The organism is Olsenella sp. An290, from assembly GCF_002159535.1.
Taxonomy (GTDB): Bacteria; Actinomycetota; Coriobacteriia; order Coriobacteriales; family Atopobiaceae; genus Thermophilibacter.
The window spans coordinates 1-57,671 of sequence record NZ_NFIU01000006.1 but is presented as its reverse complement, the minus strand read 5'-3'; the positions used below and the strand labels follow the sequence as shown (position 1 = coordinate 57,671).

44 protein-coding genes and 3 rRNA genes (1 of these 47 running past the window's edge) are annotated in these 57,671 nt (G+C 68.7%); 42 read left to right on the top strand and 5 right to left on the bottom strand.

The window, feature by feature from the left end; genetic code table 11:
- The 5 genes from B5F84_RS05175 to B5F84_RS09570 all read left to right on the top strand — a co-directional run.
- Positions 1 to 1,463, top strand: the end of a protein-coding gene (locus B5F84_RS05175; RefSeq protein WP_204205509.1) for a discoidin domain-containing protein. Its footprint begins 4,222 nt before the window's first position; only the last 1,463 of its 5,685 coding nucleotides appear in the window; its start codon lies off the left edge, out of view; its stop codon occupies positions 1,461 to 1,463.
- Positions 1,464 to 1,847: 384 nt separating this feature from the next.
- Positions 1,848 to 7,781 carry a beta-N-acetylglucosaminidase domain-containing protein gene (locus tag B5F84_RS09745; RefSeq protein WP_158094492.1) on the top strand — a complete coding sequence of 1,978 codons (5,934 nt, stop codon included), beginning with the start codon at positions 1,848 to 1,850 and terminating at the stop codon, positions 7,779 to 7,781.
- A gap of 213 nt (positions 7,782 to 7,994) precedes the next feature.
- Positions 7,995 to 10,664: an ATP-dependent chaperone ClpB gene (gene clpB / locus B5F84_RS05165; protein WP_087321557.1), complete on the top strand. Its 2,670-nt coding sequence runs from the start codon at positions 7,995 to 7,997 to the stop codon at positions 10,662 to 10,664.
- A 117-nt stretch (positions 10,665 to 10,781) separates the two neighbouring features.
- Positions 10,782 to 12,395, top strand: a complete 1,614-nt coding sequence (locus tag B5F84_RS05160; RefSeq protein WP_087321555.1) for a PASTA domain-containing protein — start codon at positions 10,782 to 10,784, stop codon at positions 12,393 to 12,395.
- A gap of 5 nt (positions 12,396 to 12,400) precedes the next feature.
- A complete protein-coding gene (locus B5F84_RS09570) occupies positions 12,401 to 12,559 on the top strand; it encodes a hypothetical protein (protein WP_158094491.1) in 159 nt (52 codons plus the stop codon).
- Here B5F84_RS09570 and B5F84_RS05155 read toward each other — a convergent pair.
- Positions 12,556 to 13,065 carry a hypothetical protein gene (locus B5F84_RS05155; RefSeq protein ID WP_158094490.1) on the bottom strand — a complete coding sequence of 170 codons (510 nt, stop codon included), beginning with the start codon at positions 13,063 to 13,065 and terminating at the stop codon, positions 12,556 to 12,558. The two genes, B5F84_RS09570 and B5F84_RS05155, sit on opposite strands and share 4 nt — an antisense overlap.
- A 245-nt stretch (positions 13,066 to 13,310) precedes the next feature.
- On the opposite strand from B5F84_RS05155, the gene B5F84_RS05150 reads away from it, so the two are divergent.
- Positions 13,311 to 13,742 carry an Hsp20 family protein gene (locus tag B5F84_RS05150; protein ID WP_087321551.1) on the top strand — a complete coding sequence of 144 codons (432 nt, stop codon included), beginning with the start codon at positions 13,311 to 13,313 and terminating at the stop codon, positions 13,740 to 13,742.
- A 194-nt stretch (positions 13,743 to 13,936) separates the two neighbouring features.
- Positions 13,937 to 17,209 (top strand): beta-N-acetylglucosaminidase domain-containing protein, encoded by a 3,273-nt coding sequence (locus tag B5F84_RS05145; protein ID WP_087321550.1) that lies wholly within the window; start codon positions 13,937 to 13,939, stop codon positions 17,207 to 17,209.
- Positions 17,210 to 17,716: 507 nt separating this feature from the next.
- Here B5F84_RS05145 and B5F84_RS05140 read toward each other — a convergent pair.
- Entirely contained in the window at positions 17,717 to 18,529 is an 813-nt protein-coding gene (locus tag B5F84_RS05140) for an MBL fold metallo-hydrolase (protein WP_087321549.1), read from the bottom strand.
- Between the two features lie 151 nt (positions 18,530 to 18,680).
- Between B5F84_RS05140 and tilS the strand changes: the two genes are divergently transcribed.
- The 7 genes from tilS to B5F84_RS05105 all read left to right on the top strand — a co-directional run bounded on the left by tilS (position 18,681) and on the right by B5F84_RS05105 (position 26,403).
- Positions 18,681 to 20,186, top strand: coding sequence for a tRNA lysidine(34) synthetase TilS (tilS, locus tag B5F84_RS05135; protein WP_204205508.1), 1,506 nt, complete (start codon positions 18,681 to 18,683; stop codon positions 20,184 to 20,186).
- Positions 20,187 to 20,222: 36 nt separating this feature from the next.
- Positions 20,223 to 20,774, top strand: coding sequence for a hypoxanthine phosphoribosyltransferase (gene hpt / locus B5F84_RS05130; RefSeq protein ID WP_087321547.1), 552 nt, complete (start codon positions 20,223 to 20,225; stop codon positions 20,772 to 20,774).
- A gap of 65 nt (positions 20,775 to 20,839) precedes the next feature.
- Positions 20,840 to 22,714, top strand: a complete 1,875-nt coding sequence (ftsH, locus tag B5F84_RS05125) for an ATP-dependent zinc metalloprotease FtsH (protein WP_275531502.1) — start codon at positions 20,840 to 20,842, stop codon at positions 22,712 to 22,714.
- Positions 22,715 to 22,991: 277 nt separating this feature from the next.
- Entirely contained in the window at positions 22,992 to 23,336 is a 345-nt protein-coding gene (locus tag B5F84_RS05120; RefSeq protein ID WP_087321543.1) for a helix-turn-helix domain-containing protein, read from the top strand.
- 108 nt (positions 23,337 to 23,444) lie between these two features.
- Positions 23,445 to 24,629: a pyridoxal phosphate-dependent aminotransferase gene (locus tag B5F84_RS05115; protein WP_087321540.1), complete on the top strand. Its 1,185-nt coding sequence runs from the start codon at positions 23,445 to 23,447 to the stop codon at positions 24,627 to 24,629.
- Positions 24,630 to 24,678: 49 nt separating this feature from the next.
- Positions 24,679 to 25,506 carry a phosphatase gene (locus B5F84_RS05110; protein ID WP_087321538.1) on the top strand — a complete coding sequence of 276 codons (828 nt, stop codon included), beginning with the start codon at positions 24,679 to 24,681 and terminating at the stop codon, positions 25,504 to 25,506.
- 117 nt (positions 25,507 to 25,623) lie between these two features.
- The gene (locus B5F84_RS05105; protein ID WP_087321536.1) at positions 25,624 to 26,403 is read left to right on the top strand and encodes an exodeoxyribonuclease III; all 780 of its coding nucleotides are present in this window, start codon (positions 25,624 to 25,626) and stop codon (positions 26,401 to 26,403) included.
- Between the two features lie 55 nt (positions 26,404 to 26,458).
- Here the strand turns inward: B5F84_RS05105 and B5F84_RS05100 are convergent, their stop codons facing one another.
- On the bottom strand, positions 26,459 to 27,412 hold the full coding sequence (locus tag B5F84_RS05100; RefSeq protein ID WP_087321535.1) for a patatin family protein: 954 nt from the start codon (positions 27,410 to 27,412) through the stop codon (positions 26,459 to 26,461).
- 187 nt (positions 27,413 to 27,599) lie between these two features.
- Between B5F84_RS05100 and B5F84_RS05095 the strand changes: the two genes are divergently transcribed.
- From B5F84_RS05095 to B5F84_RS05085, 3 genes are all read left to right on the top strand, one after another.
- On the top strand, positions 27,600 to 28,337 hold the full coding sequence (locus B5F84_RS05095; RefSeq protein WP_087321533.1) for an NAD-dependent protein deacylase: 738 nt from the start codon (positions 27,600 to 27,602) through the stop codon (positions 28,335 to 28,337).
- Positions 28,338 to 28,451: 114 nt separating this feature from the next.
- Complete coding sequence (folP, locus tag B5F84_RS05090; protein WP_087321531.1) at positions 28,452 to 29,924, top strand: dihydropteroate synthase; 1,473 nt, start codon at positions 28,452 to 28,454, stop codon at positions 29,922 to 29,924.
- Complete coding sequence (locus B5F84_RS05085; protein WP_087321529.1) at positions 29,915 to 30,436, top strand: hypothetical protein; 522 nt, start codon at positions 29,915 to 29,917, stop codon at positions 30,434 to 30,436. The genes folP and B5F84_RS05085 overlap by 10 nt, the downstream gene beginning before the upstream one ends.
- 39 nt (positions 30,437 to 30,475) lie before the next feature.
- On the opposite strand, the gene B5F84_RS05080 is transcribed toward B5F84_RS05085, so the two are convergent.
- Positions 30,476 to 31,249: a type III pantothenate kinase gene (locus tag B5F84_RS05080; RefSeq protein ID WP_087321527.1), complete on the bottom strand. Its 774-nt coding sequence runs from the start codon at positions 31,247 to 31,249 to the stop codon at positions 30,476 to 30,478.
- A gap of 162 nt (positions 31,250 to 31,411) precedes the next feature.
- On the opposite strand from B5F84_RS05080, the gene rpmE reads away from it, so the two are divergent.
- Positions 31,412 to 31,825 (top strand): 50S ribosomal protein L31, encoded by a 414-nt coding sequence (rpmE, locus tag B5F84_RS05075; protein WP_087321525.1) that lies wholly within the window; start codon positions 31,412 to 31,414, stop codon positions 31,823 to 31,825.
- Positions 31,826 to 31,912: 87 nt separating this feature from the next.
- On the opposite strand, the gene B5F84_RS05070 is transcribed toward rpmE, so the two are convergent.
- A complete protein-coding gene (locus B5F84_RS05070; protein ID WP_087321523.1) occupies positions 31,913 to 33,361 on the bottom strand; it encodes a hypothetical protein in 1,449 nt (482 codons plus the stop codon).
- 173 nt (positions 33,362 to 33,534) lie between these two features.
- On the opposite strand from B5F84_RS05070, the gene prfA reads away from it, so the two are divergent.
- The 24 genes from prfA to rrf all read left to right on the top strand — a co-directional run bounded on the left by prfA (position 33,535) and on the right by rrf (position 57,644).
- Positions 33,535 to 34,599 (top strand): peptide chain release factor 1, encoded by a 1,065-nt coding sequence (prfA, locus tag B5F84_RS05065; RefSeq protein ID WP_087321521.1) that lies wholly within the window; start codon positions 33,535 to 33,537, stop codon positions 34,597 to 34,599.
- A gap of 259 nt (positions 34,600 to 34,858) precedes the next feature.
- The gene (gene prmC / locus B5F84_RS09625; RefSeq protein WP_239378255.1) at positions 34,859 to 35,797 is read left to right on the top strand and encodes a peptide chain release factor N(5)-glutamine methyltransferase; all 939 of its coding nucleotides are present in this window, start codon (positions 34,859 to 34,861) and stop codon (positions 35,795 to 35,797) included.
- A 4-nt stretch (positions 35,798 to 35,801) separates the two neighbouring features.
- A complete protein-coding gene (locus B5F84_RS09620; RefSeq protein ID WP_204205506.1) occupies positions 35,802 to 36,446 on the top strand; it encodes an L-threonylcarbamoyladenylate synthase in 645 nt (214 codons plus the stop codon).
- Positions 36,447 to 36,592: 146 nt separating this feature from the next.
- Entirely contained in the window at positions 36,593 to 37,066 is a 474-nt protein-coding gene (gene rpiB, locus B5F84_RS05055; RefSeq protein WP_087321519.1) for a ribose 5-phosphate isomerase B, read from the top strand.
- Positions 37,067 to 37,117: 51 nt separating this feature from the next.
- Entirely contained in the window at positions 37,118 to 38,374 is a 1,257-nt protein-coding gene (gene glyA, locus B5F84_RS05050) for a serine hydroxymethyltransferase (RefSeq protein WP_087321517.1), read from the top strand.
- Positions 38,375 to 38,467: 93 nt separating this feature from the next.
- The gene (gene upp / locus B5F84_RS05045) at positions 38,468 to 39,115 is read left to right on the top strand and encodes a uracil phosphoribosyltransferase (protein WP_087321516.1); all 648 of its coding nucleotides are present in this window, start codon (positions 38,468 to 38,470) and stop codon (positions 39,113 to 39,115) included.
- A gap of 561 nt (positions 39,116 to 39,676) precedes the next feature.
- On the top strand, positions 39,677 to 39,973 hold the full coding sequence (locus B5F84_RS05040) for a hypothetical protein (protein ID WP_087321514.1): 297 nt from the start codon (positions 39,677 to 39,679) through the stop codon (positions 39,971 to 39,973).
- 8 nt (positions 39,974 to 39,981) lie between these two features.
- The gene (gene atpB, locus B5F84_RS05035) at positions 39,982 to 40,797 is read left to right on the top strand and encodes a F0F1 ATP synthase subunit A (RefSeq protein ID WP_087321512.1); all 816 of its coding nucleotides are present in this window, start codon (positions 39,982 to 39,984) and stop codon (positions 40,795 to 40,797) included.
- A 117-nt stretch (positions 40,798 to 40,914) separates the two neighbouring features.
- Positions 40,915 to 41,118, top strand: a complete 204-nt coding sequence (gene atpE / locus B5F84_RS05030) for an ATP synthase F0 subunit C (protein ID WP_075278954.1) — start codon at positions 40,915 to 40,917, stop codon at positions 41,116 to 41,118.
- 31 nt (positions 41,119 to 41,149) lie between these two features.
- Positions 41,150 to 41,758: a F0F1 ATP synthase subunit B gene (atpF, locus tag B5F84_RS05025; RefSeq protein ID WP_087321510.1), complete on the top strand. Its 609-nt coding sequence runs from the start codon at positions 41,150 to 41,152 to the stop codon at positions 41,756 to 41,758.
- Positions 41,748 to 42,221: a F0F1 ATP synthase subunit delta gene (locus tag B5F84_RS05020; protein ID WP_087321508.1), complete on the top strand. Its 474-nt coding sequence runs from the start codon at positions 41,748 to 41,750 to the stop codon at positions 42,219 to 42,221. The genes atpF and B5F84_RS05020 overlap by 11 nt, the downstream gene beginning before the upstream one ends.
- Entirely contained in the window at positions 42,218 to 43,870 is a 1,653-nt protein-coding gene (gene atpA, locus B5F84_RS05015; protein WP_087321506.1) for a F0F1 ATP synthase subunit alpha, read from the top strand. The genes B5F84_RS05020 and atpA overlap by 4 nt, the downstream gene beginning before the upstream one ends.
- Before the next feature lie 6 nt (positions 43,871 to 43,876).
- Positions 43,877 to 44,791 (top strand): ATP synthase F1 subunit gamma, encoded by a 915-nt coding sequence (gene atpG / locus B5F84_RS05010; RefSeq protein ID WP_087321505.1) that lies wholly within the window; start codon positions 43,877 to 43,879, stop codon positions 44,789 to 44,791.
- Complete coding sequence (gene atpD / locus B5F84_RS05005) at positions 44,791 to 46,269, top strand: F0F1 ATP synthase subunit beta (protein ID WP_087321503.1); 1,479 nt, start codon at positions 44,791 to 44,793, stop codon at positions 46,267 to 46,269. Before atpG ends, atpD begins: the two co-directional genes overlap by 1 nt.
- An 8-nt stretch (positions 46,270 to 46,277) precedes the next feature.
- A complete protein-coding gene (atpC, locus tag B5F84_RS05000) occupies positions 46,278 to 46,712 on the top strand; it encodes an ATP synthase F1 subunit epsilon (RefSeq protein ID WP_087321501.1) in 435 nt (144 codons plus the stop codon).
- A 60-nt stretch (positions 46,713 to 46,772) separates the two neighbouring features.
- A complete protein-coding gene (gene murA / locus B5F84_RS04995; RefSeq protein WP_087321499.1) occupies positions 46,773 to 48,053 on the top strand; it encodes a UDP-N-acetylglucosamine 1-carboxyvinyltransferase in 1,281 nt (426 codons plus the stop codon).
- Positions 48,054 to 48,077: 24 nt separating this feature from the next.
- Positions 48,078 to 48,506 (top strand): metal-dependent transcriptional regulator, encoded by a 429-nt coding sequence (locus B5F84_RS04990; RefSeq protein WP_087321497.1) that lies wholly within the window; start codon positions 48,078 to 48,080, stop codon positions 48,504 to 48,506.
- A 183-nt stretch (positions 48,507 to 48,689) separates the two neighbouring features.
- Entirely contained in the window at positions 48,690 to 49,595 is a 906-nt protein-coding gene (locus tag B5F84_RS04985; protein ID WP_087321495.1) for a UTP--glucose-1-phosphate uridylyltransferase, read from the top strand.
- Positions 49,588 to 50,991 (top strand): phosphoglucomutase, encoded by a 1,404-nt coding sequence (locus B5F84_RS04980; protein WP_087321493.1) that lies wholly within the window; start codon positions 49,588 to 49,590, stop codon positions 50,989 to 50,991. The genes B5F84_RS04985 and B5F84_RS04980 overlap by 8 nt, the downstream gene beginning before the upstream one ends.
- 10 nt (positions 50,992 to 51,001) lie before the next feature.
- Positions 51,002 to 51,547, top strand: coding sequence for an AraC family transcriptional regulator (locus B5F84_RS04975; protein ID WP_087321491.1), 546 nt, complete (start codon positions 51,002 to 51,004; stop codon positions 51,545 to 51,547).
- A 245-nt stretch (positions 51,548 to 51,792) separates the two neighbouring features.
- Positions 51,793 to 52,422, top strand: coding sequence for an HAD family hydrolase (locus B5F84_RS04970; RefSeq protein ID WP_087321489.1), 630 nt, complete (start codon positions 51,793 to 51,795; stop codon positions 52,420 to 52,422).
- Between the two features lie 332 nt (positions 52,423 to 52,754).
- A 16S ribosomal RNA gene (locus tag B5F84_RS04965) occupies positions 52,755 to 54,266 on the top strand.
- 228 nt (positions 54,267 to 54,494) lie between these two features.
- A 23S ribosomal RNA gene (locus B5F84_RS04960) occupies positions 54,495 to 57,428 on the top strand.
- Between the two features lie 100 nt (positions 57,429 to 57,528).
- A 5S ribosomal RNA gene (rrf, locus tag B5F84_RS04955) occupies positions 57,529 to 57,644 on the top strand.
- The 16S, 23S and 5S rRNA genes sit together here, the layout of an rRNA operon.
- Positions 57,645 to 57,671: the final 27 nt, after the last annotated feature.

Sequence of the window (57,671 nt, the reverse complement as noted above, 5' to 3'; positions counted from 1 at the left end):
AGTCCGGCGGCAGCAACGGCGCCCTGACCGAGTACTCCGTCCAGTACTATGACGAGGCGTCCGGCGCCTGGGTCGAGGCGGCGCACGAGACCGTCGCGTACAACGACAAGAGCTGGCAGTACGCCGAGTTCGACGAGCCGGTCACGGCCCAGAAGTTCCGCATCAAGGCCGTGCACTCCTTCGCGGACTCCGGCAACGACAAGTTCATGTCTGCCGCCGAGATTCGCCTGCGCGAGGCCGCGTCCTACACGGACATCTCCGGTGCGGAGGTCGCGGGCGTGCCCGAGAGCGTCGAGGTCCCGTCGGTTGACGCCGCGCACCCCGTGACGATCGACCCCGAGACCCTGACCGTCACGCTTGACGGCGCCGAGCTCACCTACGGCATCGACTACGTCCTCGGCTACGAGGACAACGCCGCCGCCGGCACCGCCACGCTGATCGTCCAGGGTATCGGCTCCTACTCCGGCAGCGTCACCAAGACCTTTGAGATCGTGGTGACCTCCGCGCCCGAGCCCACGGTCACGGGCATCTCCGTGAGCGCCAAGCCCTCGAAGGCCATCTACCAGGTGGGCGAGTCCCTTGACGCGACCGGCCTTGTGCTCACGCTTGCCATGAGCGACGGCACCACGCAGACCGTGGCCTACTCCACGGAGAACGCGGGCGACTTCGCCTTTGAGCCCAGCACCTTCGAGACGGCCGGCACCACCGACGTCACCGTGACCTACGCCGAGAGGACGGCCACCTTCACGGTCTCCGTCGAGGAGCCCGTGGCCCCCGAGCCCACGGTTGCCTCCATCGAGGTCAAGGCCGCCCCGACCAAGACCGCCTACCAGGTGGGCGACAAGCTCGACGCCTCCGGCCTCGTGCTCTCCGTCACCTACGACAACGGCGAGACCGCCGACGTTGCCTTTGACGATGCCGCCGCGGACTTTGCCTTTGACATCACGCAGTTCAACGCCGCGGGCGAGAAGACGGTCACCGTGACCTACGGCGGCAAGACCGCGACCTTCTCCGTCAGCGTCACCTCCTCGTCCGAGCCTGAGCCCGAGCCCGGCACCGACTACGCCGAGAAGATCGAGAGCCTCATCGACCGCAACGCCGGTCTTGTGAGCACCGACTTCTCCACCGACTCCTGGGCCGCCTACCAGGCCGCCCTCGACGCCGCCAACGCCGTCCTTGCCAACCCGGACGCGACGGCCGAGGAGCTCGAGGCCGCCTACACCGCGCTCAACAACGCGCTCATCGCGCTTGAGCCCGCGGCCGAGCAGCCCGGTGGCGACGAGCCCGGCACCGAGCAGCCCGGCGGCAGCCAGCCGAGCACCGACAAGCCCGGCACCGGCAGCACGCCCTCCGGCTCCGTGCCCGAGACCGGCGACCCGTCCGCTGCCGTTGGCCTTGTGGCCACCGCGGGAGCCGCGCTCTCCGGCCTGGGCGCCGTGCTCAGCGTCCGTCGCCGCCGCTAGTCCAGAGCGCAGACCGTTCTCAGGAGGGGCGTCCCGCAAGGGGCGCCCCTCTTTGCTAACGGACGCGTGACGAGGGCGTCGCGCCAGGGGCGGCGCGGTCTCCGACCGTTCACCGAGGGGCGGTTCTTCTCGCTTGACAACGCGGAAATAGGGGAGAGATAGGGGAATGGCCGTATAAGATGCCATCTGACCTGTGCGTTTGTGCGACGTAAGGTGCCCTTGGCAGAAAGGGGGCGCTCACTGCTGGTTTCATCGTCCCGATACCAGTGGGGCGCTCAGGTGCCGCTGGCCGTTTTATCGCCTGTCCGGAGGCCGGGGTATCGTAACGTAAGAATGCTATTGGACTCAGATTGGAGGACTGTCTTGAAGCGCATTGTGAGACACGTGGCAGCTCTGCTCGCCTGTGCGTTCGCGTTCGTAGCGCTGGTGCTCCCCGCCACGGCCCGTGCCGAGGGCGTGTCGTACCAGATCTACCCGACGCCTCAGAGCATCGAGTATGCCGAGGGCAGCCAGACGCTGCGCGAGAGCGCCAGCGCCGTGGTTGAGAGCGGGATTGACGAGTACACCGTCGCCCGCCTGGAGGAGGCCCTTGCCCTCAAGGGCGTGACCGCCTCCTACGTGGACGAGGTCCCGACCGAGCCGGGCACCACGAGCGTCCTCGTGGGCATCAAGGGCTCGGGCGAGGCGGTCGACGCCTACGTCGAGCAGCTCGTCGAGGACGGCGCGCTGAGCTACGACGCCAGCCTCTTTGAGAAGACGGACGCCTACCTGCTTGCCTCCGTCCCGGCCGCCGACGGCGCGGACCAGATCATCGTCCTGGGCCGCGACACCGACGCCGCCTTCTACGGCCTCACCACGCTCTATCAGATTTTCCAGCAGCTCGACGGTGCCAAGCTGGCCGCCTTTACCTGCGAGGACTACGCCGACGTGGCCACCCGTGGCTTCATCGAGGGCTACTACGGCAACCCCTGGAGCAACGAGGACCGCGCCGAGCTCATGACCTGGGGCGGCTACTACAAGCTCAACGGCTACTTCTACGCCCCCAAGAACGACCCCAAGCACAACTCTAACTGGCGTGACCTCTACACCGAGGATGAGCTCGAGACCCTCATCGAGCCGCTTGCCGAGGCCGGCAACGCCTCCAAGTGCCGCTACCTCTACGCGCTCCACCCCTTCATGTACAACCCCATCACGAGCGCCAACTACAGTGAGACGCTCCCCATCCTCCAGGAGAAGTTCGAGCAGGTCATCGACCACGGCGTCCGTCAGATTGCCATTCTCGCTGACGACGCTGCCAACCAGGGCAACGACCTCTACATCCAGCTCCTCGAGGACATGACCGACTGGATCCATGAGATGCAGGCCAAGACCGACGCAGACGGCAACCTGCTGTACCCCGGTCTCAAGGACACCATCGTCTTCATCCCGGTCAACTACTACGGCCAGGGCGAGGCCTGGTACGCCCAGCTGCCCGAGAACATCGAGGTCGGCAACACCGGCGGCCGCATCTGGGGCAAGGTCGAGAACTCCTTCCTCACCAACTTCAAGAACAACTCCGGCGGCAAGTCCCCGTTCATGTGGATCAACTGGCCGTGCTCCGACAACGACAAGGACGCCCTGCACATGGGCGGCCACAACAACTTCCTGGGCTCCGACGTCAAGCCCGGCGACGTCACCGGCGTCGTCCTGAACCCCATGCAGCAGGCCGAGCCTTCCAAGCAGGGTCTCTTCATGAACGCCGACTTCTCGTGGAACCTCTGGACCTCCACCGAGCACGCCGACCAGACCTGGGAAGACTCCTTCAGCTACATCGATCACAACTCTCCGATCGATAACAAGGGCTCCAACGCCCTGCGCGAGCTCTCCCGCCACATGCTCCGCATGTACGGCGGCGGCGCGACGTGGATCAACGGCGAGTCCTCCGCCATCCAGGAGGAGCTCACCGCCTTCCGCTCCGCCCTCACCGCCGGCACGGTCACGGCTGACCAGTGCGACGAGATGATCGCCATCTTTGAGGAGATCCAGCAGTACGCCGTAGACTACCGCAACAACGCGGGCACGGCCGAGATGCTCGAGCAGATGGATCCCTGGATCAGCACCTGGGACGACCTCACCGCCGCGGCCATCGCGGAGCTCGAGGCCGTCAAGGCCGACCTCTCCGGCGACACCTCCACGCTGCTCTCCAAGTACGCCGAGGGCTCCAGCCTGCTCGACGCGGCCGACAACCACAGCCTGTGGTACATGGACCACTATGAGTACGCTCGCGTGGGCAAGGCCTACATCTATCCCACGGTCACCGCTCTCAACGACTACGTTGCCGAGCGCGCCCAGCTCGTGTCCAACCCGGACGCGATGATCTGGAAGTACATCACCAACCGTGAGGACACCCCCAACGGCAACACCGACACCCTCTTCGACGGTGACACCACCACGGGCGTCAGCTACCAGACCCCCAACCAGCTCACGGCCGGCACCTACTTTGGCTACGAGCAGAGCAAGCCGTTTGACCTCACCCGCTTCACGGTGACCTACAGCTCCGCCAACCCGTCCGACACGCTGCGCACCGGCAACCTCCAGGTGCTGCGCGAGGTGGATGGCGAGAAGGTCTGGCAGGACGTTGAGGGCACTGAGATTTCCAACAACCGTGAGATTGTCTGCGACTTCACGGGCCTAGACGAGAAGGACGTCTATGGCGTTCGCCTGATCGCCACCGAGGATAACTCCGGCAACTGCTGGCTCACGCTCCGCGAGATCGAGATCAACAAGGTCGACGGTGGCGAGGTCGAGGAGCCGACGGTCTACACCGGCACCGTGACCTTCGAGAACATGGTCATTGCCGCCAATGCCGCGCAGAACTCCTCCGACAACAACGTCGAGACCGAGACGCACTATCGCAAGGCCGCTGAGGGCAGCGATCGCGACACCATCCCCGCCGGTGCCACGCTGATCGTCACCTTTGCCGACGGCGGCGTGAACGCCAACAAGCTCACCTTTGCCCAGGGCACCTCCAAGGCCGGTGACGGCATCGATACCGGTGTTATTGAGTACCAGGTTGCCGGCAGCAGCGACTGGGTCAAGGCCGGCGACGTGAACTCCAACACCAAGCAGGAGTTCGTGCTCGACGAGGCCCAGCAGATCCAGGCCGTGCGCGTGGTGAACGGTGCCGACAAGAACGTGTGGTGGCGCGTTGCCGACCTCAACGCCTCTCTCGACACGGGCGCCGAGGCTCCCGCCGAGGTCTCCATCTCCACCAACATCCCGGTCTACCAGACCAACGGCATCGCCAACGCCGCCGACGGCAGCGACGAGACCAGGTTCTGGAGCAGCCGCGAGACCCGTGTTAACGACTACGTGATGCTTGCCTTTGGCGAGTCCAAGTACATCGACACCGTGCGCATGCTCCAGGGCTCCACGGACTGCATCGCAGCGGCTGATCTCTACTACACCACCGACGCCACCCCGACTCAGAACGGCAACTGGGAGAGGTGCGGAACCCTCGGCTCTGCCGCCGAGCAGGAGGTCTCGATCGACCGCGTCCAGGCCACCGGCATCAAGTTCGTGGTGACCCAGGCCAACGGTGACAAGTGGTTCCAGCTCTTCGAGCTCCAGGCCTACGAGAAGTTCTCCTACACCAAGGACAACGTCTGGGCCAACTTTGACCTCAGCGCGGCTGACGTCTCCGCTCGCGTGGGCGATGGCAGCGTCGTGGGCGCCGGCAGCACCACGCTGAACGACGGTCAGATCATCGCCATCGACCTTGGTGCCGTCCGTCGCGAGGTGAGCGTGTCGCCCGCCGAGGGCAACGCCACGCTTGTCTGCTCTCAGAATGGCCTCGAGTGGGTGGAGGCCGCTGACAGCGCCATCACCGCCCGCTACATTGGCTTCAAGGCCAGCACCGATGGTGTTGAGGTTGACATGGCCGACCTCTCCGCTACCTATCTCGACTCCCTTGATCCCACGGTCGAGAAGAGCGACCTCACCATCCCGGGCACCTACGTTGTCTCCAACATCTTCGATGGCGACCCCACCACTACGGCCAAGACCGGCAGCGGCCCCGCCGAGGCTGGCAAGGCGATCGTCTTTGACCTTGGCCAGGAGCGCACGATCAACACGATCGAGTACATGGTCCCCGACAGCACCTATGACTTCATCCGCAACGCCGTGATCGAGGTCGCGGACACGCCTGATGCCGAGACCTGGACCAAGGTCCTTGACATCAACAGCGCCGACATCGTCGAGGACAACGCCGAGACGGCCAAGCTCACCGCCGCTGACGCAACGTGGATGGCGAGCTCCATGGAGTTCCCCAACGTCAAGTACGTGAGCAGCGCCGACCAGGACGATCTGGCTAACCTCAACGCGACTGGCCGCTACCTGCGCATCCGTTTCACGGGCGCGTATACCAACCGCTGGGTTGAGATTGGCGAGCTGCGCATCAACGGCGGCGAGTACGTCTCCACCTACGCCGGCGGCGACTTTGAGAGCACCGTCACCGAGCAGGAGGGCATGACGCCCGACCTCATGATCGACGACAACCTCTCCACCGCGTGGGCGCCCCAGGCTGAGTCCACGGGCACGATGACCTATCACGTGTCCGAGCCGCTCACGGCCGACGGCACCGCCTACGAGGGCGTCCGCATCATCTCCCGCGGCAACCCGACGGGCGCCACGGTCAAGGCCGTTGTCTACACGGACACCACCTTCTCTAAGACGACCGAGGTCACGCTCGGCACGCTCGATCAGGTCTCCCAGGAGTTCCGCTTCGGCGAGTCTCTGAGCCTCACCCGTGACGCTGCTCAGTACACGGCCGTCAAGGACATCATGATCGAGTGGACGGGCGAGACCGTTCCGCAGATCGCCGAGATCTATCTGCTCGACACCGTCAAGTCCGCCGATGTGACCGAGCTCAGCGAACTTATCGCCAAGGCCGAGGCCGTTGACACCTCCACTTGGACCACCGACTCCACCGCCGCCCTCGCCGATGCCGTCGCCGCCGCCGAGAAGGGCGTTGCCAGCGCCGACTACCTCACGGCCGACGCCGTGTCCACGCTGGCCTCCGCGCTCGAGAACGCCATGAACGGTGGCGTGACCAAGTACACGGGCAACCTCCAGGCCCTCGTTGACGAGGCGCTCACGGACGGCACGGGCTACACCACCTCCAGCTGGCAGGCCTACCAGGGCGCCGTCGCCGACGCCAAGGCCGCGCTCGAGGATGCCGACAACCTGTCTCAGGCCAAGGGCGATGAGCTTGCGAAGGCCATTACCGACGCCGAGGCCGCCCTTGCCTACGATGCCACCGCCGCGGACCGCGCCGAGCAGGCTATCGCCGACGTGGAGAAGGTCTACACCGAGGACAAGGCCGGCACCTTCACGGATGCCTCCTGGAAGGCGCTCGCCGACGCCAAGGACGCCCTCGCCACGCTCGTGGCCGACGGCGCCGCGCCGGCCCAGATCGCCGAGGGCACCAGCGCGCTCCGCGATGCCGTGAGCGGCCTCGTCGACGTTACCTCCCTCAAGGCCGCCCTGGCCGAGTTCGAGGGCATCGACGACCCCTCCGTCTATACCGAGGACTCCTTCGCTGCCTACGAGAAGGCATACGAGGCGGGCAAGGCGCTTCTCGCCAGCGGCACCGCCGACGAGGTCTCCGCCGCCGTGACGGCGCTCCAGGAGGCCAAGGCGGGGCTTGTGCTCGACACCACCGAGCCCGTTGACCTTGACAAGGTCATCGCGGACGCCGAGGCGCTGCACGAGGGCGACTACACCGCCACGAGCTGGGCCGCCCTCAAGGACGCCGTCGACGCCGCAAAGGCCGCGCACGACCCGTCCCAGGACGCCGAGCTCGCGCAGGCCATCATCGACGCCCAGGGCGCCCTCGTGAACGTCTTCGCCCTCAAGGACGCTATCGCCGAGGCCGAGGCCCTCGACCTGAGCGGCTACACGGACGCCTCCGTGGCCGCCCTCAAGGACGCCATCGCCTCCGGTCGCGCCCTCCTCGAGGACGGCACCCAGGACGAGGTCAACGATGCCGTCACGGCCATCAAGGACGCCATCAAGGCGCTCGTGACCGACTCCGAGGAGCCCGGTGACACCCAGGAGCCGGGCGACACCCAGGAGCCCGGCGGCTCCGACACCCAGACGCCCGGCGGCTCTGACACCCAGAAGCCGTCCGGCGCCCAGAAGCCCGGCAGCAGCCACACCGGCACGGGCTCCGTCCCCGCGACCGGCGACAACTCGCTGCCCGTCGTGGGCGTGGTCATCGCCGCCGTCGTGGTGGTGGGCGCGGGCATCGCGTTCTACCTCAAGAGCCGCAAGAGCTAGCGCGCTTCGAGCTCAGAGGGAGCAGCCCGAAGGGGCCGCGGGGCAGACGCCTCGCGGCCCCTTTCTCGTGCCGGCCGCCTCGGCGCACGTGACGGTTTTTCTCGCCCTGCACGCAGAAAATCTACTATGTGCAGACTTAGATTTGCGTATAAGTTGCCCCAGGGAGGGAACAATAGAACCTGAACAGCTGACATCCCAGAAAGGGGCATCCACATGAGACTCGATAAGTGGGCCGTCACGGCCCAGGAGGCCCTCCAGGCCTCCATCGGCATTGCCACGGACGCGAGCGCCGGGCAGCTTATGCCTGTCCACCTCCTCAAGGCCCTCCTCAGCTCGGGGGAGTCCAACCTGCGCGCCATCATCGAGCGCGTGGGCGCCGACCCCGCTTCCATCGAGGCGCAGGCCGACCAGGCCATCGCGCTCCAGCCGCGCGTCACCGGCGACGCCAGCCAGATGGGCATGAGCGACGCCATGGTCCGCGTGACCAACGCGGCCGAGAAGCTCGCCTCCAAGATGGGGGACTCCTACGTCACCACCGAGCACCTGCTCTGCGCGCTCGCCGACGCCAAGGACGAGGCCGGCTCCATCCTCAAGGCCGCCGGCGTCACCTCCAAGCGTGTCGAGGAGGCCTACAGCGACCTGCGCGGCGACGAGCGCGTGACGAGCCAGGACTCCAAGCCGGAGTTCGAGGCCCTCACCAAGTACGGCCGCAACGTCACGGACCTTGCGCGCCAGGGCAAGCTCGACCCGATCATCGGCCGCGTGGAGGAGATCCGCCGCACCATCCAGGTGCTCAGCCGCCGCACCAAGAACAACCCCGTGCTCATCGGCGAGCCGGGCGTGGGCAAGACCGCCATCGTGGAGGGCCTCGCGCAGCGCATCGTCAACGGTGACGTGCCGTCCACCCTGCGTGACAAGGAGCTCGTCGAGCTCGACATGTCCGCGCTCGTGGCGGGCGCCAAGTACCGCGGCGAGTTCGAGGACCGCCTGAAGTCCGTGCTCAAGGAGGTCGAGAAGTCCGACGGCCGGATCATCCTCTTCATCGACGAGCTCCACACCATCGTGGGCGCGGGCGCCACGGAGGGCTCCATGGACGCGGGCAACATCCTGAAGCCGGCCCTCGCGCGCGGCACGCTCCACGCCATCGGCGCCACCACGCTGGACGAGTACCGCAAGTACATCGAGAAGGACGCGGCCCTCGCGCGGCGCTTCCAGACCGTCATGGTCTCCGAGCCCACCGTGGAGGACACGATCTCCATCCTGCGCGGCCTCAAGGAGCGCTACGAGCAGCACCACCGCGTCCGCATCACGGACTCTGCGCTCGTCTCCGCCGCCGACCTCTCCAACCGCTACATCTCCGACCGCTTTTTGCCGGACAAGGCCATCGACCTCGTGGACGAGGCGGCGAGCCGCCTGCGCATGGAGCTCGACTCCATGCCCGCGGACATCGACGCGGTGGACCGCCAGCTCACGCAGATGCAGATCGAGGAGCAGGCCCTCATGAAGGAGGAGGACGCCGCCTCCCGCGAGCGCCTCGAGACGCTTCGCGGCGAGATTGCCACCACGCGCGAGAAGCTCGACGGCATGAAGGCCAAGTGGGAGAACGAGAAGGGCGCCATCGACCGCGTGCAGGACCTCAAGTCCAAGATCGAGGACGCGCGCGTGGAGATGGAGCGCGTGACCCGCGAGGGCAACCTCGCCCGCGCCTCCGAGCTGCGCTACTCCACGATCCCCAGCCTCCAGCACGAGTACGAGGAGGCCGAGGCCGCGCTCACCGCGCGCCAGGAGGAGGGTGGGCTCCTCAAGGAGGAGGTCACCTCCGAGGAGATCGCCGAGGTCGTCTCCGCGTGGACGGGCGTGCCCGTGTCCAAGATGATGCAGGGCGAGATGGACAAGCTCAAGAACCTGGAGGCGGAGCTGCACAAGCACGTCGTCGGCCAGGACGAGGCCGTCTCGGCCGTGGCCGCCGCCGTGCGCCGCAGCCGCGCGGGCCTCTCGGACCCCAACCGCCCGATCGGCAGCTTCTTCTTCCTCGGCCCCACCGGCGTGGGCAAGACCGAGCTCGCCAAGGCGCTCGCCGAGAACCTCTTCGACGACGAGCGGGCGCTCGTGCGCATCGACATGTCCGAGTACATGGAGAAGTTCAGCGTCCAGCGCCTCATCGGCGCGCCTCCGGGATACGTGGGCTACGACGAGGGCGGCCAGCTCACCGAGGCCGTGCGCCGTCGCCCGTACTCCGTGATTCTGCTCGACGAGATGGAGAAGGCGCACCCCGACGTCTTCAACATCCTGCTGCAGGTCCTGGACGACGGCCGCCTCACCGACGGCCAGGGGCGCGTGGTGAGCTTCAAGAACACGATCATCATCATGACGTCCAACGTCGGGTCCCAGTTCATCGCCGGCGCCAACGCCTCGAGCGACCCGGACGAGGTCCAGCGCGAGGTCAACGACGCCCTGCGCCAGACCTTCAAGCCGGAGTTTCTGAACCGCATCGACGACGTGGTGGTCTTCCACCCGCTCGGGCTCGAGGACATCGAGCGGATCGTGGATATCCAGCTGCGCGACGTCCGCGCCCGCCTCGAGCGCGACCGCATCCAGCTCGAGCTCACGCAGGCGGCCAAGCAGTCGCTCGCGCTCGACGGCCTCGACCCGGTCTACGGCGCGCGCCCGCTCAAGCGCCTCATCCAGCGCCAGGTCGTGGACTCGGTGGCCAACCTCATCATCGACGGCACGGTGGGGGAGGGCGACGTGGTCCGCGTCGACGTGGGCGCCGACGACCGCCTCTTCGCCGCGCGCGACGACGCGGCCTCCGCGCGCCGGCGCGCAGGGGAGGACGCCGCCCCCGCGGACGGCGCGCCCCTCGAGCCCGACTCCGTGGAGTAGCGGCTCCCTGTCCCTCGCATAGGCTTGCTGTGCAAAGGCCCCCTCGCGGGGCCTTTGCCATGTCCGGTGCCCACGCGCTAGGATAGGGAGCACATTCAACGTACGGTTGGAGGCGACATGGAAGCGTCGGACGAGAAGAACGTGCGGGACGAGACGGTGGCCCTGCCGCCCGAGCAGCTTCCGGACCGCGCGGAGCCCGCGGCGCCCGCCGCTCCGGCCGAGGCCGGCCCGAAGGACCCCGAGGCCACGGCCCTCTCCGACGTGGCGGCCACGGTCCTCTCCGACGCCGCCCCCACGCGCGTCGTCCCTGGCGACCTGCCCACCGTCGCTGCCCCCACGCCCGACGGCATCGACGCCCTGGGAAGCCCGTCCTACGCCCCCATCGACCCCATCGACCTCGACGTCCTCCAGGAGGGCGTCGCCGTTCCCTCCCCGGTTCAGAGCCTCTCCGACGCCCCGCGACGCCGCCTTCCGGGCTGGGCCGTCGCGCTCATCGCGGTGGCGGCGCTCGCCCTCGCGGGGGCGCTCGCGTTCGTCACCTACCAGCAGGAGCTCTGGGGCGGGAAGACCGTGCCCGCCGTCGTGGGCCTGAGCCAGGACGAGGCCGCCGACGACCTCACGTACCTGGGCTTTGCCGTGACGGTTGAGCCCACGGCCGCCGACGACGGCTTTGGCACCGTCCTCTCCTGCACGCCCGACGTGGGCGAGCGCGTGGACCCGGCCCGCGGCATCACCCTGCGCGTCGCCACGCAGCGCTCGATTCCCCAGGTGCTGGGCCTCGACGCGGCGGCGGCCCAGCAGGCGCTCGTCGATGCCGGCGCAACGAGCGTCTCGCTCACGTACCGCAACTCCGACCAGCCCGCGGGCTCGGTCATCGCCGTCGACCCGGCCGAGGGCGCCCCCTTCGTCTCCACGCAGCCCGTGACGCTCACCGTCGCGCAGGCCTACGCCGTGCCCGCCCTCGAGGGCATGGCCCTCGCGGACGCGACGGCGGCCCTCGAGGACGCGGGCCTCGCCGCGTCCGTCACCTACGTGAGCTCCAGGGAGACGCGCAACACCGTCGTGGAGACGAGCCCCGAGGCCGGCACCGAGGTCGCGCCCGGCGACACCGTCGAGCTGAGCGTGGCCATGCCGTTCCCGGACCAGCCCTACGACCTGCTCGCGTACTTCTCGTGCGACGCGGTGGCCCTGCCCACCTACCTCTCTGAGGAGAAGTTCTCCCTCACCTACGGCGAGGTCTACGCCTCCGGCGGCCACGCCCACGCCGCCTACACCGGCCCCGAGGGCGACGTGCTCCAGATTTCAGACAGCCCCGAGTCCGCCCACTACGCGGGCGGCTCCCAGACCGACGTGCTCGCCACGGGCGCCGCCGTGGGAGGCGTGCGCTACGCCTTCTCGGGCGCGACGGTGCCCAAGGGGGGCACGGAGGAGACCGAGGCCGCCGTCCGCGCGGTCATGTCCGCCTGCGGGCTCGAGGGGCTCTCCGACACCTGCACCCAGAGCGACATCGTCCTGCCGGAGGGGACGCCCACCAACGGCGGGCAGCACTTCATCTGCGCGACCGGCCAGCAGGGCGAGTTCACCTGGGCGGTCATCATCGGGGGGCCCGAGGGCGTCACGCGCGTCGTGGCGCTGGCCGCGCCCTCGTCGCTCTTCGAGGGCGTTGACCTCTCCGCCCATGGCGGGAGCATCTGCGACTACATTGCCTACATCGATCAGTACACGGGGTGATGGGCATGGGCCCGAACACGCACGCGGCCGCCGGACCGGCCGAGAGGGACGCGGGGGACGAGGAGTTCATCCGCGCGGAGAACGAGGACGACGACGGCTACGACCCCTACTCGGACCGTCGCCCGCAGGAGGAGCCGCTCTTTGAGCGCGACCCCTGGGGCTAGCCCGTGGCGCCCCAGTTGGTCTGCATGTAGTTCCAGACCACCGCGACCACGATCGCGAGGACGGCGAGCACCGCGAGCAGGGCGAGCGCGGTCCTGAGACGGGTCCTGCGCTCGCGCGACACGAAGATGTCGCGGCGGCCCTTGGGGATCTCGAGGTACTGGCCGTAGTGGAGGTCGCGCCGCAGCTGCTTGCCCTGGGCGCGGGAGCGGCGGTAGCCCATGCCGGAGAACGCCCCGCCGCGGGTGGTGAAGGCGGAGTCATGGGCCACGACCTCGGGCTCGCCCTCCTCGAGCGCAAAGTCGTCGATGGGGTCGACGCTGCGCCGGGCCGGGCGCTGCCGCACGTAGGGGGCCGGCGCCGGGCGCCCGGGAGCGCCCTCGGGCGCGGCCTCGCCCTCGCCCTCGAGGGAGGGCAGGTTCTCAAGGTCCTCGGCGGTGGGGCGCGCCGTCTCGTTCTCGTTGGCCATGTGTGCCTCCGTGGCAGTCATGAGCAGCAGTGCACTCATGATAAAGCAGCGGCGCGCCCGCCGGCGCGGCTTCGGGAAGACTATACAAACCGTAAGGAAGGGGAGGGCGGCGGCTCTCCAGGTTCTTCTCGCGCGGTTATATCTAAGTCATGGGCACTTAGATATGGTGAGTATGTGACGCTAAGAAAAACAGGCCGTCTGGGTATAAAAGCCGCCCCAGCGGGAACAACTAACAACGAGCGACAGGTGCCAGACGGGCACCGCAAGCAGAAGGAGTGATCGATATGGCAAGCATGGTTCCGTATGACCGTTACGCGAGGGCTCTGCGCAACTGGCCGTTCGACGCGCTCGACAGCTTCTTGGACGCGCCGTTTGCGCCGCTGTCCACCTCGTCCGCGAGCTTCAAGATGAACGTCGAGGACGCGGGCGACAAGTACGTGGTCACCGCCGAGCTCCCGGGCGTCAAGCGCGAGGAGATCGACGTCGAGCTCAACGAGGGTCGCCTCTCCATCTCCGTCGAGCGCAAGGAGGCCGACGAGGAGAAGGGCAAGAACTACCTCTACAAGGAGACCGGCGAGTGGAGCGCCACCCGCGGCGTCTACCTCAAGGACGCGGCCGTGGCCGGCCTCAGCGCCAAGCTCGACGGCGGCGTGCTCACGGTGAACGTCCCCAAGCAGCAGGAGAAGAGCAACGTCACCAAGGTCTCCATCGACTAGCTCCGAGCCTTGCCTCCTTCCAGACCTTCCTCCTCCCCAGGAAGCGTCTTTCGGGCCGGCGCCCTTGGGCGCCGGCCCCTTTTTGCGTGCCGCCCGCGAGCGCCGCTGACGGGATCGCCGCGCGCCCGGGCCGCGCGAGGGGGTATGCTGCTCTTGCATGTGCAGAAAACGTGGCTCAAACGAGGGGAGAACCCATGAGGCATCTGTTCGTTTCCGCGCGCTCGGCGCGCGTGGCGCTCGTGATCGGCGCCGCGCTGTCGCTGACGCCGGCCGTCGCGCTCGCCGCCGAGGGCGGCCTGCCCGACATCGTGCCCACGCCGCAGAGCGTCGAGGCGGGCTCCGGCAGCGTGTCGCTTGCCGGGGGCGTGAACGTGGTGGCCGACGGCGCCGACGCCGACGCCGTCTCCGCGCTCGACGCCGTGCTCGCCGAGGCCGGCGTGAGCGTCAACGCCGCGGCCGATGCCGCCGATCCCACCATCTACCTGGGCGAGATCGACGACGCGACCCAGAGCGCGCAGGCCGCCGCGCTCTCCCTGGACGCCTCCGCGCTCGACGCCGAGGGCTACGTCCTGGGCGTGAGCTCGGAGAAGGGCGCCATCGTCCTCAACGGCGCCGACGGCGACGGCTCCTACTACGCCGTCCAGACGCTCGCGCAGCTCATCTCCGACGGCACTGTGCCCGACGTCTCCATCACCGACGAGCCCGAGATGGCCCACCGCGGCGTCATCGAGGGCTTCTATGCCGGCGACGGCGCCGGCTGGACCTGGGAGGACCGTCAGGACCAGCTCGCCTACTACGGCCAGAGCAAGCTCAACACCTACATCTACGCGCCCAAGGACGACCCCTACCACCGCGCCAACTGGCGCGACCCCTACCCGGCCGACCAGCTCGCCGAGATGGAGAAACTCGTCCGGATCGCCGAGGAGAACAAGGTCGACTTCGTCTTTGCCATCTCCCCGGGCAACACCATCGACCTCGAGAGCGAGAGCGACTTCCAGGCCCTGGTGGCCAAGTGCGAGACCATGTACGAGATGGGCGTGCGCCACTTTGCCATCTTCTTCGACGACATCTCCCTGCACGGGGATGACGACGGCATCAAGCAGGCCAAGCTCCTCAACCGCTTCCAGTCCGAGTTCCTGGACGCCAAGGGCGACTGCGGCCCGCTCGTGACCGTGCCGACCAAGTACGACTCGCTCGCCATGATCAACGGCGCCGGCGAGAACGGCTTCAACGCGTACTCCAACTACTTCGCCGAGACGCTCGACTCGCGCATCCAGGTCCTCTACACCGGCCCGGCCGTGGTGCCGGAGGGCATCCCCGCCGAGAACGTGGACCTCGTGAAGAAGCTCTACGGCGACCGCCTGGGCATCTGGTGGAACTACAACTGCAACGACTTCCTGCGCACCAAGCTCTGCCTGGGCCCCATGTACGGCCTTGACAACGCCCTGGGCGAGAAGACCGACTACTTCGTCACCAACCCCATGGGCTGGGCGGATCTCAACAAGGTCTCCGAGGCCACCGCGGCCGACTATGGCTGGAACACGGACGTCTACGACGCCGACGCCGCCTTCGACGCTGCGGTGCCCTACGTCTACGGTGACGGCGAGCTCGGCCAGGCCATGAGGGTCTTTGCCGACCACTCCACGCGCATGGTGGGCGGCTCCAACTCCTCCGGCCGCGCCGACGCGCCCGAGACCCGCGCCCTCATGGACACCGTCCTCAAGAAGGCCGCCGCTGTCGAGGACCTGGCCTCCGACGCCGACGTGGCCGCCCTGCGCGCCGCCTTCGACGCCATGGTCGACGCCGGGAACTACCTCGCCGAGCACGCCTCCGAGGTCGACCCCACCAACGCGGGCGGCGCCCACAGCCCCGTGGCCAACTTCCAGAAACTGGCCCAGGTCGGCGAGGCCGACAACCTGGCGCTTGACCTGCTGATCGCCAAGGTCGGCCAGGATGACGCCCAGGTCCAGGCCCTCACCTCCCAGCTCAACTCCCTGAGGAGCTCGCTCTCCTCCGGCAAGGTCCTCTCCGAGCAGTGCGGCGTCAAGTTCGTCGACGACGTCCTCGCGTACCAGATTGAGCCGACGGCGGCCTTCTCCGTCTCCTCGACCTTCGTGAGGCCCGGCCAGGAGATCAAGCTGACCAACGAGAGCTCGCTCTCCGCCTCCGAGCTCTCCTGGTCCTTCCCCGGCGCCGTCCCCGGCACGAGCACCGACGAGGAGCCCACGATCAGCTACGCCCACGAGGGCCGCTACACCATCACCCTCACGGCGAGCAACCGCTTTGGCGAGGACGTCGCCACGATGGAGCAGGTGGTCACCGTCTCCGAGGCCGCCCCGTCCGAGACCTCCAACATCGCGCTGAACAAGACCGCCACGGCCTCCAGCTCCACCGGCGCCTCCGAGAGCGCCGACAAGGCCGTCGACGGCCTCACGAGTACCAAGTGGTGCACCACCCAGTGGGAGCAGTGGCTCACCGTTGACCTGGGCGGCGTCTCCACCATCACGGGCTACAGCCTTGCCAACGCGGCCGTGGGCGGCGAGGGCGCCGGCCTCAACACCAACGCCTGGCACGTCGAGGTGAGCGATGACGGCAGCTCCTGGACCGAGGTCTCCCGCGTGACCGGCAGCACCGCCGACCAGCCCGTGGTCTCCCTGCCCGTGGTCCAGGGCCGCTACGTCCGCCTGACGGTCGACAAGCCCACGAGCGGCGCCGACTCCGCGGCCCGCATCTACGAGTTCGAGGTCTATGGCACGCAGGACCCGATCACCCTGCCCGACGCCTACGAGGCGCCCGACTGGTCCGAGCTCGCGGCGGCCGTGAGCGAGGCCGGTGCGCTTGCGGAGGACGACTACTCTGCCGACAGCTGGGCCGGCCTCTTCGAGGCCCTGACCGCGGCGCAGGAGCTCATTGCCGGCAACTACGCCACGCAGGACCAGGTCGACGCGGCCCTGGCCGCGCTCACGAAGGCCCAGGGCGCCCTCGCCCCCAGGCCCGTCTACACCGTCACCTTTGACGACTGCCTGCCCACGACCGAGAACCAGCAGGTCGAGGTCAAGGAGGGCGAGGCCGTCGCGCGCCCGGCCGACCCCGTCTGCGAGGGCTACACCTTCACGGGCTGGTTCTCCAACCCCGAGCGCACCGAGGCCTGGGACTTCGCCGCGCCCGTGACCGGCGACCTCACCCTCTGGGCCGGCTGGGACAAGGACGAGGCCGAGGAGCCTGGCGGCGACACGGAGCAGCCTGGCACGCCCGGGCAGCCCGGCGACGGCTCGACCGGCGGCACCACTGGCGGTACCACCGACGACGCGGCCGACGGCGCGACCGGCAGCAAGCCGGGCAGCACGGTCGGCGGCGGCACGGTCCCCTCGACCGGTGACCCCTCGGCTGCCGTTGGCCTGGTCGCGACCATGGGCGCCGCGCTCTCCGGCCTCGGCGCCGCCCTCAGCGCGCGTCGTCGCTCCTAGCGCGACCGACCATCCCCGCGTCACGAAGGGGCGCCCGCACGGGCGCCCCTTTTTTCGCCCCGCGGTTCTTCTCGCCCCGCGGCCCTCTTCCGCCCCCTTCCTTTTCCGGTTTCGTACACTCCCGGCGGTTACGTACACAAAAATCGGTTACGTACACGAAAGAGCGTCCTTCTCGAGAGGGCATTTTGCGTTTCCGCAGGTAGAAGGTTCGTGACGGAGTGTACGTACCCGAGCCAAGTGTACGTAACCGGAAAGCGTGTACGTAACCGCCGGGAGTGTACGTAACCGGGCAGCCTTCTGCCGGATGGCGTCTCGTCTGGCGGCCTCCCGCCGGGCGGCCCTTCGTCGGGGAGCTCTCCTTGACAAGCGCGTCCCCTCCCTCGGATTAACGCGCAAAATCTGTTTTCGTTTCATATATCCGCAGGAGGCTGTTTCGGAAAAGTCAGATTTTGCGCGTTAATCCGGGCCGGGCCGGGAATCGCGGACGCGAGCCCTCCGCCCCCGCCGCTACCACACGGAAAGCGGCCAGTCCTGTGCGGCGCAGCAGATCGTGAGGCGGCCGTCGGGGGTGCGGGCCTCGGGCCGGCCGTCCTCGCCGGGCACGACCTCGGCCCCCACGGCCTCGGCGAGCGTGCGCACGCAGACGCTCGGGCGGTTGTTGTCCTGCGAGAGGTGCATGGCCACCACGGTCTCGGTGTCCGGCCCCACCAGGCGCGTGAGCGCCGACGCGGCCTGCGCGTTGGAGAGGTGACCGGTGGGCCCGCCCACGCGCGCCTTGAGGTAGGCCGGGTAGGCGCCCGTGGCCAGCATGCGCTCGTCGTGGTTGGACTCAAGCGCCAGGATGCGCACGCCCTCCAGCGCGCCCAGCGCCTCCGGGCCCAGCTCTCCTGTGTCCGTGCAGAACCCAAGCGCGTCGTCGTCTGTCGAGAAGCGCAGGCCAATGGGGTCGGCAACGTCGTGCGAGGTGGGGAAGGCCCGCACGCGCATGCCCGCGAGCTCGAGCTCCTCGGCATGCCCCATGACCGTGAACGGGAGCTCGGCGAGATAGCGCCGCGCGCCCACGGTCCCGGCGGTCGCGAGCAGCGCGCCCTCGAAGTGGTTGCAGAACACCGTGAGCCCGCCCACGTGGTCGGAGTGCTCGTGGGTGAGCAGGACGGCGCGCACCCGGCCAAGGTCCACGCCGAGCTCGTCCGCACGGCCGAGAAGGGCGCGCCGCGAGATGCCGCAGTCAACCAGGACCGAGCCCTCGGGGCCCTCCACCACGGCGGCGTTTCCCCTGGATCCGCTGGCCAGTACGTGCAGGTGAATCTCAGGCGTCATGCGTGTCCCCTCGCTGTCGTACACTTTCTGCCGGGCACCGCCGCCGACCGCGTCAGCCGCGCCGGCCGTGCCGGGCACCGCCGCCGGACGCGCCGGCCGTGCCGCGCTACTAGGGTAGCCGCAAGGGAGCCGATTCGCGAGGGGGCACCGCATGCCAAGCGTTTCTCGTCGATATGCCACGGGCCGGAGCCGCTTCGAGCGGCCGAGCGGGCGGGCGGACGTGGAGCTGGCCGGCCCCGTGGTCCTCATGGTCTCGGGCGGCGCGGACTCCACGGCGCTGCTCGTGCTCGCGGCCACGTCCTCGCTCGACATCGACGACGGTCGCGGACGGGCGCGCATCGCCCGCGAGCGCCTGCACGTGCTGCACGTGAACCATGGCCTGCGCGGCCTGGACGCCGAGGAGGACGAGGAGTTCGTGCGCGACCTCGCGGCGCGCTTCGGCGTCCCCTGCACCATCCGCCGCGCCGACGTGGCCGCGCTCGCCGCGGACGCGGGCGACAACGTGGAGAACGCCGGCCGCGAGCTGCGCTACGCCGAGGCCAACCGCCTCGCCAACGAGCTCTGCGCCGCCCTCGGGGCCCCGCGCGCGTCGGCGCGGATCGTCACGGCGCATACGGCCGACGACCGCGCGGAGACCTTCTTCATGAACGCGATCCGCGGCACGGGCGCCTCGGGCCTCTCCTCGATCCCGCGCCGCCGCAACCGCATCGTCCGGCCGCTTTTGGACCGCACGCACGAGGAGCTCTGCGACCTGCTGCGGATGCGCGGCATCGTCTGGCGCGAGGACGCCACCAACGAGGACACCCGCTACCTGCGTGCCTTCGTGCGCCACGAGGTCATGCCCGTGGTGCGGGCGAGGAACCCCCGCGTGGTGGCGAGCCTTGCCACCACCTGCGACATCCTCTCCGACGAGGACGCCTACCTCACGGCCCTCTCCGCGCGCACCCTGCGCGAGCTCTGCCGCCACGAGGCCCCGGGCGCCCTGGTCCTCGACGCCGCGCGGCTCGCCGCGACCGAGGTAGCCCTGGCGCGCCGCGTGGTGCGCCAGGCGCTCCTTGCGGTCTGCCCGGAGGCCCGGCTCGAGGCGCGCCACGTGGCCGCGGTCCTGGGGGCCGTGGCGGCGGGGGAGGGCGCGGTGACGGTCCCCTTGGGCGTCTCCGCGCGCGTGGAGCACGGCCTGCTCACCCTCCTCGCCCGCGCGGCGGGCCCGGAGCCCGTCTCCGCCTGGCTCGAGGTGCCCGGGCGGCTGGGGCTCCCCGGGGGCCGCACGCTCACGGCGCGGGTGCTGCCCGTGCCGCACGGGACGGACCCGGTTGCCCGGGCCCGCGCCCACGGGCTCGAGTGGGCGGGGGAGTCGGTCCTTCTCGACGCGGAGGCCGCGGGCGTCGACCCGGCGCGCGGGGGCCGTCTCTGGGTGGACGCGCCCCGCCCGGGCGAGGTGCTCTGCCCCCTGGGGATGCACGGGCAGTCCAAGAAGCTCTCCGACCTGATCGGCGAGTCCGGCCTGCCCGTGGCCGCCCGGCCGCTCGTGCCCGTGGTGCACGCCTCGCCGACGGGTCCCATCGTGTGGGTCGCGGGGGTGCGCGCGGACGAGCGCGCGCGGTGCGCTCCGCAGACGCGTTGGCTGCTAGAATTGGCCTTGCACCGAGGCGAGTGACGGGCGGGCGAGGACCCGCCGGAAGAGAGGAGAGCCATGGAGGCGCTGCACCCCGACGTTCAGGACGTCCTGCTCAGCGAGGAGGACATTCGCGGCATCGTTTCCCGCATGGGACAGGAGATCTCCCGCGACTATGCCGACAAGAACCCGCTCGTCGTGGCCGTGCTGCGGGGCGCCGTGGTCTTCATGGCCGACCTCATGCGCGCCATCGAGTGCCCGATGGCCATCGACTTCATGGCAGTCTCGAGCTACGGCGAGGGCTACAAGAGCTCCGGGGTGGTGCGGATCGTGAAGGACCTCGACACCAAGATCGAGGGTCGCGACGTGCTCATCGTCGAGGACATCCTCGACTCGGGCCTCACGCTGTCCTACCTCATGCGCATGCTCGAGAACCGCGGGCCCGCCTCCGTCGAGGTGGCGGCCTTCCTCGTGAAGGACGTCCCCGGCAACACCCCCGCCGTCACCCCGCGCTACGTGGGCGCCCACGTGCCCGACGAGTTCATCGTGGGCTACGGCCTCGACTTTGCGGAGCGCTACCGCAACCTGCCCTACATCGGCGTCCTCAAGCCCGAGGTCTACAAGAAGTAGCGCCGCGGGCGCCGCGCCCCTCTGGGCGACACATGCGAGAAGAACCACACGTTAGGAGAAGCTGCGTGTCAGAGAACAGCCAGGCCGGGCGTCCCGACCCCCGTCGCCAGCGCCCGATCGCGGTGGCCCTTGCCGTTGTCCTTGTGGTGGCCCTGTGCCTGGCCTTCACCATGGGCTCCGGGCTCCTGGGCCAGCGCCGACCGGACACGCTCGCCACCAACGAGTTTGTCACCGCCCTCAAGAACGGCCGCGTCCACGACGCGACCTACAAGACGGCCGACGGCACGGTCACGGGCACCTACTGGCACGAGGACGCCAACTCCTCCGACGACTCCCAGCTCGTGCCCTTCACGAGCGTCTACGTGGGGTCGGACTCGCTCGCCGAGCTCATGGCGCAGCACCCCGACGTCACCTACAAGATCGACACCACCGACTCGGGCGTGCTCGAGACGGTGCTCCTCTCCGTCGTCCCCACGCTGCTTCTGGTGGGCGTCTTCGTCTTCTACATGAACCGCATGTCGAGTCAGAGCGACAAGACCATGTCATTTGCGCGGACCCGTGCCAAGACCGCCGAGAGCGAGCGCCCCAAGGTGAAGTTCTCCGACGTCGCGGGCATCGAGGAGGCGGTCGAGGAGATCCAGGAGGTCAAGGACTTCCTCTCCGACCCCGAGCGCTACCACAAGATGGGCGCCCGCATCCCCCGCGGCGTGCTCCTGGTGGGGCCTCCGGGCACCGGCAAGACGCTGCTCGCCAAGGCCGTGGCCGGCGAGGCGGGCGTGCCGTTCTTCTCGATCTCCGGCTCTGACTTCGTTGAGATGTTCGTGGGCGTGGGCGCCTCGCGCGTGCGCGACCTCTTCAAGCAGGCCAAGGAGGCCGCCCCCTGCATCGTCTTCATCGACGAGATCGACGCGGTGGGCCGCCAGCGCGGCGCGGGCCTCGGCGGCGGGCACGACGAGCGCGAGCAGACCCTGAACCAGCTGCTCGTGGAGATGGACGGCTTCGAGGACAACTCCTCGGTCATCCTCATCGCCGCGACCAACCGCCCCGACATCCTGGACCCGGCGCTCCTGCGCCCCGGCCGCTTTGACCGACGCGTGACGGTCGACCGCCCCGACGTGCGCGGCCGCGAGCAGATCCTGCGCGTCCACGCCGAGGGCAAGCCCTTCGACGATGGCGTGGACTTCGAGCGGCTCGCCAAGGTGACGCCGGGCTTTACGGGCGCCGACCTCGCCAACCTCATGAACGAGGCCGCGCTGCTCGCCGCGCGCCGTCAGAAGGCGCTGATCGGCCAGGAGGAGGTCGAGGAGGCCATGGAGCGCGTCATGGCCGGCCCCGAGCGCAAGAGCCGCGTCATCACCGAGCGCGAGCGCCGCGTCATCGCCTATCACGAGTCCGGCCACGCCCTCGTGGGCCACGTGCTCGAGAACTCCGACCCCATCCACAAGATCAGCATCGTGAGCCGCGGCCAGGCGCTCGGCTACACGATGCAGGTCCCCGAGGAGGACCACTTCCTCGAGACCCGCGACGGCATGCTCGACCAGATCGCGGTGCTGCTTGCGGGCCGCACCGCCGAGGAGCTCTTCTGCGACGACGTCACCACCGGCGCCTCCAACGACCTCGAGCGGGCCACCAAGCTCGCGCGCACCATGGTCACGCGCTACGGCATGAGCGAGAAGCTCGGCGCCCAGGTCTTTGGCGAGGCGCAGCACGAGGTCTTCCTGGGCCGCGACTACGCCGACCACCAGGACTACTCCGCCGAGACCGCCAAGCGGATCGACGACGAGGTCGAGCGCATCATGCGCGAGGGGCACGAGCGCGCCCGTACGGTGCTCGACGCCCGGCGCGACCAGATGGACACGATGGCGCGCGTGCTCCTGGAGCAGGAGACCGTCGAGGGCGACGACGTCGACGCCCTTCTCAACAACCGCTGGCCGGCATGACAGAAGTGACATGGTGCCCTGTCATGATTTTGCTGTGATGCGTCTGCCAGCGTGAATGCGCCTCAGGGGGCAAAAGTGACACATCCCCCTGTCACTTTTGCCCTCCCTTTGTGCGAAGGTGCAGCTATAGATAGCTAATATGCGGTCTCTGCAAAATGCCATAGTCAGAAAACTGACAGGTAAATGGTATTACAGAGACGTTGCCCCTTTCTGCCCGATGATAAGATTTGCACCCTATTTCAGGTGCGGTCCCACAGGCTGGGAGGGGGTGCGGGCCATGACGAGTCATCGCAGCTTCGAGGTCACGGCCCGAATCTCTCTCAACCTGACGGAGCTCAGGCTGCTGAGGTGCCTGGCCGCCCGGGCCGGGGCGCCGGGCGTCGCCGTGCGCGCCTCCACGAGCGAGCTTCGCCGCGAGCTCGGGCTCAGCCCGTCGACGATCTACCGCTCCTGCCTCTCGCTCCAGGACAAGCTGCTTATCCGGATCTCCCACCACGAGCGCGAGGACCGCAGCCGCGACGCCAACAACTACCTGGTGACGAGCCTGGGCGACGGCGTCCTTGGCCAGGACGGCTTCCTCTATCCCGTGCGCGGCGCGCGCGACGTGCCCCGCCGCCGGTAGCGCCCGGTCCTTCTCGCCCAGCGCTTCCTTCTGGTTTCCAACCCCCGACGCCCCCTTCCATCCCGGGTACAATGGGGCAAAACGAGCCCGGGCCTGAGAGGAGCCGCGATGTCCATCAACCAGAAGAGCTACGCCTACGGCGCGCAGAAGTCGGCCATTCGCGAGATTTCCGCCTACGCGCAGGAGCGCAAGGCCCAGATCGGCGCCGAGAACGTCTTTGACTTCTCCCTGGGCAACCCCTCCATCCCCGCGCCTGACGCCGTGCGCTTTTCCATCGAGAAGAACCTCTCCCTGCCGGCGACCCTGCTGCACGGCTACACGCCGGCCCCGGGCCTGCCGGCCGCGCGCGAGGCCGTGGCGGCGAGCCTGTGCCGCCGCTTTGGCGACGGCACGGCGACGGCGGCCGACCTCTACCTCACCTGCGGCGCGGCGGCGTCGCTGTCCATCACGCTCGGCGCCCTCGTGAACCCGGGCGACGAGGTCATCGTGATCGCGCCCTACTTCCCCGAGTACCGCGTCTGGATCGAGACCGCCGGCGCCACCTGCGTCGAGGTCATGGCCGATGCGACCACGTTCCAGATCGACGTCCCCGCCGTGGCCGCGGCGCTCACGGAGCGCACCAAGGCGGTCATCGTGAACTCGCCCAACAACCCCGTCGGCTCGGTCTACGCGCGCGAGAACCTGGCCGCGCTCGCGGATGCCCTGCGCTCGGCCGAGGAGCGGCTCGGCACGCAGGTCTACGTCATCTCCGACGAGCCCTACCGAGAGATCGCCTACGGCGTCGAGGTGCCCTGGGTGCCCTCCGTCTACGAGCGCACGATCGTGTGCTACAGCTACTCCAAGTCCCTCTCGCTCCCCGGCGAGCGCATCGGCTGGGTGCTCGTCCCGCCGACCGTGCCCGAGCACGACGAGCTCGTGCTCGCGGTCGCGGGCGCGGGCCGCAAGCTCGGCTACGTCTGCGCGCCGGCGCTCTTCCAGCGCGTCCTCGCCGACTGCGTGGACGTTCCCTCCGACGTTGCCGCCTACGACGAGAACCGCCGCGCGCTCACGGAGGGGCTCTCCGCGCTCGGCTACGAGTTCATCGAGCCCGAGGGGGCGTTCTACCTCTGGGTCAAGGCGCTCGAGCCCGACGCCGGCGCGTTCTTCGAGCGCGCCCGTGCCCTCGAGCTCCTGCCCGTCCCCTCCGACTCCTTTGGCTGCCCGGGCTGGGTGCGCGTGGGCTACTGCGTCTCCCACGAGACCATCGTGAGCTCCCTGCCTGCGTGGGCAAAGCTCGCCGAGAGCTACCGGTAGGCGAGGGGTCGCCCGTCCGGGGCCGCCGTCCACTGCTCGAGGAGGTGCGATGCTGCAGAACCGCTGCGACATTCACACGCACACGCTCTACTCGCGCCACGCGTACTCCACGCTGCGCGAGAACGTCCTTGCGGCCCGCGATGCCGGGCTCGAGCTTCTGGGCGTGACCGACCACTTCTCCGACATGCTCTTCCCCGGGACCGACCTCACCCATGCCGACCTGCGGGACTACCAGCACTTTGTCAACATGGGCATCTGGCCGCGAACCTGGGAGGGGGTCCGGCTGCTGCACGGCATGGAGGCGGACATCCGCACCCTCGAGGGCGGCCTCTTTGGGCAGGCCGTCACCGTCACGCACGACATCACCGGCCGCCCCGCCCGCCGCGAGCGCTCGCTCTACGACCGCATGCTCCACAACTGCGACTACGTGATCGCGAGCGTCCACTACAAGAACTTCGCGGACGGTGCCTCGCTCGCGCAGACAACCGAGATGTACCTCGGCGCGCTCGCGCAGCCCAAGGTGCTCGTGCTCGGGCACACCGGCCGCGCGGGCGTCCCGTTTGACGTGCGCGCGGTCGTGGGGGAGGCGGCGCGCACGGGCCGGCTGATAGAGATCAACGAGCACAGCCTCGAGAGCCGCGGCCCCGAGGGCCGCACGTGGGGGAGCTGCCGGGCGATCGCGGAGGCCTGCGCCGAGCTGGGCTGCGGGGTCGTGGTCAACACCGACGCGCACGTCTGCACGGCGGTGGGCCGCACGCCGACGGCGCTCGCCATGCTCGAGGAGATCCACTTCCCGCAGGAGCTCATCGCCACGCGCTCGGCCGCCGCGCTTCTCGCCGCGATGGCCAAGGCCGGCCTCGACGTGCCGGGGGAGTAGCGGCCGCGGCCCGTTCCGCTCGGGCCCCTAAAGTGTCACAATGCTGATAGCAATTACCGCCCGCCGCGGCCGCCCTGCCGAGAAGGACCGCGGCCCGCACGCACGAACGGAGTTCCCATGTCCGACACCCGCGAGCTGCGCCTCGTCTCCTGGAACGTCAACGGCCTGCGCGCCGTCATGAAGAAGGACCCGAGCTTCACCGACATCGTGGCGTCCACGGACGCCGACGTCTTTGCCGTCCAGGAGACCAAGCTCCAGGAGGGCCAGATCAGCCTGGACCTGCCCGGCTACCACCAGACCTGGAGCTATGCCGAGCGCAAGGGCTACTCCGGCACGGCCGTCTTCTCCCGCGAGGAGCCGCTGCAGGTGATTAACCACATCGGCGCCCCCGAGGCGGACGACGAGGGCCGCGTCTGCGCGCTCGAGTTCCCGGGCTACTGGTTCGTGGACGTCTACACGCCTAACGCCCAGAACGAGCTGGCGCGCATCGACACGCGCCTCGCCTGGGACAGCGCCTACCGCGAGTTCCTCTGCGGGCTTGCCGCCGAGAAGCCGGTGGTGACCTGCGGCGACTTCAACGTGGCCCACAACGAGATCGACCTCAAGAACCCCGGCCCCAACCGCGGCAACGCGGGCTTTTCCGACGAGGAGCGCGAGAGCTTCACGCGCCTGCTCGACGCCGGCTTCACCGACACCTTCCGCGCGCGCCACCCCGACCTCACGGGCGCCTACAGCTGGTGGAGCTACCGCTTCAACGCGCGCAAGAACAACGCGGGCTGGCGCATCGACTACTTCCTCGTGTCCAACGACATCGCGGACCGCGTGACCGGCGCGTCGATCCTCTCCGAGGTCTACGGCTCCGACCACTGCCCCGTGGAGCTTACGATCGAGCTCTAGCGGGGGCGACGGGCGGGCCGTGGGAGCGCCCGCTCCCGCGGCCCGCCCGCGGCCGCTACCCGAGCGTGATGTAGCCCGTGCCCTCGTCCGGGTCTTCCGGCCGGGGGCCGGCGTCTGCCGAGCCAAACAGGAACGTGCGCACCATGGGCAGGTCGCGCAGGTACTGAGCGTGCCCCGCCTCATAGGCGGCCGCGAGCCGGCGCGGGTTCACCGTGGCGTTCTCCACGGGCATCTCGTCGGGGTAGAGGATGAGCGCGCGCCCCTCCGCCGCGAGCTCCTCCACGTGCTCGAGCGCGGCGTTGTAGCGCTCCCAGCGCGTGAGCAGGGCGTTTCTGAGGTAGGGGTGGTTCTGCGCCAGGCGCTTGTAAATCTGGCGGTCGCGCGCGCCCGGCTCCTTCTTGCGGTAGCCGCGCGGGCGCGTGGCCACGAAGAGGATCTTCTCGAAGCCGTCCTCCTCGGCCATGCCCACCGGGATGCCGGCGCCCGTCCCGAGCCCGCCGTCCAGGAGCGCCCGGCCGTCGACCTCGATCGGGCGCATCATGCCCGGCAGCGTGGAGCTTGCGCGCACGAGGTCGATCATGCGCATCGGGTCGGTCATGTCCTCGCGAGAGAAGCGCACGGTCCGGCCGGTGTCGCGCTCGAAGGCCTGGATGCGCAGGCGCGCAGGGTTGGCCGAGAAGGCCTCCCAGTCAAAGACGAGGGTCCCGTCGCGCAGGGCCCCCTCGTAGAGCGCGTCGGCGTCAAAGTAGCCGCGGCCCCGCAGGAGCGAGCGCAGCCCCACGGCGCCCTTGGCGGGCCCGCCGGTCATGAACGCCTCGCGCACGCGCGCCTGGTCGCGCGAGAGGTAGTTGACGGAGTTGCTGGCGCCTGCGGAGAGCCCGCAGACGTAGTCAAAGTAGATTCCCTGCTCCAGCAGGACGTTCGCAAACGCACAGGTGTAAGCGGCGCGGTAGCCCCCGCCCTCAAAGACGAGCGCGCAGTCAAAGACGTTGCTCGAAAGCTCTCCCATCACAACCTCCCAAGAGCCGATGGCGCGCGCCGAAAAGGTCTTCGGCCGCGCGCCGTCCGATAGGAGGCGTTGTTCCCAAAATGACGTAACGGCATACCGTTCCCAACAAAACTCCACGTCTCATCTGGGCCTACAATGAGTCACAATGACGCCGGGCGGGACGGGCCCCGCCCCGAAGGAGGCAGCCATGGCACGCACGATCACCTCTCCCACGGACGCGGCGGCGGAGCTCTCGGAGCGCTTCTCCCGCGCGCGGCGAGCCGTCTTCTTTGGGGGCGCGGGCGTCTCCACCGCAAGCGGCATCCCCGACTTCCGAAGCGTCGACGGCCTCTACCACCAGCACTTCGCCTATCCGCCCGAGGAGATGCTCGGGCACGACTTCTTTGTCTCGCACACCGCCGAGTTCTACGAGTTCTACCGCGAGCGCATGATCTGCCTGACGGCCCGGCCCAACCGCGCGCACGAGAAGCTCGCCGAGCTCGAGCGCACGGGGCACCTTGCCGCCGTGGTGACGCAGAACATCGACGGGCTGCACCAGCGGGCGGGCTCCCGCACGGTCCACGAGCTGCACGGCTCGGTGCACCGCAACGTCTGCGAGCGCTGCGGGGCGGTCTACGACGCCGCGTGGGTGCTCGCGACCGAGGGCGTCCCGCACTGCGAGGCGTGCGGCGGCCTCGTGAAGCCCGACGTGGTGCTCTACGGGGAGCCCCTGAGCGAGAGGGTCCTTCTCGCCAGTGTGCGGGCGATCCAGGAGGCGGACCTGCTCGTCATCGGCGGGACGTCGCTCGTGGTGTACCCGGCGGCGGGGCTGGTCAACTACTTCGGCGGCGACGAGCTTGTGATCGTGAACCGGGAGCGCACGCCGGCGGACGAGGCCGCCGACCTCGTCTGCGCCTGCGACATCGCGGCGGCCTTCGACTTCTGAGCGCGGGGCCCGGAGCCCCCCGGCCGGGGCGCGGCCCCGCCGGCCGGTTGAGGCGGCGCGTGCGGGCTCGGGTACAATGGTCGGGACCAACAAGCCCCGAGAAAGGTATGGCCCATGCTACGAGAGAACTTCGGCACCTGGCACTGCGGATCGCACGAGATCTCCCTCGCGCGCCCGCGCATCATGGGCATCCTCAACGTCACCCCCGACTCCTTCTCCGACGGCGGCGCGAACCTCGACGCCAAGGCCGCCATCGCGCGTGGCCTTGCGATGCTCGACGAGGGCGCCGACATCATCGACGTGGGCGGCGAGTCCACGCGCCCGGGGCACACCCCCGTCTCCCCGCAGGCCGAGGCCGAGCGCGTGGTGCCCGTGGTGCGCGCGCTCGTGGAGGCGGGCGCCGTGGTCTCGGTGGACACGCGCCACGCCGAGGTCGCCCGCATGTGCGTGCGGCTGGGCGCGGCCATCGTGAACGACGTCGAGGGCTTCACGGACCCTGAGATGGTCCAGGTGGCGGCCGACACCGACTGCGGCTGCCTCGTCATGCACTGGAACCGCGCGGGCCTGGGCACCCGCGCCCCGCGCCGTCAGGTCATGCTCGACGAGTCGCGCCCCACGGGCAGCGCCCTGCCGCGCCCCGTCACCTCGCAGCGCCGCTTCACCCTGCCCGAGGAGGCGCCGATCATGCGCCAGGTGATGGGCTTTCTCGGCGACCAGGCCCGCACGCTCGTGCGCGCCGGCGTCTCCCACGACCGCATCTGCCTTGACCCGGGCGCGGGCTTTGACAAGCTCGCCGACGAGGACGTGGTCATCCAGCGCGCCACGCGCTCCATGGCCTCGATGGGCTACCCGCTCGCCGTGGCCGTCTCCCGCAAGCGCTTCGTGGGGGCGGTCTCCGGCGTGGCCGAGGCACCCGAGCGCGACTTTGCCACGGCCGGCATCTGCATCTCCTCGATCGAGAACGGCGCGCGCATCCTGCGCGTCCACAACGTCGCGGGCATCTCCCAGGCCGTGAACGCCTACTGGGCCGTCGCGCACAAGGACCCGCGCCAGGGCTTCGTCTCGCTTGGCTCTAACGTGGGCAACCGCGTGGCCAACCTCGCGCGCGCGGTCCAGCTCATCGACGACATCCCGCTCACCTGCGTGGTCAACGTGAGCCATGCCTACGAGACCGAGCCCGCCTACGGCATCGCCACGCCCGTGGCCAACGCCGTGGCCGAGATCAGGACCGAGCTTCACCCGCTCGTGCTCATGGGCAAGCTGCTCGAGGTCGAGAACGCCCTCGGCCGGATTCGCGAGAAGGACGACGCGCCGCGGCCCCAGGCCGTGGGAGCCGCCAAGAAGCCCGGCAACGGGCCGCGCACCATCGACTGCGACCTCATGTGGCTCGAGGGGGAGCGCCACGCGGGCGAGCGCCTCGCGCTGCCGCACCCCCGTCTCGGCGAGCGCGACTACGTCATCGTGCCCATGGAGGACCTCATGCACGACCCGGCGCGCTTCCTCGCGCACGGCGGCGTGGAGGTGCTCCCGCGCGACCAGCGCGTGGGCCTGGTCACCGCCGACCTCGGGGAGGTCTCGTGGGAGTAGGGACGTCGCTCACGCTGCGCCCGCAGGTCCCCATGGGCTTTGTGACGGGGGCGCCCTACGTGTGCGCGCTCGCGGTGGCCCGCGAGCTCGGCGCGCGCGTGGCCTGGCCGCACGCGGTGGTCTCCGCGGAGGGCGAGCCGCTCGTCGCCGTTGACGCGCGGGCCGGGTACGACGCCGAGGGCGTCTTCGTGCGCTGCGACCTCATGTGGGACGAGGGGCGCGGCCTTGACGCGGCCGCGCTCGAGCGCGCGGCCGAGGAGGGCGTCGGCGCGTGGGAGCGCGCGTACGCGGACGGGCGCGGCGCGGCGGGCCCTCTGGCCTCGGTGCTCGGCGACTACTTCGACGCGCTGCTCGGCATGGGGGAGCCGGTCGAGGTGCTGCGGGGCGGCCGTGTGGCCGCGCGCGGGACGCTTTCCGGCGTGGACGTCTGGGGCCGGGCGACCGTGCGCCCCGAGGCCGGTGGCCCCGACCTCGAGCTCGCCCCCGAGCAGGCCCGCCTGCGCCCCCTCTGACGGGCACGGCGCCCCTGCCGGCGGCCCCGGCCCCGGCGGCTACGCGCGCTCGTGGAGCCAGATCTCGCGGATGCCGCGGAGGGTGAGGTCGGGGTCGACGGCGTCAAAGAGGGTCGTGGCCCGCGCCACGGTGCGCGCGAGGCCGCCCGTCCCCACCACGGTGGCCCGCGGCTCGCCGAGCTCGGCCTGGATGCGCGCCACGAGCCCCTCGGCCTGCGCCGCCGCGCCGATCACAAGGCCGGACTGCAGCGCGGTCTCCGTGGTGTCGCCGAGCGCGTGAGCCGGCGCCTCGATGGGGATGCTCGCAAGCCGCGCCGCGCGCGAGAAGAGCGCGCCTGCGGAGAGCATGAGGCCGGGGGAGATGGCGCCGCCGCGATAGCGGCCCCGCTCGTCCACGACGTCGATGTTCGTCGCCGTGCCAAAGTCCACCACGATCACGGGCGCCCCGTAGGTCCGGCGCGCGGCGATCGCGTTTGCGATGCGGTCGGCGCCCACCTGGCGCGGGACGGGCATCGCGACCTCCATGCCATAGTCGTGCCCCGCGCTCACCACGAGGGGCTCCTCGCCCAGGTGCGTGGCAAGGCAGCGCCGCCACGCGCGCTCGAGGGCGGGGACGACCGAGGCCACGCCTGCCGCGGTCACGTCCGAGAGCGAGAGGCCGTCCTTCATGAAGTAGCCCCAGAGGCGCGAGTGGAGCATGTCGGAGGTGTCGCTCGCGTTGGTCGACATGCGCCAGCCTCGGACGAGCCCGCCCTCGTCGTCAAAGAGGCCGAGCGTGGACTGGGTGTTGCCGACGTCGATCGCGAGAAACATGGGGCACCTCCGGGTCGTTCTTCTCGCGAACATCTTACCTGCAATTCTCCACAGACGCACCACGCCCGTTCTGATATAGTCATACGGCTATTGTGTCTTGGTCGGTACCAAGACGTATCCCGCCCTGGTCGGAAACCAGGGCCGACCGTGAGGAGTCCTGCCATGAAGCAAGGTATCCACCCCGACTACGTGGAGTGCACCGTCCGCTGCACCTGCGGCAACACCTGGAAGACCCACTCCACCAGGAGCGAGATCGTGGTCGACCTCTGCGACAAGTGCCACCCGTTCTACACCGGCACCCAGAAGCTCGTTGACACCGGCGGCCGCGTCCAGCGCTTCGCCGACAAGTTTGGTGGCGCCGCTGCCGCCCAGCTCAAGAAGGCCCAGGAGGCCAAGGCCGCCAAGGCCGCCAAGGCTGCTGAGGAGGCCGCTGCCAAGAAGGCCGCCAAGGAGGCCAAGGCCGCCGAGAAGGCCAAGCGCGCCGCCGAGTATGCCAAGAAGGCCGAGGCTGAGGCCGCCAAGGCCGCTCCCGCCGAGGAGCCCGCTGCCGAGGTCGAGGCCACCGAGGCCGAGTAGCCCCGCCCATAGCACGACCTGCCGGCGCCCCCGCGGATCCCGTGGGGGCGCCTTTTTGCTGCCGCGCGCCGGTGCTCTGCCGCCGCGCTACCGCCGCGCGAGCGTGAAGCGGTCCGCGTACGTGAGCGTCTCGTCGTAGGGGATGAAGAGGAACGAGCCCGTGTGTGGGTAGGTGGTCGTGAGCTCCGCCTCCACCGTCGAGGGGTCGTCCGCCGAGCCAAAGGACAGCCGCAGCGAGCAGGTCCCGCCCACGTCCTCGGGGAGCGTCGCCTCAAAGACGAGCGTGCCGCTCTTCTCGTCCGCCTCCACGAGCCGCGCGGTGAAGGGAACGTCGGCGAGCGCCTGGTCCCCCTCGCACGAGGCGGCGTCCTCCGCGGGGTGCGCGTGGTAGTGCGCGACCCCGGAGACGGTGCCCGTCAGCGTCCCGCCGCCCTGCGGCGAGCTTGCGTCAACCTTTACGGTAAGCCCGGCCTCGCGCGCCGCGAGGCACTTGGTGCCCTCCGTCGACTGGCTTGCAAACGTTCCGGACCAGGTGCCCAGAAGGTCGTCGAGCCTGAGGTCAAACGCCCCGTCGGCCACCTCGACGCCCTCGACCTCCCACTGCCCGTTGGCCTGCCGGAACGCAAGGGAGACGGTGAGGCGGCACTCCCGCACGACGCGGCCGGTGCCCTGCCTGCAGGTGAGCTCGAGCGAGCTCGTCTGCGCGCGCTCGTCAAAGGTGACGGGCCCCACGCTCACCTGCCCGCCGGCGTAGAGCCCCGAGAGGGTGGGGCCGTCGGACTCCTGCCGGCCGAGCTCCTCGTCCGCGCGGGCAAGAAGCCCCGCCAGGCCCGCGACGACGCAATTGGGGTCGACCCCCGCCGTCGCGCGCCAGGAGACCTGCGTCGCAAGGCCGTCCGCGTCGAGCGTCCAGGCGCCGCCCTCAAGCGCGTAGGGCGCCGTGACGCTTGCGTCCGCGCAGACGCCCGTGCCCTCGTAGCTCACGAGCGCCCGTGCCGTCGCCCGGCCCGCCTCGGGGCTGCTGGCGACCTCGCGCACCTCGACGCCGCTCACGGCGAGGGGCCCGTCGCTGCCAAAGTCCCCGCCGGGGCAGGCGGGGGCGGGGAGGGCGGCCAGGTCGTCGCGCACCTGCTCGGTGGAGGGCAGTCCCGGCGCCCCCGCCAGGGCCGCCGCCGTGACAATGCCAACGATGGCCAGGGCCAGGAGCGCAAGCAGCGCGCCCCGGTGCCGCCCGGCCAGCTCCCCGAGAGCGCGGGCCCGCCCCCGCCGGTAGCGCCCGAGCGCGCCCATGATGTCGCGCAGCGCGGGCTCGGCCGCCCCCTCCGGGGCCGTCTCGACGGGCGCGCGCCGCTCGGTCGCCCCCGGCCCGGCGTCCTTCTCGCCTAGGGCGTCCGCAAGCGCCGCGGTCGGCGCCGCGTCGGCGCGCTCCGCGTCCGCAAGGCGCGCGGTCTCGCCCGCCTGGGTGCTCTCTGCGCCCGAGGCGTCGTCGGCCCGGGCGCTCTGCGTGCGCGCGGGGCTCTCGGCTGGCTCTGACATGCGTTTCTCCTTTGGTTGCCATCGGCTAAGTGTCTTATACCCCGCGCTCGGGGTATGATAAGAAGGCTCAAGACAACTGCGGGGAGGTCTCGTGTACCTGAGATTCGACATGCTCTAGCCGGTGGCGTCGCGCACGTCCCGTTCACGCATACCACCGCATAAGGAGAGGCACCATGCACGACAAGCTCACCAAGATCATCGCCGCCTACGAGGAGCTCGAGAAGAAGCTCATGGACCCGGCCGTGGTCTCCGACCCCAAGGAGTACGCGCGCCTGGCCAAGGAGCACGCCGGCCAGGCCGAGCTCGTGGCGCGCGCCCGCGAGTACCTGGGCGCCCTTGACGACATCGAGGCCGCCAAGGAGATGCTCCACGAGGCGGACGCCGACGAGAAGGCCATGCTCCAGGAGGACATCGCCGCCAACGAGGCCAAGCTGCCGGAGCTCGAGGAGGAGATCAAGTACCTGCTCATCCCCGCCGACCCCAACGACGAGAAGGACACCATCGTGGAGATCCGCGCTGGCGTGGGCGGCGACGAGGCCGCCATCTTCGCGGGCGACCTCTTCAAGATGTACCAGCACTTCTGCGAGGGTCGCGGCTGGAAGCTCGAGGTGCTCTCGTCCAGCCCGAGCGAGGCCGGCGGCTTCAAGACCATCGAGTTCAAGGTCTCCGGCGACAAGGTCTACTCCGTGCTCAAGTACGAGTCCGGCGTCCACCGCGTCCAGCGCGTCCCCAAGACCGAGAGCCAGGGCCGCATCCAGACCTCCACGGCCACCGTGGCGGTCCTGCCCGAGGCCGACGAGATCGACATCCAGATCGACCAGTCCGACCTGCGGATCGACACCTACTGCGCCTCCGGCCCCGGCGGCCAGTGCGTCAACACCACCTACTCCGCGGTGCGCATCACCCACCTGCCCACCAACACCGTGGTGCAGTCGCAGGACCAGCGCTCGCAGATCCAGAACCGCGAGGTCTGCATGCAGATGCTGCGCGCCCGCCTCTACGAGATGGAGCTGGAGCGCCAGCAGGCCGAACAGGGCGCCGAGCGCCTCTCGCAGATCGGCCATGGCAACCGCTCGGAGAAGATCCGCACCTACAACCAGCCGCAGGACCGCGTGACCGACCACCGCATCGGTTTCAACGGCACCTACAACGGGGTGCTTCTCGGCGACGCGCTGCCCTCCGTGATCGAGGCCCTGGCCGCGGCCGAGCGCGCGGAGAAGCTCGCCCAGGCCGTGTGACGGCTGCGCGCCGTGCGGCGCGGGCCGGGTTCCGGGCGGGCCGCGCGCGGACGGTTTTTCTCGCGAGTGCGCGCCGCCGCCCACCAAATAACGCGCAGAATCTGATTTAATGTCATATATCCCCAGTTGGTTTTCCGGGAAAAGTCAGATTATGTGCGTTAACGCGCGCAGGCGGGCGAGAAGAACGCGCACTCGACGCCATTCGCGCCCGGCGGCCCCGCGCCCGTCCCGTACCCCACGCGGCGAAAGGAATCGTCCCGTGACCCAGATCTGGACCATCAAGCGCATCCTTGACTGGACGACCGGCTACCTTGAGCGCAAGGGCGACGAGCACCCGCGCCTTTCCGCCGAGTGGCTGCTCGCCAACGTTTGCGGGCTCTCCCGTGTGGAGCTCTACGTGAACTTTGACAAGCCGCTCGACGCCGCCGAGCTCGCCGCCATGCACGCGGCCATCGAGCGGCGCGCGGCCGGCGAGCCGCTCCAGTACGTGACCGGCGAGATGCCCTTCCGTCACATCGTCTTGCGCTGCGAGCGCGGCGTGCTCATCCCGCGCCCCGAGACGGAGGTCCTGGTGGACGCGGCCCTCGAGGGCGTCGACGCGGCCCTTGCGGCGGCGCGCCCCGCGCCGGCCGAGCAGCCCCCCGCGGCGGCCCCCGACCCCGAGGCCCCCCTCGTCCGCGTCCTCGAGGTCGGCACCGGCACCGGCTGCATTGCGCTCTCGATCGCCTCGGAGCGCCCCGGCACGCACGTCACCGCGACCGACCTCTCCGAGCGCGCGGTCGAGCTCGCCACGCGCAACCGCGAGGCGCTCGGCCTGGAGGGGCGCGTGGACGTCCTGCTCACCGACCTCGTCGCGGACGTGGACCCAAAGCTCATGGGGTCCTTCTCGGTCCTTGTCTCCAACCCGCCCTACATCCCCACGGAGGTCCTGCGCCACGAGGTGCCCTCCGAGGTCGTCGACCACGAGCCCGAGCTCGCGCTCGACGGCGGCGCGGACGGGCTCGACGTGTTCCGCCGCCTGCTCGACGTTGCCCCGCGCGCCCTCGCCCCAGGCGGGATGCTTGCCGTGGAGCTCTTCGAGGGCGCGCTCGACGCCGCCGCCGAGCTCACGCGCGCGCAGGGCGGCTGGGCCACGGTCGAGGTCCGCGAGGACCTCACCCACCGTCCGCGCGTGCTCGTTGCCACAAGGGAGGCCTAGCGCCATGGGAGCCGTTCTCAGCGTTGACCAGATGTCGCCCAGCGAGGAGGTCGTCGCCCGCGCCGCCGAGGTCGCGCGCGCCGGCGGCGTGCTCGTGCTGCCCACCGACTCCGTCTACGGCATCTGCTGCGCGGCGACGCCGGGAAACCCGGCGCACGGGCGCATCTTCGACATCAAGCGCCGCGACCGCGCGCAGACCCTCCCGTGGTTCGTCGCGGACGAGAGGGACCTCGACACGTACGGCCAGGACGTCCCCGACTGGGCCCGGCGCCTCGCGGCGGCCCACTGGCCCGGCGCCCTCACCCTCGTGGTGCGCGCCTCGGAGAAGGTCCCCGCGGAGTACGCCCAGGCCGGCGCGGACGGCCCCACCATCGCCCTGCGCTGCCCGGGCTCCGCGCTCGACCGCGCGCTCGTCCGCGCCGTGGGCGCGCCGCTCGCCCAGACGAGCGCCAATACGCACGGTGCCCCTGCCGCGACCTCGGGGCACGGCGTCGAGCCGGCCATCGTGGCCGCGGCGGACCTCACGCTCGACGGCGGCGCGGCGCCCGTGGGCGTGGCCTCCACGATCGTCGACGCCACGGGGCCCGAGCCCCGCATCCTGCGCCTCGGGGCGCTCGCGGAGGACGAGGTTCTTCTCGCCGCGCGCTGAGCGCCTCCTCGCGGGGGGGCTCGCGCGAGGGCCGGGCCAGGGCGCGCCCTTGACGGGCGCCTCTCCGCACGGGGCCGTCGCGTCGTCGTGGTACTCTGAACGGGATGCACGAACGACCGCCATCTCGACGAAGGGGAGTAGCACACATGCGCATTGCCATCGCGTCAGACCACGCCGGGTTCGTCCAGAAGGCCCCGCTCGCGGACTACCTGCGCGCCCAGGGCCACGAGGTCGAGGACATGGGCCCCGCCACCGACGACCGCTGCGACTACCCCGACTTCGCCGACAAGGTCGCCCGCGCGGTCGCTGCCGGCGCGGCGGACCGCGGCGTCCTCATCTGCGGCACGGGCCTTGGCATCGCCATGGCGGCCGACAAGGTGCCGGGCGTGCGCGCGTGCCCCATCCAGACGGTCGAGTTCGCGCGCCTCTGCCGCGAGCACAATGACGCGAACGTCATCGGGCTCTCCGGCCGCTTCGTCTCGCTCGAGGACAACGAGAAGATCCTCGACGCCTTCCTGTCCACCGACTTCGAGGGCGGCCGTCACACCGGCCGCGTCGAGAAGATCATGCGGGAGGACGACCCGGGGTTCGCGGGCGTTCCTGCCGACTTCGGCCTGTAGCCGCACTCGCGCCCGCCTCGTGTGGGCGCTTTTTGCAAAGGAGGGGTTCCCATGTTCTGCGAGCACCTGAGAGCGTCCGACCCTGAGGTCTTCTCGGCCATCGAGGACGAGGTGCGCCGCCAGCGCGCCTCCATCGAGCTCATCGCGTCCGAGAACTTCGTCTCGCCGGCGGTCATGGAGGCCGTCGGGTCGCCCCTGACCAACAAGTACGCCGAGGGCCTGCCCGGCAAGCGCTACTACGGCGGCTGCTGGGCGGTCGACCGCGCGGAGAACCTCGCGCGAGACCGCGCCTGCCAGCTCTTCGGCGCCGCCTTTGCCAACGTGCAGCCGCACTCGGGCGCGCAGGCCAACTACGCGGCGCTCGCCGCCCTGGCCGCGCCCGGCGACACCATCCTGGGCATGGCGCTCGACAACGGCGGCCACCTCACGCACGGCTCTCCCGCCAACTTCTCGGGCAAGCTCTACCACGTGGTCTCCTACGGGGTGGACCCCCAGACCGAGCGCATCGACTACGACGCCGTGGCGGAGCTCGCCCGCGCGTCGCGCCCGCGCGTCATCATCGCCGGCGCCTCGGCCTACCCGCGCACCATCGACTTCGAGCGCTTCGCCCAGATCGCGCACGAGGTGGGCGCCGCGCTCATGGTGGACATGGCCCACATCGCCGGCCTCGTGGCCACGGGGCGCCACCCCTCGCCGGTCCCGCACGCCGACGTGGTGACCTCGACCACCCACAAGACCCTGCGCGGCCCGCGCGGCGGCCTCATCCTCACGAACAGCCCCGACCTCGCCAAGAGGCTCGACTCCGCCGTCTTCCCGGGGAGCCAGGGTGGCCCCCTCGAGCACGTCATCGCCGGCAAGGCCGTCGCCTTTGGCGAGGCGCTCGCCCCCGAGTTTGCCGCCTATACCGACGCGGTCCTCGCCAACGCGCGCGCCCTCGGGCGCGGCATGGAGTCGCGCGGGCTGCGCCTGGTCTCGGGGGGCACGGACAACCACCTCCTCCTCGTTGACCTCACCCCGGCGGGGGAGGTCACGGGCAAGGACGCCGAGCGGCTGCTCGACGAGGTCGGCATCACCGTGAACAAGAACACCATCCCCGGCGAGCGGCGCTCGCCCTTCGTCACGAGCGGCATCCGCGTCGGCTCGGCCGCCGTTACCACGCGCGGCTTCTCCGAGCAGGAGTGCGAGCGCGTGGGCCAGCTCATCGGCGAGGTCATCGCGGGACATGCCCGCGACGGCCTCATGGACCGCACCCAGCTCGAGGTGCGCGAGCTGCTCGCCTCCCATCCCCTCTACCCCGACCTCCGCTGACCGTGGAAAGGGGACAGGCACTTTTCCACGCGTGGAAAAGGGACAGGCACTTTTCCACATTGACGCCCAACTGACGCACAGGAAGGAAGCCCCATGGCAGAAGAGTTCGACCCCGCGCGCTTTACGGTCATCGACCACCCGCTCGTGCAGCACAAGCTCTCGATTCTGCGCGACAAGAACACCCCCACCAAGCAGTTCCGCGAGCTCGTGAACGAGCTCGCCATCTTCGAGGGCTACGAGGCCATGCGCGACTTCGCGCTCGAGGACGTCGAGGTGGAGACCCCGCTCGAGACCACCACGTGCCGGCGCCTCTCCGGCAAGAAGGTCGCCATCATCCCGATCCTGCGCGCGGGCCTGGGCATGGTCGACGGCATCCTCCAGCTCGTCCCCTCGGCGCGCGTGGGCCACGTGGGCATGTACCGCGACCCCGAGACCCACGTGCCGCATCAGTACTACTGCAAGTTCCCGGCCGACATCGAGAACCGCACCTGCCTCGTGGTCGACCCCATGCTCGCCACGGGCGGGTCGCTCACGGCGGCCATCCAGTTCCTGCGCGAGGCCGGCGTCCGCGACATCCGCTGCCTCACGCTCGTCTCCGCCCCCGAGGGCGTGCGCGCCACGCTGGACTTCGACCCGGACGTGCGCCTCTACACGTGCGCCCTCGACCGCCAGCTCAACGACCACGCCTACATCCTGCCGGGGCTCGGCGACGCGGGCGACCGCATCTACGGCACCAAGTAGCGGTCCTTCTCGCGCCGCCTCGTCAGGGCCCGTTCCGATTTGTGGTGATTTGGTGCCACCGGATGGGGCCGGACGGCGGGCGGGGCGGGCCGGAAAGTGCACGCGCGGCGGCTGGGCGCGGGGCTCTCTGGGCCTCGCGCCCGCTTGCCGCGCGCGCGGGGGATGGGGTCTGCCTCCATGGCGAGGGGCGCGCCGCGGCCGCCGGTGCGGCAGGACGATGGGTGGCCGGATGCCTGCGCCCGGGCCCAGACGATTAACGCGCAAAATCTGACAAACGCGAAAAACTCACCTGCGGATATATGACATGAAAGCAAATTCTGCACGTTGACTGCCGAGAAGAACCCGGCGGCCCGAGGCCCCTCCGCACACGGCTGCCCCGCCGCCCGTCCCGCCCGTCGCCGCGTCCGACCGTTCCACCGACCGTCCCGCCGGCCGCCGCGCCCGGGCCCCTCTCGCGGCGGAATGTGTCGAATCGGGGGCGGCTGGCAGTCAGCTTGACCATTTTCGCGGGCGCGCTAGACTTCGAGTGTCCTTATTTCGCTCGGACGGGAGGCGTCGCGCTTGGAACCTCAGGTCGCCGTTGTCTCCGGCGCGCTCTTTGGCCTTCTGGGCTGCGTTGCGCCGGCCGTCCTGTTCGAGCGGGCTCTGAGGGGAAAGGCCAAGGTCTCCATGACCGCCGGTCTCGCGGCGGTGGGCGCGTCGTTTCTCACGCTCACCGTCGTTCTGCTCGTGGTGTACCTTGCCGCGGACACCGGCTTTCTGGAGTTCGGATGTTCGATGATCGCCGCATTCCTGCTCCTGTGGGCGGTTGAGGCGATACGGGCCTGGAGGGCGGCCAACGGCCGCCCACGGGTTTGAGGGGAGAGATGAACGTGGGCAACCCGCTGGACAGCCTGGGCGAAGAGGTCAACGAGCTCGTTGGGAGCTTCAAGTCCCAGGCGATCTTCGGCAGCCTTGACGCCGCCGGATTCACGCAGTACTCGTTCTGGTTCGCCGTGGCCGTCGTCTTGATGCTGATTCTGCTCTTCGCCTTCAAGAAGCGCCAGGCAACCGGCCTCGTCCCCAAGGGCGTCTTCGTGAACGGCATGGAGTACCTCGTGGAGTTTGTCCGCGACGACATGTGCAAGGGCCTGCTCGGCGAGTCCTGGAAGCGCCACTTCCCGTTCATCGCGTCGATCTTCCTCGTGGTGCTTGCCAACAACATCGTGGGCATCATCCCGGGCTGCAAGCCGGGCACCGGCACCATCTCCACCACGGCGGCGCTCGCCGTGTGCTCCTTCGTCTACTTCATCGTCTGCGGCGTGAAGAAGCACGGCGCCCTCGGCTACGCCAAGAGCCTCGCCCCGGCCGGGGTCGCCTTCCCGCTCAACGCCCTCGTGTGGCTCATCGAGGTCTTCTCCACGATCCTTCGCCTCATCACGCTGGCCGTGCGACTCTTCTGCAACCTCTTCGCCGGCCACGTCGTCATGGGCACCTTCGCGATCCTGGCCTCCCTCTTCTTCGAGCCGATGATCCAGGCCTTCTCTGCGGCCACGGCCCTTCAGGCCGGCGCCTCGGTCCTTTGGGTGGGTATCCTGCTCGTCATATACGTGGTGGAGATCATGGTCGCCGCCATCCAGGCGTACGTCTTCGCGCTCCTCTCCGCGGTCTACATCCAAATCGCCGAGTCCGACGAGGAGTAGGCGGCGGGGCCGCGCGCAGCAATCGGCAACTCGCGGGCTCGCCCGCAGTGCATAGTAGGTTCGGTTTGAACTCGCCCCGCGCAACAGGAACCAGGGGCGGATGTCAAAGGAGGAACAGTGGGAGCTCTCGGTGTCGTTGGTTATGGTCTCGGCGTTATCGGCGCGGGCATTGGCATCGGCCTTGCCGCCAGCGGTGTCGCTCAGGGCATGGCTCGCCAGCCTGAGGTCCAGGGCCGCCTCTTCACGGTCTTCATCCTGGGCTCGGCATTCGTCGAGGCACTCGCCCTCATCGGCTTCGTCGTCAGCCTCATCGTCAAGTAGGGGCTGTCGGACGAGCGAGTTGGAGGCACGCATGAAGAACACAGCTAACAAGGCCGCCCTGTGCGCGACCGCCGCGGGCCTGGCGCTCACGCTCACGGCGATGCCGACCGTGGCGCTGGCCGAGGAGTCGGCGGTGGGGGCGGACATCTTGATCCCCAAGCCCGCCGAGTTCATCCCGGCGCTCATCGCCTTCCTGATCATCTGGGCCGTTCTCGCCAAGCTTGTGTGGCCGCAGGTCCTTCAGATGATGGAGAAGCGCCAGGAGAAGATCCAGTCCGACCTCGACGCCGCCGAGCGCTCGAAGGTCGAGGCCGCCGACCAGGCCCGCGCCTATGACGCCAAGATCGTCGAGGCGCACCGGGAGGCCGAGGCCATCGTCGCCAAGGCCAAGAAGGAGGCCGAGGAGGAGCGCTCGCGCATCCTCGCCAAGGCGCAGCGCGAGGCGGCCGACGTCATCGCCAAGGCGCATGGCGCGGTTGACTCCGAGCGCCACAAGGCCATGATCGAGCTCTCGGGCTCCGTCGTGGACCTCTCCGTTGAGATCGCGAGCAAGATCATCGGCAACGACCTCTCCGTGGAGGAGCAGCGCCGCCTTGCCGAGAAGTACCTTGCGGAAGTGGGCACCTCCGATGGCAACTAAGCGCGGCAACGCCGATAAGATCGAGGCCTACACCCGGGCCCTCATGGAGGCCGCCCGCTCGGAGGGTCGCGCCAACGCCGACCTCGTCCAGTGGCAGCACGCCCGGAAGTTCTCCCCCGAGGTGCTCGAGACCATCGCCGCGATGCAGCGCGAGGACGACCTCGACCTCATCTCCGAGGTGGCCAAGCACTACAAGGAGCTGCTCGACGCCCAGGACACGACGGTCTCGGTGACCGTCACCACGGCCGTCCCCATGGACGACGCCCTGCGCGCCAAGGTCCGCGAGAAGGCCGAGCGCGACCTCAACGCACCCGTCTACCTCGTTGAGCGCGTTGACCCCGCCATCATCGGCGGCATCATGCTCGAGGTGCGCGGCAAGCGCTACGACGCCTCGGTCCGCGCGCAGCTCGCCAACATTCGAAAGACGCTTTCCTCTTCGTTCATGGGAGGTGAGGATAAGTGACGGACAGCATTAGCTCCAAGAAGATCATGGATACGCTCCGCGAGGAGCTTGCCGCCATCAGCGCCACGGTCGACCGCCAGGAGGCCTCGGTCGTGACCGAGGTGGGCGACGGCATCGCCCACGTCTCCGGCCTCAAGACCGCCATGGCCGGCGAGCTCCTTCAGTTCACGAGCTCTCTCACCGGGCGCGACGTCTACGGCCTCGCACAGAACCTCGACCGCGACGAGGTGGGCGCGGTTCTGTTCGGCGACGTCGAGGACATCAAGGAGGGCGACGAGTGCCGCACCACCGGCCGCGTCATGGACATCCCGGTCGGTCACGCCATGCTCGGCCGCGTGGTGAACCCCCTCGGCCAGCCGATCGACGGCCTGGGCCCCATCAGCACCACGCACCGTCGCCCCATCGAGTTCAAGGCCCCCGGCATCATGGAGCGCCAGCCGGTGTGCGAGCCCGTCCAGACGGGTCTTCTCGCCGTCGACGCGATGGTGCCCATCGGCCGCGGCCAGCGCGAGCTCATCATCGGCGACCGCAAGACCGGCAAGACGGCCATCGCCATCGACGCCATCGTCAACCAGCGCACCACGGACATGATCTGCATCTACGTGGCCATCGGCCAGAAGGCCTCGACGGTCGCCGGCATCCGCGAGTCCCTCTCGCAGCGCGGCGTTCTCGACAAGACGGTCATCGTGGCCGCCACGGCCGCCGACTCCGCCCCGATGCAGTACATCGCCCCGATGGCCGGCGCCGCGATCGGCGAGTACTTCATGTACAACGACGAGCACGGCAACCCCGCGGACGCCGAGCACCCCGGCGGCCACGTCCTGGTGGTCTACGACGACCTCTCCAAGCAGGCGGTGGCCTATCGTCAGATGTCGCTGACGCTGCACCGTCCGCCCGGACGCGAGGCCTACCCCGGTGACATCTTCTACCTGCACTCGCGCCTGCTCGAGCGCGCCTGCAAGCTCTCCGACGCCAACGGCGGCGGCTCGCTCACGGCGCTCCCGATCATCGAGACGCAGGAGGGCGACGTCTCCGCCTACATCCCCACCAACGTGATCTCCATCACGGACGGGCAGATCTACCTGCAGTCCAACCTCTTCTTCCAGGGCCAGCGCCCGGCTGTCGACGTGGGCATCTCGGTGTCGCGCGTCGGTGGCGACGCCCAGGTCAAGGCCATGAAGCAGGTCGTGGGCACGCTGCGCCTAGATCTTGCCGCCTACCGCGAGAAGCAGGCCTTCTCGCAGTTTGGCTCCGACCTTGACGCCACGACGCAGTACCAGCTCAACCACGGCGCCCACATGATGGAGCTCCTCAAGCAGCAGCGCTACTCGGCGCTCGACGTGCGCGACCAGATCATCGCGATCTTTGCCGCCAAGGAGGACTTCCTCGACGACGTCGACCTTGTCAACGTGGGCCTGTTCCGCGACGGCCTCGTCCGCTACATGGCCGAGCGCCACCCGCGCCTGCGCGACTCGCTGCTCAAGGGCAAGATCGACGACGACCAGCAGGCCCGCCTGCGCGTCCACATCGCGCACTTCAAGGATGCCTTCCTCAAGGAGCACCCCAACAAGAAGCGCGCCGAGGACGTCGAGAAGAACGCGGAGCCGACGGTCGACCACGCCGGCGACCCCACGCTCGGCCGGGGGTAGCGCGCGATGGCTAACCTGCGCGAGATACAGCGGCGGCGCACGTCAATCCAGAGCACCATGCAGATCACGCGCACGATGGAGATGATCTCCACCGCGCGGATCCGCAAGGCGCTCGCCCGCGCCGAGGAGGCGGAGCCCTACAAGGACGCCATCACCCGCATGCTCGCCAACGTGGCCGCGGCCGGGTTCGACTCGTCGCAGCCGCTGCTGGCCAGGCACGCCGAGGAGCGGCACGTGCTGTTCATCCTCATCGCGTCCGACCGCGGGCTTGCGGGCGGCTTCAACATCGTCCTGCAGCGCGCGGTCGAGCACGAGATGGCGGCGCTTCGCGCCCGGGGGGTTACCTCGTCGGTCATCACCTGTGGCCGCAAGCCCACGGAGTACTTCACCTATCGCAAGGTCGCCCCGGTGATGTCCTTTGTCGGGATTTCCTCCGAGCCCACGATGGACCAGGCGGACCGCATCGCCTCCTACGTCATGGACGGCTATGCGTCCGGTGCCATCGACCGCGTGGTGATCTACTACTGGCACGCCAAGAACCGCGTCGAGCAGACCCAGGTCGTCGAGCAGCTGCTCCCCATCACCAAAGAGCAGCTCATGATGCCCAACAAGCCGCGCGAGCGCGAGGCGCTCTCCGCGGTGAGCGCCCACGCCCACACGGACTTCTCCTTCGACCCCTCGGCCGAGGAGGTCCTGGGGCACCTGATGCCGGCCTACTTCAGGACGGTCATCTTCCATGCCCTGCTCGACTCCGCGGCCGCCGAGCACGGCGCGCGCCGCCGCGCCATGCAGTCCGCGACCGACAACGCCAAGGAGGTGCTGGACGCTCTCGCCCGCACCTACAACCGGGAGCGCCAAGGCTCCATCACCACCGAGCTCAACGAGATCATCGGCGGCGCGTCCGCATTGGAGGACTACTGATGTCAGAGAAGAACACCGAGCCGCGCACCGCGCTCGAGGAGGCGGCCTACAGCAAGCTCAACCGCACCGTCGGCGTGGGCACGGTCGTGCGCATCGTCGGCCCGGTCGTCGACGTGCAGTTCGAGGGGCAGGTGCCGAGCGTCTACACCGCCCTTACCGTCGAGGGCGACACCCCCGTCGGGCACGTGAGCACGGTCCTCGAGGTCGAGTCGCAGCTTCCGGGCGGCGTCGTCCGCACGGTGGCCATGTCCTCGACCGACGGCCTCACCCGCGGCCTCAAGGTGCGCGACACCGGCCATCCCATGATGATGCCCGTCGGCCCCTCCACGCTCGGCCGCGTGTGGAACGTCATGGGCCAGCCGGTCGACGGCAAGGGCACGCCCGACGACGTGCAGTACTACCCGATCCACCACCCCGCGCCCGCCTTTGACGAGCTCACCACCCAGACCGAGATCTTCGAGACGGGCATCAAGGCGATCGACCTTCTCGAGCCCTACGTCCGCGGCGGCAAGACGGGCCTCTTTGGCGGCGCGGGCGTCGGCAAGACGGTCCTCATCCAGGAGCTCATCAACAACCTCGCGCAGCAGCACGGCGGCACCTCGGTCTTCACGGGCGTCGGCGAGCGCACCCGCGAGGGAACCGACCTCTACCTCGAGATGAGCGAGTCGGGCGTCATCGAGAAGACCTGCCTGGTATACGGCCAGATGAACGAGCCGCCAGGAGCCCGCATGCGCGTGGCGCTCGCCGGCCTCACCACTGCGGAGTACTTCCGCGACCAGGGCCAGGACGTGCTCCTGTTCATCGACAACATCTTCCGCTTCTCGCAGGCGGGATCTGAGGTCTCGGCCCTTCTCGGCCGCATGCCGTCGGCCGTCGGCTACCAGCCCACGCTGGCAACCGAGATGGGCGAGCTCCAGGAGCGCATCACCTCCACCAAGGAGGGCTCGATCACCTCGGTCCAGGCCGTCTACGTCCCCGCCGACGACCTCACCGACCCGGCCCCGGCCACCACGTTCACGCACCTCGACGCCACCACGGTCCTCTCGCGCGCGATCACGGACCTGGGCATCTACCCGGCCGTCGACCCGCTGGCGAGCTCGAGCTCCGCGCTCGACCCCTCGGTCGTGGGCGAGGAGCACTACCGCGTGGCCATGGCGGTCCAGGAGACGCTCCAGGAGTACTCCGACCTCCAGGACATCATCGCCATTCTCGGCATGGACGAGCTCTCCGAGGAGCAGCAGAACGTGGTCTCGCGCGCCCGCAAGATCCAGCAGTTCCTCTCCCAGTCCTTCCACGTGGCCGAGAAGTTCACCGGCAACCCCGGCACGTACGTGACCGTCGAGGACACGGTGCGCAGCTTTGCCGAGATCGTCGACGGCAAGTGCGACGACCTGCCCGAGCAGGCCTTCCGCTTTGCCGGCACGATCGACGACGTGCGCCGCCGCGCCGCCGCCCTGTCCGACGGCGCCAAGGGCTAGGGCGCGCCATGGCCGAGCTCAACTGCCAGTTCGTGCGCCCGGACCGGCTCCTCTTCGAGGGGCCGGTCGCCAACCTCGTGCTCATCACGTACGCGGGCGAGCTCGGGGTCTGGCCGGGCCATGCCGCCGAGATCGTCGCCCTGGGCGACGGCGTGGTGCGCATCAGGCGCCGGCCCGAGGACGGCGGCGGCGAGTACGACGTCGTCGTGTCCGGTGGCTACGCGGAGATCGAGAGCGACGAGGTCATCATCCTCGCAGACCACGCCCGCCGCGCGGACGACATCGACCCAGACGTCGTCCGTGAGACGCGTGACCTGTCGATTGACCAGCTCGAGGGTCTGGATGCGGGCGACCACCGGCGGGCGTATTATGAGAGCAAGATCAGGTGGTGTAACCTTCTGCTCAAGCAGGCATCAAAAGACGCGCGCGCAACCGCACAGTAGCGCGCCCAAGGTGACGGCCCCGCCCCTGGCGGGGCCGTCGCGAGCACACACGGAGGCTGCATGGACGTCATTCAGGTAGAGGGCGGGCACACCGTCACGGGCGAGGTGCGCGTCGAGGGCGCCAAGAACTCCGCGCTCAAGCTCATGGCCGCCACGATCATGGCGCCGGGCGTGAACACGCTCACCAACGTCCCCAACATCGCCGACGTCCACGTCATGGGCAAGGTTCTCAAGAACATCGGCGCCCGGATCGAGGTCGTGAACGAGCACGAGCTCAAGATCGACACCTCGGACGTGGACTCGTGGGAGACGCCCTACCACCTCGTCGCGCAGATGCGCGCCTCCACCGCCGTCCTTGGCCCCCTGCTCTCGCGCTTCGGGAAGGCCGTCGTGGCCATGCCGGGCGGCTGCAACATCGGCGCCCGCAAGATCGACATGCACATCCTGGGCCTCGAGGCCCTGGGCGTCGAGTTCAAGGTCGACCACGGCAACATCTACGCAAGCGCCCCCAACGGCCTGGTCGGCGCAACGGTGACCCTCTCCTTTGCGAGCGTGGGCGCCACGGAGAACCTCATGATGGCCTCCGTCTTTGCCAAGGGCACCACGATCATCGACAACGCGGCCCGCGAGCCCGAGATCGTCGACCTCGCCCTCATGCTCAACGCCATGGGCGCCAAGATCTCCGGCGCGGGCTCGCCCGTGGTCGAGATCGAGGGCGTCTCCGAGCTTAGGCCCGTGACCCACAAGGTGGTGGGGGACCGCATCGAGGCGGGCACCTTCCTCGCCATCGGCGCCCTCACGGGCGACCCGGTCACCGTCACCGGGTTCGATCCCAAGCACCTGGGCCTCGTCCTCAAGAAGTTCGAGCAGATGGGCGCCTCGGTGGAGCTGGGCGAGCGTCGCTGCACCGTGTGGCGCGAGCGTCCGCTTGCCCCCACCGACATCCAGACCCTGCCGTTCCCCGGCTTTCCCACGGACATGCAGGCCCAGACCATGTGCCTGCTCGCCCTGGCCGAGGGCAGCTGCATCATCACCGAGAACGTCTTCGAGAACCGCTTCATGTTCGCGAGCGAGCTCTCCCGCATGGGCGCCAACATCGTGATCGAGGGGCACCACGCCATCGTCCACGGCGTCAAGGGCTTCTCCGGCACCCAGGTCAAGTCTCCCGACCTGCGCGGCGGCGCGGCCCTCGTGATGGCCGGCCTCGTCGCGGACGGCACCACGACGGTCTCCGACATCCATCACATCGACCGCGGCTACGAGGGCTTCGTCGAGAAGCTCGTCTCGCTCGGCGCGCACGCCGCAAGGACGAGCATTCCCGACGACGTCGACCTCTCGTAGCCGGCTGACGCAAGGAGGACACCCATGCACGGCTCCGGCTCTCAGGAGGGCCATGCCCTCACCAGGGCGGGGGAGGACTATCTCGAGTCCATCTACCGCCTCTCCCTTAAGGACTCCCAGGGGGACGGCTCGGTTCGCTCCGTCGACGTTGCCGACCAGCTCGGCGTCTCCAAGGCGAGCGTCAACAAGGCCCTCTCCATGCTCAAGGAGACGGGCATGGTCGAGCAGAACCGCTACGGGCGCGTCACCCTCACCGAGGAGGGGCGGGGCTACGCCGCCCTCGTGTGGCGTTCCCACCGGGCGCTGCGCACCTTCCTCGAGTCGAGCCTCGGCGTGAGCCCCGAGGTCGCCGACGAGGAGGCCTGCCTCATGGAGCACGTCCTCTCCGACGACACCATGGAGCGCCTCATCGCCTACCTCGAGCGTCAGGGCCTCTCTGTCCCCGACGCGTGAGGTCCCCGCGCCGCGACCCAATGTGTGTGCCCTGTGATGGCGCGCCCCCCGTGCTGCGGAGGGCGCGCCTTTGCGTCCGCTTACAGAGAAAGGCGTATGCTCCCGCGAGCATTGGGGGTATGTTTCTAGTGCCGCCGGATGTCAGGCCGGCGGCCCGTGAGAGACAACCTCGAAGGGACAATCATGAAGGCAATCATTCCCGCCGCCGGGCTCGGCACCCGCTTCCTCCCCGCGACGAAGTGCACCCCCAAGGAGCTCCTTCCCGTCATTGACAAGCCGGTCATCCAGTACGTCGTCGAGGAGGCGCTCGAGCCGGAGGGCGTCGACGGCGTCGTGATCGTCAACTCGCACGAGAAGCCGCAGATCGAGGCGTACTTCTCCGTCGACCACGCCTTCGAGTCGATGCTGCGCAAGCGCGGCAAGACCGCCGAGGCGGCGCGCGTGCACGAGGCGTCGACGCTGCCGGTCTCCTTCGTCTACCAGGACGAGGCCCGCGGCCTGGGGCACGCGGTCCTGCAGGCCGCCGACGAGATCGGCCGCGAGCCCTTCCTCGTTCTTCTCGGCGACTACTTCGTGCCGGGCCGCCAGATGTGCGTCCGCATGGCCGAGGTCTCGCGCGAGTACGGCGGCGCGTCGGTCATCGCCGTGGCCCCCGTGCCGGCCGACCAGGTGAGCCGCTACGGCATCATCGCGGGCGAGTGCGTGGGCTGCCTTCCCGGCACCGACGCCGCCGGCGAGGAGGAGGGCGCCATCTGGAAGGTCACGGGCCTCGTCGAGAAGCCCCGTCCCGAGTACGCCCCCTCGCACCTGTTCATCGTGGGCCGCTACCTGCTCTCCCCGCGCATCATGGAGCTCCTGGCCACCCAGGGCCCCGGCGCCGGCAACGAGATCCAGCTGACCGACGCCATGGAGCGCCTGCTCGCCGAGGAGGAGATGTACGCGCTCGTCGTCGACCCGTCCGAGGGCTGCGACACGGGCACCCCCGCCGCCTGGGCGGCCACGAACGCCCGCATGGCGCTCGAGGACCCCGTGCAGCTCGCCGCCTTCAGGGAGGCGCTTGGAGAGAAGGGCGCGGAGCTCGTTGGATAGGCGCGCAGAGATCATCCGGTTTGGCGCCGACGGCTGGCACGCCCGCTTCGACGACGACTTTACCGAGAAGAACGTGACAAGGGTCGCGGACGCCCTCGGCCTCGTGTGGGCAAACGCCACTCCCGGGGCGACGGTCTACGTTGGCTTTGACACGCGCCATGACGCGCGGCGGCTCGCTGCCGCGGCGGCGGGCGTGCTCGCCTCCTATGGCCTGAGGGCCCGCGTCTCCGAGGCGCCGTGCCCCACGCCTGCGCTCGCGTGGTCGTGCGCGCGCGACGAGGCCGCCGTCGGCGCGGTCATGCTCACGGCAAGCGAGCGCTCCTGCGAGTATGGCGGCATCCTCGTGCGCGGCGGCGACGGGGGCCCGGTCTCCCGCTCGTTTCTCGACGAGGTCGAGCAGGCCATCTCGCTCGAGCCCACCGCCGAGGGCGGCCCCTTCGAGGAGTGCGACCTCACGAGCTCCTACCTCACCTCGCTGCACGGCCTCGTGAGGCGCGACGCCATTGCGGCCGCGCGCCCCAAGGTCGTGGTCGACCCGATGTTCGGCGCCTCGACGGGGCTCCTCTCGCAGCTGCTCTCCGACCTGGGCTGCGACGTCGTGGAGATCCACGTGGAGCGGCGTGAGGATTTCGGCGGCATTCACCCCGAGCCGGCCGACCCCTGGGCCGACGCCTGCGAGCAGGCCGTCGTGGCGCATGGCGCCGCGCTTGGTGTCTTGCTTGACGGCGACGGCGACCGCGCCGCCGTCGTCGACGAGCGCGGCGCGATCCTTCCCGCGCGCGTGCTCGTGCCGCTTCTGCTGGGCTGGCTCGTCGAGGGGCATGGCGCGCGCGGCCGCGTGGTCACCACGCTCACGTGCTCGGCGACCATCGGGCACCAGGCCGAGCGCCTTGGCTGCGAGACGACCAGCGTCCCCGTGGGCTTCTCCCGCATATATAGAGAGACGCTCGAGAAGGACGTGGTCATGGGCGTCGAGGAGTACGGCGGCGTCTGCATCCCCGGGCACCTGAGGGAGCGCGACGGCCTGCTCGTCTGCCTGCTCGCCGTGGAGATGCTCGCGTGCTCTGGAAAGACGATGTCGCAGATGGCGGCCGAGCTCGAGGCCAAGATCGGCGCCACGTGCTACGCCCGCCGGGACCTTCGGCTTGACCCCGCGGTGAGCCAGGCGCTCCGCAACGTCCTTCCCGGCCTCAACCCCGGCGAGCTTGCGGGGAGGGCGCCCGTCGAGGTCTCCCACGCAGATGGCCTGAGGGCCCAGTTCGAGGACGACTCCTGGGTGCTCATCCGCCCCTCGCGCACGAGCTCCGTCGTGAGGGTCTATGCGGAGGCGCCCTCCGCCCCGCAGCGTGACGCCCTGCTCGAGGCCGCCTGCGACCTCGTGCGAGAGGGCCTCTGACCGCGGCACCATGAGCTTTGGGGCGGGGTCGGCCGGCTTTGTGAACGCCGGCGTCTATCACATGACCCGTGCCACGGACGAGGGCACCGGGACGGTCCAGCTCTGTCACATCTTTCGGCCAAGCCTGCTTGAGGACGTGGGCGGGCGGATTGCCGAGCGCTGCGTACGTCCGCTCGTCGAGGCCCGCGGGGTCGAACTGCTCTCTTGGGACGCCGGTTCGCCGCAGGACGCGTGGGCTCTCGACCTCTTTAGGGAGTCGTTCGAACTGCGTTCCGCGGACGGCGCCACCTACGAGATGCGCCTCTGCGCGCTGATCTCAGAAATCTGGGCGCTTGCCTTCGAGAAGGCGCGGCCGCTCATGGGCGACGGCCCTGCCGCGCACCCGACCCATCGTGACCTTCGCTTTGAGAAGACGCGCGACTTTGTTCACGAGCATTACGCCGAGGCGATCGGGGTTGCCGACATTGCCGCGGCGGGCTGTACGAGCACGCGCGACTGCTTCCGCTCGTTTAAAGACTACGTTGGCATGGGGCCCGCCCAATACGTTCGCGAGTAGCGAGTGAGACAGTCGTGCAGGCTGCTCGCCCACACGTCCAGGACTGTCGAGTCGGTCGCACTGTCCTGTGGGTTCTCGTCTGCCGCGTAGTTCTCTCAGACGTTCAGGACGATCATGGGCAGCGCGCCGTCCGCCTACCGTGCGAAGTGGCGCGAATCCGACACCTAGTGGCACGAACAAATATGGAGTAGGGGCGGGGCTCCCCTCAGACTTGCCGTAAGGCAAGGCCAACGAGAGGAGCGGACATGACTGGGTTCAAGCACGTGATCTTTGACGTTGACGGGACGCTGGCGGATACGGAGGACATCTCCCAGCGGGCCCTGCAGGACCTTCTCTTTGAGCGGACCGGAGGGGAGGAAGATCTTGCGGACCTCGCGTTCACGCGGGGTATTCCGGGAGACAAGGCCCTCGCGCAGCCGGGGATCTTCGATGAAGGGGCCCTTGCCAGGTGGGACGAGCTCGCTCGTGAGCACGCTGACGAGGTCAGGCTCTTCTATGGAGTTCGCGAGATGCTCGAGGGGCTGCAGGAGAGCGGCAAGGCGATGGGGGTCGTCTCGTCTCGCAGGCATGACGAGTACGAGGCGGTGATAACCCCGCTCGGAATCGACGGGTATTTCGAGAGCATGGTTCTCGCCGACGATACGGAGCGACACAAGCCGGAGCCAGATCCGCTGCTCGAGTACCTGAGGCGTACCGGCGCGAGGCCGGAGGAAACGATTTACGTGGGAGATACAGCCCATGACTCGCAGGCGGCACGTGCAGCGGGCATCTCGTTCGTGTTTGCGGGATGGGGGGCGGTGTCATACGTCGATCAGGCAAGCTACTGGGTCCACGCGCCCTCCGAAGTCCTGCTCATCGCCAAGTATGCCCTCTAGTTCGGCGGTGAGGGGACGGAGGCAGCGGCGAGAGATGAGGCGGAGAAAGACTAGTTGTGTAGGAAATGTGTGCGCCCCGATTCCCGCCCCCGGCGGGGGCCGGGGCGCGTATAGTTAATCCCCGCGCAGCGCCGCCGGCGAGGAGCCGGGGCCGCGCGGCGAACCTTGAAAACCGGATACTGCGATCGAAGAGATCGACGAGACAGACTAGCGAAATTCGAATTTCTGAACCACGTTCAGAGACGTCAATTTCAGCGAATCCGAGATCAGCGGGATCTATGGACGGGACGGACCGACCAAATCAGACGAAGCCGGCTCACGCCGGTCGCATTTGAACGGAGAGTTCGATCCTGGCTCAGGATGAACGCTGGCGGCGCGCCTAACACATGCAAGTCGAACGGTTAAAGCACCCTCGGGTGTGCATAAAGTGGCGAACGGCTGAGTAACACGTGGGCAACCTGCCCCTCGCACCGGGACAGCCTCGGGAAACCGTGGATAATACCGGATACTCCGCAGCCCCCGCATGGGGGAGGCGGGAAAGCCCTGGCGGCGAGGGATGGGCCCGCGGCCTGTTAGCTAGTTGGTGGGGCAACGGCCCACCAAGGCGATTATGGGTAGCTGGGTTGAGAGACCGACCAGCCAGATTGGGACTGAGACACGGCCCAGACTCCTACGGGAGGCAGCAGTGGGGAATCTTGCGCAATGGGCGAAAGCCTGACGCAGCGACGCCGCGTGCGGGACGAAGGCCTTCGGGTCGTAAACCGCTTTCAGCAGGGACGAGGCCGCGAGGTGACGGTACCTGCAGAAGAAGCCCCGGCTAACTACGTGCCAGCAGCCGCGGTAATACGTAGGGGGCGAGCGTTATCCGGATTCATTGGGCGTAAAGCGCTCGTAGGCGGTCCGTTAGGTCGGGAGTCAAATCCGGGGGCTCAACCCCCGCCCGCTCCCGATACCGGCGGACTTGAGTTTGGTAGGGGAAGGCGGAATTCCAAGTGTAGCGGTGGAATGCGCAGATATTTGGAAGAACACCGGTGGCGAAGGCGGCCTTCTGGGCCACAACTGACGCTGAGGAGCGAAAGCTAGGGGAGCGAACAGGATTAGATACCCTGGTAGTCCTAGCCGTAAACGATGGACACTAGGTGTGGGGGGAGACTCCCTCCGTGCCGCAGCTAACGCATTAAGTGTCCCGCCTGGGGAGTACGGCCGCAAGGCTAAAACTCAAAGGAATTGACGGGGGCCCGCACAAGCAGCGGAGCATGTGGCTTAATTCGAAGCAACGCGAAGAACCTTACCAGGGCTTGACATCTGGGTGAAGCGGCGGAAACGCCGTGGCCGAGAGGAGCCCAGACAGGTGGTGCATGGCTGTCGTCAGCTCGTGTCGTGAGATGTTGGGTTAAGTCCCGCAACGAGCGCAACCCTCGTCGCATGTTGCCAGCGGTCCGGCCGGGCACCCATGCGAGACCGCCGGCGTCAAGCCGGAGGAAGGTGGGGACGACGTCAAGTCATCATGCCCCTTATGCCCTGGGCTGCACACGTGCTACAATGGCCGGCACAATGGGCTGCCAGGCGGCGACGCCGAGCGAATCCCCAAAGCCGGCCCCAGTTCGGATTGGAGGCTGCAACCCGCCTCCATGAAGTCGGAGTTGCTAGTAATCGCGGATCAGCACGCCGCGGTGAATGCGTTCCCGGGCCTTGTACACACCGCCCGTCACACCACCCGAGTCGATTGCACCCGAAGTCGTCGGCCCAACCTCGTGAGGGAGGCGCCGAAGGTGTGGTTGGTAAGGGGGGTGAAGTCGTAACAAGGTAGCCGTACCGGAAGGTGCGGCTGGATCACCTCCTTTCTAGGGAGAATCACCTCTGCTAGAGAAGACGAGAAGACGGACGCCCCGTCCGTTCCGCTGATGTCCCGTCGCGCCCCCCGGGGCGCGCAGTGTCCGGTCTCGAGGGCTCGCCCTCGCCGTACCTTGAGAGCTGCATAGCGTGACGAAAGATTTTCCTCAAAGAAGATCGCATCTCGCGCCCCCCCGAGGGGCGCGCATGACAGTATGTTCGATTCCATCGAATCCGAAAGAGAAGATGGTAAGGGCAAACGGTGGATGCCTTGGCACAGGAAGCCGACGAAGGACGCGACAAGCTGCGATAAGCCGCGGTTAGGGGCACATGCCCGCTCGACCCGCGGATCTCCGAATGGGAAAACCCGGCGGGGGTCATTCCCCGCCACGCCCGGCTGAACACATAGGCCGGGACGAGGCAACCGGGGGAACTGAAACATCTAAGTACCCCGAGGAAGAGAAATCAATCGAGATTCCCCTAGTAGTGGCGAGCGAACGGGGACCTAGGACAAACCGGAGGCCGCGCAAGCGCCGCCGGGGTTGTAGGGCCAAGCACTGCGCAGTTACAAAACCTCGAGGAAGCGGAACGGCATGGGAAGGCCGGCGGTACAGGGTTAGAGCCCCGTACGCGAATCCGCGAGGACTGCCGCTTGGTTCCTGAGTACCGCCGGACACGTGAAACCCGGTGGGAAGCAGGGGGGTCCACCCTCCAATCCTAAATACTCTCCTGTGACCGATAGTGGACCAGTACCGTGAGGGAAAGGTGAAAAGCACCCCGGGAGGGGAGTGAAATAGTACCTGAAACCGTTTGCCTACAAGCAGTCGGAGCACCTTCTAGGTGTGACGGCGTGCCTTTTGTAGAATGAGCCAGCGAGTTACGGTGCGTGGCGAGGTTAAGCCACGAAGCGAGCCGCAGCGAAAGCGAGTCCGAAACGGGCGAGCAGTCGCGCGCCGTAGACGCGAAGCCGGGTGAGCTATCCATGGGCAGGCTGAAGCGGGGGTAAGACCCCGTGGAGGGCCGAACCCACCTAGGTTGAAAACTGGGGGGATGACCTGTGGATAGGAGTGAAAGGCCTATCAAACCCGGAGATATCTCGTTCTCCCCGAAATAGCTTTAGGGCTAGCCTCGGACGTTTACCTGCGGGGGTAGAGCACTGAACGGACGCGGGGGCCTCACCGCCTACCAACTCCGATCAAACTCCGAATACCGCCGGTCCAGAGTCCGGGAGTCAGAACATGTGGGCTAAGCTGTGTGTTCGAAAGGGAAACAGCCCAGACCGCCCGCTAAGGCCCCCAAGTCCATGCTAAGTGGCAAAGGATGTGCGTCTGCCCAGACAACCAGGATGTTGGCTTAGAAGCAGCCACCCATTTAAAGAGTGCGTAATAGCTCACTGGTCGAGTGGACATGCGCCGACAATATACGGGGCTAAGCATGGCGCCGAAGCGGCGGACTAGTTTCAACTAGTGGTAGGGGAGCTTTCCGTCCGGGGCGAAGCCGCGGGGCGACCCGCGGTGGACCGGCCGGAAGTGAGAATGCTGGCATGAGTAACGAGAGCGGCGTGGAAAACGCCGCCGCCGTAAACCCAAGGTTTCCTGGGCGAGGCTAATCCTCCCAGGGTCAGTCGGGAGCTAAGGCGAGGCCGGAAGGCGTAGCCGATGCACAGCAGGTCGACATTCCTGCACCCCCGAACGGGCGCTATCACCGATGGGGCGACGGAGAAGGGTAGCTGGACGGGGTTCTGGACGTCCCCGCGATGGCACGTAGGCCGAGGGGTAGTGAAACGCGCCCCTCGCGACGGCTGAGGTGCCGGACGAAGCGACTGAGCGAAGCCAGTGAGCCCATGCTTCCAAGAAAACCCCCTAGGGAGCCCGCAGGGGCCCGTACCGCAAACCGACACAGGTGGGTGGGTAGAGCATACCAAGGCGATCGGGAGAACCATGGTTAAGGAACTCGGCAAAATCGCCCCGTAACTTCGGGAGAAGGGGCGCCGCCTCGGGTGGAGGGACTCGCTCCCCGAGCCCAGGGCGGCCACAGCAAATGGGCCCAAGCGACTGTTTATCAAAAACACAGGACTCTGCTGAAGTCGTAAGACGACGTATAGGGTCTGACGCCTGCCCGGTGCCGGAAGGTCACGAGGAGCCGTCAGCGCGAGCGAAGCGGCGAATCCAAGCCCCGGTAAACGGCGGCCGTAACTATAACGGTCCTAAGGTAGCGAAATTCCTTGTCGGGTAAGTTCCGACCTGCACGAAAGGCGTAACGATTTGGGCGCTGTCTCAACCATGGACCCGGTGAAATTGCACTAGTCGTGAAGATGCGACTTACCCGCGGAAGGACGGAAAGACCCCGTGAACCTTTACTGCAGCTTGACATTGGCTGCCGGTTCGTCGTGTAGAGGATAGGTGGGAGACGCTGAACCAGGGACGCCAGTCTCTGGGGAGTCGCCCTTGGAATACCACCCTCGACGTTCTGGCATCCTAACCCGCGACCGTCACCCGGCGTGGGGACCGTGTCAGGTGGGTAGTTTGACTGGGGCGGTCGCCTCCTAAAGAGTAACGGAGGCGCACGTAAGGTCTGCTCAGGACGGTCGGCAACCGTCCCTTTGAGTGCAAGAGCATAAGCAGGCTTGACTGCGAGACGGACAGGTCGAGCAGATGGGAAACCAGGTTCTAGTGATCCGGCGGCTCAGCGTGGTATGGCCGTCGCTCAACGGATAAAAGGTACTCCGGGGATAACAGGCTGATCTTCCCCAAGAGTCCACATCGACGGGAAGGTTTGGCACCTCGATGTCGGCTCATCGCATCCTGGGGCTGGAGCAGGTCCCAAGGGTATGGCTGTTCGCCATTTAAAGCGGTACGCGAGCTGGGTTCAGAACGTCGTGAGACAGTTCGGTCCCTATCCTCCGTGGGCGTAGGAGAACTGAGGGAGGCTGCCCCTAGTACGAGAGGACCGGGGTGGACGGACCTCCGGTGTACGGGTTGTCGACCAACGGCACTGCCCGGTAGCTGAGTCCGGTTCGGATAACCGCTGAAAGCATCTAAGCGGGAAGCCAGTCCCGAGATGAGTTCTCCCTTCGGTAAGGCCACTCGTAGACTACGAGTTCGATAGGCCGCAGGTGTAAGCCCCGCGAGGGGTTGAGCCGAGCGGTACTAATCGGCCGAGCTCTTCTCTTCGTTTCCTGTCAGGCGGTCGTCTGCGGGGAGCCTTCGTCGCGCTGTGCGGCCCCCAGGGCACGGCGGGAGCCCGCCCCTGACAGCAGAATGCCCCTTGTTGGTCAGCGACCATGGCAGGGGAGGCACACCCGGTCCCATTCCGAACCCGGAAGTTAAGCCCCCGAGCGCCGATGGTACTGCGGAGTCAGTCCGTGGGAGAGCAGGACGTCGCTGACCAACAAGGGGCATTTTCCTGTGGCGGGG

Excerpts from the sequence above, each read along its gene's own strand:
- clpB (WP_087321557.1), top strand. The coding sequence starts at position 7,995 with ATGAGACTCGATAAGTGGGCCGTCACGGCCCAGGAGGCCCTCCAGGCC.
- B5F84_RS05160 (WP_087321555.1), top strand. The coding sequence starts at position 10,782 with ATGGAAGCGTCGGACGAGAAGAACGTGCGGGACGAGACGGTGGCCCTG.
- B5F84_RS09570 (WP_158094491.1), top strand. The coding sequence starts at position 12,401 with ATGGGCCCGAACACGCACGCGGCCGCCGGACCGGCCGAGAGGGACGCG.
- B5F84_RS05155 (WP_158094490.1), bottom strand. The coding sequence starts at position 13,065 with ATGAGTGCACTGCTGCTCATGACTGCCACGGAGGCACACATGGCCAAC.
- B5F84_RS05150 (WP_087321551.1), top strand. The coding sequence starts at position 13,311 with ATGGCAAGCATGGTTCCGTATGACCGTTACGCGAGGGCTCTGCGCAAC.
- B5F84_RS05145 (WP_087321550.1), top strand. The coding sequence starts at position 13,937 with ATGAGGCATCTGTTCGTTTCCGCGCGCTCGGCGCGCGTGGCGCTCGTG.
- B5F84_RS05140 (WP_087321549.1), bottom strand. The coding sequence starts at position 18,529 with ATGACGCCTGAGATTCACCTGCACGTACTGGCCAGCGGATCCAGGGGA.
- tilS (WP_204205508.1), top strand. The coding sequence starts at position 18,681 with ATGCCAAGCGTTTCTCGTCGATATGCCACGGGCCGGAGCCGCTTCGAG.
- hpt (WP_087321547.1), top strand. The coding sequence starts at position 20,223 with ATGGAGGCGCTGCACCCCGACGTTCAGGACGTCCTGCTCAGCGAGGAG.
- B5F84_RS05120 (WP_087321543.1), top strand. The coding sequence starts at position 22,992 with ATGACGAGTCATCGCAGCTTCGAGGTCACGGCCCGAATCTCTCTCAAC.
- B5F84_RS05115 (WP_087321540.1), top strand. The coding sequence starts at position 23,445 with ATGTCCATCAACCAGAAGAGCTACGCCTACGGCGCGCAGAAGTCGGCC.
- B5F84_RS05110 (WP_087321538.1), top strand. The coding sequence starts at position 24,679 with ATGCTGCAGAACCGCTGCGACATTCACACGCACACGCTCTACTCGCGC.
- B5F84_RS05105 (WP_087321536.1), top strand. The coding sequence starts at position 25,624 with ATGTCCGACACCCGCGAGCTGCGCCTCGTCTCCTGGAACGTCAACGGC.
- B5F84_RS05100 (WP_087321535.1), bottom strand. The coding sequence starts at position 27,412 with ATGGGAGAGCTTTCGAGCAACGTCTTTGACTGCGCGCTCGTCTTTGAG.
- B5F84_RS05095 (WP_087321533.1), top strand. The coding sequence starts at position 27,600 with ATGGCACGCACGATCACCTCTCCCACGGACGCGGCGGCGGAGCTCTCG.
- folP (WP_087321531.1), top strand. The coding sequence starts at position 28,452 with ATGCTACGAGAGAACTTCGGCACCTGGCACTGCGGATCGCACGAGATC.
- B5F84_RS05080 (WP_087321527.1), bottom strand. The coding sequence starts at position 31,249 with ATGTTTCTCGCGATCGACGTCGGCAACACCCAGTCCACGCTCGGCCTC.
- rpmE (WP_087321525.1), top strand. The coding sequence starts at position 31,412 with ATGAAGCAAGGTATCCACCCCGACTACGTGGAGTGCACCGTCCGCTGC.
- B5F84_RS05070 (WP_087321523.1), bottom strand. The coding sequence starts at position 33,361 with ATGTCAGAGCCAGCCGAGAGCCCCGCGCGCACGCAGAGCGCCCGGGCC.
- prfA (WP_087321521.1), top strand. The coding sequence starts at position 33,535 with ATGCACGACAAGCTCACCAAGATCATCGCCGCCTACGAGGAGCTCGAG.
- B5F84_RS09620 (WP_204205506.1), top strand. The coding sequence starts at position 35,802 with ATGGGAGCCGTTCTCAGCGTTGACCAGATGTCGCCCAGCGAGGAGGTC.
- rpiB (WP_087321519.1), top strand. The coding sequence starts at position 36,593 with ATGCGCATTGCCATCGCGTCAGACCACGCCGGGTTCGTCCAGAAGGCC.
- glyA (WP_087321517.1), top strand. The coding sequence starts at position 37,118 with ATGTTCTGCGAGCACCTGAGAGCGTCCGACCCTGAGGTCTTCTCGGCC.
- upp (WP_087321516.1), top strand. The coding sequence starts at position 38,468 with ATGGCAGAAGAGTTCGACCCCGCGCGCTTTACGGTCATCGACCACCCG.
- atpB (WP_087321512.1), top strand. The coding sequence starts at position 39,982 with ATGAACGTGGGCAACCCGCTGGACAGCCTGGGCGAAGAGGTCAACGAG.
- atpF (WP_087321510.1), top strand. The coding sequence starts at position 41,150 with ATGAAGAACACAGCTAACAAGGCCGCCCTGTGCGCGACCGCCGCGGGC.
- B5F84_RS05020 (WP_087321508.1), top strand. The coding sequence starts at position 41,748 with ATGGCAACTAAGCGCGGCAACGCCGATAAGATCGAGGCCTACACCCGG.
- atpG (WP_087321505.1), top strand. The coding sequence starts at position 43,877 with ATGGCTAACCTGCGCGAGATACAGCGGCGGCGCACGTCAATCCAGAGC.
- atpD (WP_087321503.1), top strand. The coding sequence starts at position 44,791 with ATGTCAGAGAAGAACACCGAGCCGCGCACCGCGCTCGAGGAGGCGGCC.
- atpC (WP_087321501.1), top strand. The coding sequence starts at position 46,278 with ATGGCCGAGCTCAACTGCCAGTTCGTGCGCCCGGACCGGCTCCTCTTC.
- murA (WP_087321499.1), top strand. The coding sequence starts at position 46,773 with ATGGACGTCATTCAGGTAGAGGGCGGGCACACCGTCACGGGCGAGGTG.
- B5F84_RS04990 (WP_087321497.1), top strand. The coding sequence starts at position 48,078 with ATGCACGGCTCCGGCTCTCAGGAGGGCCATGCCCTCACCAGGGCGGGG.
- B5F84_RS04985 (WP_087321495.1), top strand. The coding sequence starts at position 48,690 with ATGAAGGCAATCATTCCCGCCGCCGGGCTCGGCACCCGCTTCCTCCCC.
- B5F84_RS04975 (WP_087321491.1), top strand. The coding sequence starts at position 51,002 with ATGAGCTTTGGGGCGGGGTCGGCCGGCTTTGTGAACGCCGGCGTCTAT.
- B5F84_RS04970 (WP_087321489.1), top strand. The coding sequence starts at position 51,793 with ATGACTGGGTTCAAGCACGTGATCTTTGACGTTGACGGGACGCTGGCG.